The sequence below is a fragment of the Mycobacterium sp. genome (assembly GCF_050700595.1).
Taxonomy (GTDB): Bacteria; Actinomycetota; Actinomycetes; order Mycobacteriales; family Mycobacteriaceae; genus Mycobacterium.
Genome location: NZ_JBOHHI010000068.1, coordinates 1 through 56,020, shown reverse-complemented (window position 1 = coordinate 56,020; position 56,020 = coordinate 1). Strand labels below are relative to the sequence as shown.

Annotated in this window: 57 protein-coding genes and 1 pseudogene (1 of these 58 cut by a window edge); 20 read left to right on the top strand and 38 right to left on the bottom strand. The window is 65.3% G+C overall.

Translation table 11 applies throughout. The annotated features are described in order from the left end of the window. From ACRDTL_RS06895 to rraA, 6 genes are all read left to right on the top strand, one after another. Positions 1–53, top strand: the final stretch of a protein-coding gene (locus ACRDTL_RS06895; RefSeq protein ID WP_431505965.1) for a transcriptional regulator. 346 nt of this gene lie to the left of the window's left edge; the window shows 53 of its 399 coding nt (coding positions 347–399); the start codon falls outside the window, past its left edge; its stop codon occupies positions 51–53. 67 nt (positions 54–120) lie between these two features. Beyond that, on the top strand, positions 121–777 hold the full coding sequence (locus ACRDTL_RS06890) for a DUF6474 family protein (protein ID WP_431505964.1): 657 nt from the start codon (positions 121–123) through the stop codon (positions 775–777). A gap of 2 nt (positions 778–779) precedes the next feature. Beyond that, the gene (locus ACRDTL_RS06885) at positions 780–1,448 is read left to right on the top strand and encodes a YcnI family copper-binding membrane protein (protein ID WP_431505963.1); all 669 of its coding nucleotides are present in this window, start codon (positions 780–782) and stop codon (positions 1,446–1,448) included. A gap of 5 nt (positions 1,449–1,453) precedes the next feature. Then, positions 1,454–1,960, top strand: a complete 507-nt coding sequence (locus ACRDTL_RS06880) for a copper resistance CopC family protein (RefSeq protein WP_431505962.1) — start codon at positions 1,454–1,456, stop codon at positions 1,958–1,960. A 109-nt stretch (positions 1,961–2,069) separates the two neighbouring features. Continuing rightward, the gene (locus tag ACRDTL_RS06875; protein WP_431505961.1) at positions 2,070–2,582 is read left to right on the top strand and encodes a nucleoid-structuring protein H-NS; all 513 of its coding nucleotides are present in this window, start codon (positions 2,070–2,072) and stop codon (positions 2,580–2,582) included. Between the two features lie 2 nt (positions 2,583–2,584). Beyond that, the gene (rraA, locus tag ACRDTL_RS06870) at positions 2,585–3,049 is read left to right on the top strand and encodes a ribonuclease E activity regulator RraA (protein WP_431505960.1); all 465 of its coding nucleotides are present in this window, start codon (positions 2,585–2,587) and stop codon (positions 3,047–3,049) included. Here rraA and ACRDTL_RS06865 read toward each other — a convergent pair. Next, positions 3,046–4,515, bottom strand: coding sequence for a flavin-containing monooxygenase (locus tag ACRDTL_RS06865; RefSeq protein WP_431505959.1), 1,470 nt, complete (start codon positions 4,513–4,515; stop codon positions 3,046–3,048). The two genes, rraA and ACRDTL_RS06865, sit on opposite strands and share 4 nt — an antisense overlap. Positions 4,516–4,591: 76 nt before the next feature. Here ACRDTL_RS06865 and ACRDTL_RS06860 point away from each other — a divergent pair, with 76 nt between their 5' ends. Beyond that, positions 4,592–5,233 (top strand): TetR/AcrR family transcriptional regulator, encoded by a 642-nt coding sequence (locus ACRDTL_RS06860; RefSeq protein WP_431505958.1) that lies wholly within the window; start codon positions 4,592–4,594, stop codon positions 5,231–5,233. Positions 5,234–5,256: 23 nt separating this feature from the next. Then, entirely contained in the window at positions 5,257–6,456 is a 1,200-nt protein-coding gene (dinB, locus tag ACRDTL_RS06855; protein WP_431505957.1) for a DNA polymerase IV, read from the top strand. Here dinB and ACRDTL_RS06850 read toward each other — a convergent pair. After that, positions 6,445–7,455, bottom strand: a complete 1,011-nt coding sequence (locus tag ACRDTL_RS06850; protein ID WP_431505956.1) for a PHP domain-containing protein — start codon at positions 7,453–7,455, stop codon at positions 6,445–6,447. The genes dinB and ACRDTL_RS06850 overlap by 12 nt on opposite strands. 3 nt (positions 7,456–7,458) lie before the next feature. Further along, the gene (locus ACRDTL_RS06845) at positions 7,459–7,893 is read right to left on the bottom strand and encodes a hypothetical protein (RefSeq protein WP_431505955.1); all 435 of its coding nucleotides are present in this window, start codon (positions 7,891–7,893) and stop codon (positions 7,459–7,461) included. Between the two features lie 42 nt (positions 7,894–7,935). On the opposite strand from ACRDTL_RS06845, the gene ACRDTL_RS06840 reads away from it, so the two are divergent. Further along, positions 7,936–8,793: an LLM class F420-dependent oxidoreductase gene (locus tag ACRDTL_RS06840; protein WP_431505954.1), complete on the top strand. Its 858-nt coding sequence runs from the start codon at positions 7,936–7,938 to the stop codon at positions 8,791–8,793. A gap of 367 nt (positions 8,794–9,160) precedes the next feature. On the opposite strand, the gene ACRDTL_RS06835 is transcribed toward ACRDTL_RS06840, so the two are convergent. Both ACRDTL_RS06835 and gltB read right to left on the bottom strand, forming a co-directional pair. After that, positions 9,161–10,627, bottom strand: a complete 1,467-nt coding sequence (locus tag ACRDTL_RS06835) for a glutamate synthase subunit beta (RefSeq protein WP_431505953.1) — start codon at positions 10,625–10,627, stop codon at positions 9,161–9,163. Beyond that, entirely contained in the window at positions 10,620–15,215 is a 4,596-nt protein-coding gene (gene gltB, locus ACRDTL_RS06830; RefSeq protein WP_431505952.1) for a glutamate synthase large subunit, read from the bottom strand. The genes ACRDTL_RS06835 and gltB overlap by 8 nt, the downstream gene beginning before the upstream one ends. A 452-nt stretch (positions 15,216–15,667) precedes the next feature. Between gltB and ACRDTL_RS06825 the strand changes: the two genes are divergently transcribed. Both ACRDTL_RS06825 and ACRDTL_RS06820 read left to right on the top strand, forming a co-directional pair. Continuing rightward, on the top strand, positions 15,668–16,051 hold the full coding sequence (locus tag ACRDTL_RS06825) for a nuclear transport factor 2 family protein (protein WP_431505951.1): 384 nt from the start codon (positions 15,668–15,670) through the stop codon (positions 16,049–16,051). A 104-nt stretch (positions 16,052–16,155) separates the two neighbouring features. After that, on the top strand, positions 16,156–17,271 hold the full coding sequence (locus ACRDTL_RS06820) for a MinD/ParA family ATP-binding protein (protein ID WP_431505950.1): 1,116 nt from the start codon (positions 16,156–16,158) through the stop codon (positions 17,269–17,271). Positions 17,272–17,279: 8 nt separating this feature from the next. Here the strand turns inward: ACRDTL_RS06820 and ACRDTL_RS06815 are convergent, their stop codons facing one another. After that, a complete protein-coding gene (locus ACRDTL_RS06815) occupies positions 17,280–17,699 on the bottom strand; it encodes an SRPBCC family protein (protein ID WP_431505949.1) in 420 nt (139 codons plus the stop codon). A gap of 136 nt (positions 17,700–17,835) precedes the next feature. Between ACRDTL_RS06815 and ACRDTL_RS06810 the strand changes: the two are divergent. Beyond that, positions 17,836–18,020: pseudogene (locus tag ACRDTL_RS06810) on the top strand (deazaflavin-dependent nitroreductase); the annotation flags it as partial. A gap of 71 nt (positions 18,021–18,091) precedes the next feature. Here ACRDTL_RS06810 and ACRDTL_RS06805 read toward each other — a convergent pair. The 14 genes from ACRDTL_RS06805 to ACRDTL_RS06740 all read right to left on the bottom strand — a co-directional run bounded on the left by ACRDTL_RS06805 (position 18,092) and on the right by ACRDTL_RS06740 (position 32,971). Then, a complete protein-coding gene (locus ACRDTL_RS06805; protein ID WP_431505984.1) occupies positions 18,092–18,796 on the bottom strand; it encodes a sensor domain-containing protein in 705 nt (234 codons plus the stop codon). A gap of 8 nt (positions 18,797–18,804) precedes the next feature. Further along, positions 18,805–20,511 carry a serine/threonine-protein kinase PknH/PknJ gene (locus ACRDTL_RS06800; RefSeq protein WP_431505948.1) on the bottom strand — a complete coding sequence of 569 codons (1,707 nt, stop codon included), beginning with the start codon at positions 20,509–20,511 and terminating at the stop codon, positions 18,805–18,807. A 110-nt stretch (positions 20,512–20,621) separates the two neighbouring features. Continuing rightward, the gene (locus ACRDTL_RS06795; RefSeq protein ID WP_431505947.1) at positions 20,622–22,280 is read right to left on the bottom strand and encodes a serine/threonine-protein kinase PknH/PknJ; all 1,659 of its coding nucleotides are present in this window, start codon (positions 22,278–22,280) and stop codon (positions 20,622–20,624) included. A 42-nt stretch (positions 22,281–22,322) separates the two neighbouring features. After that, positions 22,323–24,176: a type VII secretion AAA-ATPase EccA gene (eccA, locus tag ACRDTL_RS06790; RefSeq protein ID WP_431505946.1), complete on the bottom strand. Its 1,854-nt coding sequence runs from the start codon at positions 24,174–24,176 to the stop codon at positions 22,323–22,325. 3 nt (positions 24,177–24,179) lie between these two features. Next, positions 24,180–25,712 carry a type VII secretion protein EccE gene (gene eccE / locus ACRDTL_RS06785; RefSeq protein WP_431505945.1) on the bottom strand — a complete coding sequence of 511 codons (1,533 nt, stop codon included), beginning with the start codon at positions 25,710–25,712 and terminating at the stop codon, positions 24,180–24,182. Beyond that, the gene (mycP, locus tag ACRDTL_RS06780) at positions 25,709–27,355 is read right to left on the bottom strand and encodes a type VII secretion-associated serine protease mycosin (protein WP_431505944.1); all 1,647 of its coding nucleotides are present in this window, start codon (positions 27,353–27,355) and stop codon (positions 25,709–25,711) included. Before mycP ends, eccE begins: the two co-directional genes overlap by 4 nt. Continuing rightward, positions 27,352–28,833 carry a type VII secretion integral membrane protein EccD gene (gene eccD, locus ACRDTL_RS06775; RefSeq protein WP_431505943.1) on the bottom strand — a complete coding sequence of 494 codons (1,482 nt, stop codon included), beginning with the start codon at positions 28,831–28,833 and terminating at the stop codon, positions 27,352–27,354. Before eccD ends, mycP begins: the two co-directional genes overlap by 4 nt. After that, positions 28,833–29,861: a MinD/ParA family ATP-binding protein gene (locus ACRDTL_RS06770; RefSeq protein WP_431505942.1), complete on the bottom strand. Its 1,029-nt coding sequence runs from the start codon at positions 29,859–29,861 to the stop codon at positions 28,833–28,835. Before ACRDTL_RS06770 ends, eccD begins: the two co-directional genes overlap by 1 nt. A gap of 33 nt (positions 29,862–29,894) precedes the next feature. Continuing rightward, positions 29,895–30,731: an ESX secretion-associated protein EspG gene (locus ACRDTL_RS06765; RefSeq protein WP_431505941.1), complete on the bottom strand. Its 837-nt coding sequence runs from the start codon at positions 30,729–30,731 to the stop codon at positions 29,895–29,897. A gap of 68 nt (positions 30,732–30,799) precedes the next feature. After that, the gene (locus ACRDTL_RS06760; protein ID WP_431505940.1) at positions 30,800–31,096 is read right to left on the bottom strand and encodes a WXG100 family type VII secretion target; all 297 of its coding nucleotides are present in this window, start codon (positions 31,094–31,096) and stop codon (positions 30,800–30,802) included. A 48-nt stretch (positions 31,097–31,144) separates the two neighbouring features. After that, the gene (locus tag ACRDTL_RS06755) at positions 31,145–31,435 is read right to left on the bottom strand and encodes a WXG100 family type VII secretion target (RefSeq protein WP_431505939.1); all 291 of its coding nucleotides are present in this window, start codon (positions 31,433–31,435) and stop codon (positions 31,145–31,147) included. A gap of 271 nt (positions 31,436–31,706) precedes the next feature. After that, positions 31,707–32,087 (bottom strand): type II toxin-antitoxin system VapC family toxin, encoded by a 381-nt coding sequence (locus ACRDTL_RS06750; RefSeq protein ID WP_431505938.1) that lies wholly within the window; start codon positions 32,085–32,087, stop codon positions 31,707–31,709. Continuing rightward, entirely contained in the window at positions 32,084–32,353 is a 270-nt protein-coding gene (locus ACRDTL_RS06745; protein ID WP_431505937.1) for a hypothetical protein, read from the bottom strand. The genes ACRDTL_RS06750 and ACRDTL_RS06745 overlap by 4 nt, the downstream gene beginning before the upstream one ends. Positions 32,354–32,575: 222 nt before the next feature. Continuing rightward, complete coding sequence (locus tag ACRDTL_RS06740; RefSeq protein ID WP_431505936.1) at positions 32,576–32,971, bottom strand: SdpI family protein; 396 nt, start codon at positions 32,969–32,971, stop codon at positions 32,576–32,578. Between the two features lie 475 nt (positions 32,972–33,446). On the opposite strand from ACRDTL_RS06740, the gene ACRDTL_RS06735 reads away from it, so the two are divergent. The 4 genes from ACRDTL_RS06735 to ACRDTL_RS06720 all read left to right on the top strand — a co-directional run bounded on the left by ACRDTL_RS06735 (position 33,447) and on the right by ACRDTL_RS06720 (position 35,863). Further along, complete coding sequence (locus tag ACRDTL_RS06735; RefSeq protein ID WP_431505935.1) at positions 33,447–34,019, top strand: hypothetical protein; 573 nt, start codon at positions 33,447–33,449, stop codon at positions 34,017–34,019. A 134-nt stretch (positions 34,020–34,153) separates the two neighbouring features. Continuing rightward, positions 34,154–34,501, top strand: coding sequence for a hypothetical protein (locus ACRDTL_RS06730; protein ID WP_431505934.1), 348 nt, complete (start codon positions 34,154–34,156; stop codon positions 34,499–34,501). A gap of 125 nt (positions 34,502–34,626) precedes the next feature. Further along, positions 34,627–35,073 (top strand): hypothetical protein, encoded by a 447-nt coding sequence (locus tag ACRDTL_RS06725; RefSeq protein WP_431505933.1) that lies wholly within the window; start codon positions 34,627–34,629, stop codon positions 35,071–35,073. 82 nt (positions 35,074–35,155) lie between these two features. Beyond that, positions 35,156–35,863, top strand: a complete 708-nt coding sequence (locus ACRDTL_RS06720) for a hypothetical protein (RefSeq protein ID WP_431505932.1) — start codon at positions 35,156–35,158, stop codon at positions 35,861–35,863. A 5-nt stretch (positions 35,864–35,868) separates the two neighbouring features. Here the strand turns inward: ACRDTL_RS06720 and ACRDTL_RS06715 are convergent, their stop codons facing one another. Next, entirely contained in the window at positions 35,869–36,462 is a 594-nt protein-coding gene (locus ACRDTL_RS06715; RefSeq protein ID WP_431505931.1) for a hypothetical protein, read from the bottom strand. A 644-nt stretch (positions 36,463–37,106) separates the two neighbouring features. On the opposite strand from ACRDTL_RS06715, the gene ACRDTL_RS06710 reads away from it, so the two are divergent. Next, a complete protein-coding gene (locus ACRDTL_RS06710) occupies positions 37,107–37,523 on the top strand; it encodes a hypothetical protein (RefSeq protein ID WP_431505930.1) in 417 nt (138 codons plus the stop codon). Between the two features lie 79 nt (positions 37,524–37,602). Here ACRDTL_RS06710 and ACRDTL_RS06705 read toward each other — a convergent pair whose 3' ends face one another. The 11 genes from ACRDTL_RS06705 to ACRDTL_RS06655 all read right to left on the bottom strand — a co-directional run bounded on the left by ACRDTL_RS06705 (position 37,603) and on the right by ACRDTL_RS06655 (position 50,640). Next, positions 37,603–37,989 (bottom strand): hypothetical protein, encoded by a 387-nt coding sequence (locus ACRDTL_RS06705; protein WP_431505929.1) that lies wholly within the window; start codon positions 37,987–37,989, stop codon positions 37,603–37,605. A gap of 107 nt (positions 37,990–38,096) precedes the next feature. Continuing rightward, positions 38,097–38,681 (bottom strand): hypothetical protein, encoded by a 585-nt coding sequence (locus ACRDTL_RS06700; RefSeq protein WP_431505928.1) that lies wholly within the window; start codon positions 38,679–38,681, stop codon positions 38,097–38,099. A gap of 13 nt (positions 38,682–38,694) precedes the next feature. Next, a complete protein-coding gene (locus tag ACRDTL_RS06695) occupies positions 38,695–40,644 on the bottom strand; it encodes a PPE domain-containing protein (RefSeq protein ID WP_431505927.1) in 1,950 nt (649 codons plus the stop codon). 18 nt (positions 40,645–40,662) lie between these two features. Then, positions 40,663–40,962: a PE domain-containing protein gene (locus tag ACRDTL_RS06690; RefSeq protein ID WP_431505926.1), complete on the bottom strand. Its 300-nt coding sequence runs from the start codon at positions 40,960–40,962 to the stop codon at positions 40,663–40,665. 66 nt (positions 40,963–41,028) lie between these two features. After that, positions 41,029–42,207, bottom strand: a complete 1,179-nt coding sequence (locus tag ACRDTL_RS06685) for a PPE domain-containing protein (RefSeq protein ID WP_431505925.1) — start codon at positions 42,205–42,207, stop codon at positions 41,029–41,031. Positions 42,208–42,216: 9 nt separating this feature from the next. Next, positions 42,217–42,519 carry a PE domain-containing protein gene (locus ACRDTL_RS06680; RefSeq protein WP_431505924.1) on the bottom strand — a complete coding sequence of 101 codons (303 nt, stop codon included), beginning with the start codon at positions 42,517–42,519 and terminating at the stop codon, positions 42,217–42,219. 119 nt (positions 42,520–42,638) lie between these two features. Then, complete coding sequence (gene eccCa / locus ACRDTL_RS06675) at positions 42,639–46,715, bottom strand: type VII secretion protein EccCa (protein WP_431505923.1); 4,077 nt, start codon at positions 46,713–46,715, stop codon at positions 42,639–42,641. Between the two features lie 2 nt (positions 46,716–46,717). After that, the gene (gene eccB / locus ACRDTL_RS06670) at positions 46,718–48,214 is read right to left on the bottom strand and encodes a type VII secretion protein EccB (protein WP_431505922.1); all 1,497 of its coding nucleotides are present in this window, start codon (positions 48,212–48,214) and stop codon (positions 46,718–46,720) included. Positions 48,215–48,216: 2 nt separating this feature from the next. Beyond that, complete coding sequence (locus ACRDTL_RS06665; RefSeq protein WP_431505921.1) at positions 48,217–49,113, bottom strand: transglycosylase SLT domain-containing protein; 897 nt, start codon at positions 49,111–49,113, stop codon at positions 48,217–48,219. Further along, on the bottom strand, positions 49,110–49,430 hold the full coding sequence (locus ACRDTL_RS06660) for a DUF2710 family protein (RefSeq protein WP_431505920.1): 321 nt from the start codon (positions 49,428–49,430) through the stop codon (positions 49,110–49,112). The genes ACRDTL_RS06665 and ACRDTL_RS06660 overlap by 4 nt, the downstream gene beginning before the upstream one ends. A 40-nt stretch (positions 49,431–49,470) precedes the next feature. Beyond that, complete coding sequence (locus tag ACRDTL_RS06655; RefSeq protein WP_431505919.1) at positions 49,471–50,640, bottom strand: DUF5631 domain-containing protein; 1,170 nt, start codon at positions 50,638–50,640, stop codon at positions 49,471–49,473. Between the two features lie 143 nt (positions 50,641–50,783). Here ACRDTL_RS06655 and ACRDTL_RS06650 point away from each other — a divergent pair, with 143 nt between their 5' ends. After that, positions 50,784–50,927, top strand: a complete 144-nt coding sequence (locus tag ACRDTL_RS06650; RefSeq protein WP_431505918.1) for a hypothetical protein — start codon at positions 50,784–50,786, stop codon at positions 50,925–50,927. 15 nt (positions 50,928–50,942) lie between these two features. Here ACRDTL_RS06650 and ACRDTL_RS06645 read toward each other — a convergent pair whose 3' ends face one another. From ACRDTL_RS06645 to ACRDTL_RS06620, 6 genes are all read right to left on the bottom strand, one after another. Further along, positions 50,943–51,257 carry a DUF2694 family protein gene (locus tag ACRDTL_RS06645; RefSeq protein ID WP_431505917.1) on the bottom strand — a complete coding sequence of 105 codons (315 nt, stop codon included), beginning with the start codon at positions 51,255–51,257 and terminating at the stop codon, positions 50,943–50,945. Between the two features lie 87 nt (positions 51,258–51,344). Next, complete coding sequence (locus ACRDTL_RS06640) at positions 51,345–51,647, bottom strand: ESX-1 secretion-associated protein (RefSeq protein WP_431505916.1); 303 nt, start codon at positions 51,645–51,647, stop codon at positions 51,345–51,347. 45 nt (positions 51,648–51,692) lie between these two features. Beyond that, positions 51,693–53,033 (bottom strand): DUF4226 domain-containing protein, encoded by a 1,341-nt coding sequence (locus tag ACRDTL_RS06635; protein ID WP_431505915.1) that lies wholly within the window; start codon positions 53,031–53,033, stop codon positions 51,693–51,695. Between the two features lie 136 nt (positions 53,034–53,169). Then, entirely contained in the window at positions 53,170–53,532 is a 363-nt protein-coding gene (locus ACRDTL_RS06630; RefSeq protein ID WP_431505914.1) for a DUF4226 domain-containing protein, read from the bottom strand. A 57-nt stretch (positions 53,533–53,589) separates the two neighbouring features. Then, complete coding sequence (locus ACRDTL_RS06625; RefSeq protein WP_431505913.1) at positions 53,590–54,426, bottom strand: C40 family peptidase; 837 nt, start codon at positions 54,424–54,426, stop codon at positions 53,590–53,592. Beyond that, a complete protein-coding gene (locus tag ACRDTL_RS06620; RefSeq protein WP_431505912.1) occupies positions 54,423–55,205 on the bottom strand; it encodes a helix-turn-helix domain-containing protein in 783 nt (260 codons plus the stop codon). The genes ACRDTL_RS06625 and ACRDTL_RS06620 overlap by 4 nt, the downstream gene beginning before the upstream one ends. A gap of 142 nt (positions 55,206–55,347) precedes the next feature. Here ACRDTL_RS06620 and ACRDTL_RS06615 point away from each other — a divergent pair, with 142 nt between their 5' ends. Next, complete coding sequence (locus ACRDTL_RS06615) at positions 55,348–55,764, top strand: WhiB family transcriptional regulator (RefSeq protein ID WP_431505911.1); 417 nt, start codon at positions 55,348–55,350, stop codon at positions 55,762–55,764. Between the two features lie 84 nt (positions 55,765–55,848). Continuing rightward, the coding region (locus ACRDTL_RS06610; RefSeq protein ID WP_431505983.1) for an acyl-CoA dehydrogenase family protein at positions 55,849–56,020 on the top strand (172 nt) is incomplete at its 3' end.

The window sequence follows — 56,020 nt, the reverse complement described above, 5'->3', positions numbered from 1 at the left end:
ACATCATGCAGCGGGTCGACGAGTTGCGCCACAAGGAACACCTGGACGCATAGCGCACGCCCACTCCGGTTAGGGTTACTCATCGAGCCCGCACACGAGATATCGGGGAGGCGGCCGGGAATGGGCCTATTCCGCAAGCGAAAGAGTCGCGCGACGCGGCGTGCCGAGGCTCGCGCAATCAGGGCTCGCGCCAAACTCGAGGCCAAGCTGGCCGCTAAAAACGAAGCTCGCCGCTTCAAATCCGCGCAGCGCGCCGGGGCCAAGGCACTCAAAGCGCAGCTGAAGGGCCGGCGCGACAGCGACCGGGCCGCGCTGAAGGTCGCCGAGGCCGAACTCAAAGCCGCGCGGGAGGGTAAGTTGTTGTCACCCACTAGGATTCGCCGCGTGCTCACCGTGTCACGGCTGCTCGCTCCGGTCGTGGTGCCGTTGATGTATCGGGCCGCGATGGCAGCCCGCGGGCTGATCGACCAACGTCGCGCCGACCAACTAGGGGTTCCGCTGGCCCAGATCGGTCAGTTCTCCGGCCACGGTGCGAAGCTATCGGCCCGGATTGCCGGGGCCGAACAGTCGCTGCGGACGGTACAGGGGAATAAGCCCAAGGACGCCGAGACCAAGCAATTCGCGGCCGCCATCTCCGAGCGGCTCGCCGATCTGTCGGCCGCCGTCACCGCCGCAGAGAACATGCCCGCCGCGCGGCGCCGTGCCGCCCACGCCGCCATCGCCACGCAGCTCGACGAGGTCGACGCCGATCTGATGGCGCGGCTCGGATTGGCCTGAGTGTGGTTTCGCGCGCGCTGACCGCGGTTGCGGTCGCCGCGGTACTCGGCGTCGGATCGGCTGTCGGTATCGCGCCGGCGTCGGCCCACGTGCATGCCGTCAGCGATAACACGGTGCGCGGCGGCCGTGCCATCGTCACCTTCTCGGTGCCCAACGAGTCACCGGCCGGCGCGGCCACCACCGCACTGACCGTCAAGCTCCCCGACGTCGCGTCGGCGCTCACCGAAACCAAGCCCGGCTGGGCGGCCAGGCTCGATCGCGACCCCGCGGCCGGGACAGTCCGCTCGGTGACCTGGACCGCCGCGCCCGCCGACGGTATCGGGGCGGAACAGTTCGGGCTATTCCGGATTTCTCTCACGCTTCCCGACACCGACACGGTCAGCTTCCCGGCCACCCAGAGCTATGCGGACGGCTCGGTGGTCAACTGGGATCAGCCACCGCTGCCCGGCGGCGGTGAGCCGGAACGTCCGGCTCCCCGCCTAACCCTCACGGCCGGACCAGTGGCACCGCCCGAGCACCCCACCGGTGCAGCAGATGCCACGCAACAACATGCTCGCCCAGACTCCGCCCCCACCGGCCACGCCGACAACAAAGCCCGGCTGTTGGCCGGTGGTGCGCTACTGCTCGCCGCCCTCGGTATCGCGATGGCGGTAGTCCGGCGACGAACGTGACCCGGATGGCACGCGCAGCGGCGGTGTGCCTGCTGCTGATAGCGATGGCTTTCACCGCCACGTTGACCGCCGCGGCCGCGTCCGCACACGCCGTTCGGCTGTCGACCGACCCGGCCGAAAACGCCCAACTGACCGTCGGCCCCGCCCGGGTCAGCGCGACGTTCAACGAGCGGCTGCAAACCACCTTCGCGGCGATGACCGTCGTCGGACCGGACGGCAATTTGTGGTCCTCGGGCGAACCGCAGGTGCAGGGTGCGATCATCAGCGTCGGAGTGCGACCGCTGGGACCGGTCGGCCGCTACCGGGTGAACTACCGGGTGACGTCGGCGGACGGCCACGTGGTGCCGGGGTCGTGGTCGTTCCAGCTCACCGCACCCGGCACCGGCACACCCGGGCCGTCTGCGTATCCCGCGGACACCACCACCCACGACATCCCGATCTGGCCGTTCGTGGCCGCGACGGTGCTGCTGGTTGCCGGGGCGGGACTGTGGGCGGTGCGGCGCCAGTCCTGACGACGATCGGCTAGCCCGTCGGGCGGCGCCCCGCCCCTGGCATGATGGGGTTCGACCGTTGGTGTCCGCGCGTGAGTGGCGATCGCAATACTGCAAAGGAGCTTCCCGCATGGCAGACCCGCAGGGCCGACCGGACGACACACCCGACAACCCGCCGCAAGACGTCCCGGGCGCCGGACCGTCACCGCCGTCGCCGCCCATCCCGCCCGGCGACCAGGCATCGCCGCCGGCCGACAAGCCGCCAACCGACAAGGAGGCGGACAAAGCCCCGGAGAAGGCAGCGAAGAAGGCAGCCGCGAAGAAAGCCGCCAAGGCCGCGAAGAAGGCTCCGGCGAAGAAGGCGCCCGCCAAGAAAGCCCCCGCCAAGAAGGCGCCCGCGAAGAAAGCCCCCGCCAAGAAGGCCCAGTCTTCCCCGCCGATTGAGACCAACGGCCAGCTTGCCACTGGCGCCAAAACGGCGGCGGCACGGGCGAAGTCGACCGTAACCGCGGCCAGTAACCCGGCCGCCGGCGAGTCGGCGCCGTGGTCCGACAGCCGTTTCCCGGTGCCGGTAGCGGTGGCCATGGCGATCTGCTTGCTGGCGTTGCTGCTGGCGCGCCAGCTTCGCCGGCGCGGCAGTTGACGGTGAGCGTACCTTTCCGGCCCACCGCCGACCTGGTCGACGACATCGGGCCCGGCGTCCGCAGCTGTGACGTCCAGTTCCGCCAGTTCGGCGCCCGCACGCAGTTCGCCGGACCGATCAGCACCGTGCGCTGCTTCCATGACAACGCGCTGCTGAAATCGATGGTCGCGGTGCCGGGTGACGGCGGCATTCTGGTGATCGACGGCGCGGGCTCGTTGCACGCCGCGCTGGTCGGCGACATGATCGCCGAGTTGGCCCGCTCCAACGGCTGGTCCGGGCTGGTCGTATACGGCGCCGTTCGGGACGCGGCGGCGCTGCGCGGCATCGACATCGGCATCAAGGCGCTGGGCACCAATCCCCGCAAGAGCGACAAGACCGGCGCCGGTGACCGCGATGTCGTGGTTGACCTGGGCGGGGTGGCGTTCGTGCCCGGCGAGGTCGCCTACAGCGACCAGCGGGAAAGCTAAGCCGCCACCGGCACGCGGTGCTTGCTGAAGTGCAGGGCCTCTTCGTCGACCTTGCCGTACCGGATCAGCTGCATGTCGAAGAAATAGTTCTGCTTGAGCCGCCACGGCGCGCGTGACCCTGATTTGGGCAGTAAGTGCATCGAACGCTGGAAGTAGCCCGGGTTGAAGTCCATGAATGGCAACTCGTCGACGTCGGCACCCGGATGCTGCGGCTCGACGGTGTCAAAGTCGTTGGCATCCATGTAGTTCAGTAAGCGGCAGACGAACTCGGAAACCAGGTCGGCCTTCAGCGTCCATGACGCATTGGTGTATCCAAAGGTGATGGCGCAATTCGGGACTCCGGAGAACATCAGGCCTTTGTAAGTCATCAACGAGGTCAGGTCGATGGGCTCACCGTTTCTGGACGGCTTCACCCCGCCCAGCAACTGCATGTTCAAACCCGTTGCGGTGATGATGATGTCGGCGGCGAGCTCCTCGCCGCAGGCCAGCCGGATACCCGTTTTGGTGAACCGGTCGATGGTGTCGGTGACGACGTCGGCGTTGCCGTGCCGGATGGTGCGAAACAGATCGCCGTCGGGCGCCAGACAGAGTCGCTGGTCCCACACCTTGTACCGGGGGCCGAAATGCTTCTCGACGTCGTAGCCCTCGGGCAGACGCCGTTTGGCCATCGTCATCAGGGTTTTACGCATGTAGTTGGGGAAGTACCGCGAGAGTTGGTACTGCGCAACGCTGAAGGCGATCGCCTTCCATCGGTTCACGAAGTGCGCGGCCTTGGCCGGCAGCAGCCGGTTCGCCCGTTCGGCGACGGGATCGACCTCAGGCAGGGAGCCGATGTAGGTGGGCGAGCGCTGCAGCATCGTCACGTGGCCTGCACCCGAGTTCACCAGGGCCGGAATGAGAGTCACCGCGGTTGCGCCGGACCCGATGACGACGATCTTCTTGCCCGTGTAGTCCAGATCATCCGGCCAGTGCTGCGGGTGGACGATAGCGCCCCGGAATTCCTCGGCGCCTTCGAACTTCGGCGAGAATCCCTCGTCGTAGTTGTAGTAGCCACTGCACACGAGCAAGAACGTGCAAGTGATCTCGCTCTGTTGACCGTCGGTCTCCGTGCTGAGCGTCCAGCGGTTGTCGGCGTCGGACCAATCGGCGGCCACCACCCTGTGGCGGTACCGGACGTGGGAGTCGATGCCATTTTCGGTCGCCGCCTCCTTGATGTAGGCCTTGATCGACGCGCCGTCGGCGATCGACTTGGCCGACCGCCATGGCTTGAACCGGAAGCCCAGGGTGAACATGTCCGAGTCGGAGCGGATCCCCGGGTACTTGAACAGGTCCCAGGTGCCGCCGAGGTCGTCGCGGCGCTCGAGGATCGCGTAGCTCTTGGAGGGGCAGCGGTCCTGCAGGTGCCAGGCGGCGCTGATGCCGGAGATGCCGGCTCCCACGATGACAACGTCAAGGTGCTCGGTCATGGCACCAGGCTATCAACGGCGTGTCGAGTGAGTCAACATACTGTTGAAAACCTCAACACCGTGTAAACTCACGATCGTGCCTACCGCCAGTTCGACACGTGCCCTGCGGGGCCGACGATCCTCGCGCCCGTCGGGCGACGACCGTGAGCAGGCGATCCTGGCGACCGCGGAGCGGCTGCTCGAAGAGCGGCCGTTCGCCGACATCTCCGTCGACGACCTGGCCAAGGGTGCGGGGCTGTCCCGCCCGACGTTCTACTTCTACTTCCGCTCCAAAGAGGCGGTGCTGCTGTCGCTGCTCGAGCCGCTGATCACCCGCGCCGACTCCGAGTTCGACGGTGCGGTGCATCGCCTGCCCGCGGATCCTCGCCGGGTGTGGCGCAACGGCATCAAAGCATTCTTCGCCGCATTCGGCTCGCACCCGGCGGTGGCCCGGGCCGGGACAGAGGCGCTGGCCACCAGCTCGGAGTTCCGCGCTGTGTGGTCGGGCTTCATGCAAAAGTGGATCGACCAGACCGCGGCCATGATCAACGCCGAACGGGCACGCGGCGCGGCGCCGGAGACCATCCCGGCGGTCGACCTGGCGACGTCGCTGAACCAGATGAACGAACGCATGATGATGGCCACTCTGTCGGCCGAGCAGCCGGCGGTCCCCGAGGAGCGGGTGGTCGACGCCCTGGCCCACGTCTGGGTCAGCAGCATCTATGGGGAAACTGGCTAGGCGTCGCCGGCGAATGCGAACATATGTTCGTGCGGACTGCGGCCTCTATTTTGCACGCGGACCTGGATTCGTTCTATGCGTCCGTCGAACAGCGCGACGACCCGACGCTGCGTGGCCGGCCGGTCATCGTCGGCGGCGGGGTGGTGCTGGCCGCCAGCTATGAGGCCAAGGCCTACGGCGTGCGTACCGCGATGGGCGGCGCCCAGACGCGACGACTGTGTCCGCACGCCGTGGTGGTGCCGCCACGGATGAGCGCCTACACGCACGCCAGCGATGAGGTATTCGAGGTATTCCGCGACACCACACCGCTGGTCGAGGCGATCTCGGTGGACGAGGCATTTTTGGATGTCGGCGGCCTGCACCGGGTTTCCGGCACACCCGTGCAGATCGCGGCCCGGCTGCGCGCCGACGTACGCGATCGCGTCGGTCTGCCCATCACGGTCGGCATCGCCCGCACGAAATTTCTGGCTAAGCTCGCCAGCCGCGCAGCCAAGCCCGACGGGTTACTGCTGGTGCCCCCTGACCGGGAGCTGGCCTTCCTGCACCCACTGCCGGTACGGCAGCTGTGGGGCGTGGGTGCGGTGACCGCCGAGAAGCTGCACGCCCACGGGATCAAGACCGTCGCGGATGTCGCCGAGCTCAGCGCGTCGACGCTGGCCTCGATGCTCGGCGCGGCGATGGGCCGCCAGCTGTATGCGCTGTCGCGCAATATCGACCGCCGCCGGGTGACCACCGGCGTGCGCCGTCGTTCGGTGGGTGCTCAGCGGGCGCTCGGCCGCGCCGGTAGCCGCATGTCGTCCCCGGATATCGACGAGGCGGTGATCAACCTGATCGATCGGATCACCGCGCGTATGCGGGCAGCGGGACGCACCGGGCGGACGGTGATGCTGCGCCTGCGGTTCGACGACTTCACCCGGGCCACTCGATCGCACACCCTGGGGTGGCCGACGTCGTCGACGCAAACCATCCTCGACGCCGCCCGCCGCCTGGTCGCGTCGGCTGCGCCGCAGATCGCCGAGCGCGGGCTGACCATCATCGGCTTCGCGGTCGCCGACATCGACCGCAGTGGCGCCGAGCAGCTCATGCTTCCGTTCGGCGGCGAGTCGCTCGGGGTAGACACGGTGGTCGATCAAGTACGCCGCCGCTACGGCAACTTCGCACTGACCCGCGCGGTGTTGGTCGGCCGCGACCCGGGCCTGGAGATGCCGCACCTACCCGACTGAAGCGGTCCAGGCCAGCAGCTGGTCGACCGGCCAGGTGTTGACGACCCGGTCGGCGGGCACGCCGGCATCCAGGGCGCGCTGCGCACCGTAGCCCAGGAAATCGAGCTGGCCGGGCGCGTGCGCGTCGGTGTCGATGGTGAAGTCGCAGCCGATCTCCAACGCCAGCTTCAGTAGCCGGCCCGGCGGATCGCGACGTTCCGGCCGGGAGTTGATCTCCACCGCGGTGCCGTGATCGCGACAGGCGGTGAATACCGCTTCGGCGTCGAACTTCGATTCCGGCCGGATGCCGCGGTTACCGGCGACCAGCCGGCCGGTGCAGTGGCCGAGCACGTCAGCGTGGCCGTTGGACACCGCCCGCACCATCCGGCGGGTCATCGACGCCGAATCCATCGACAACTTCGAGTGCACGCTGGCCACCACGATGTCGAGACGGTCCAGCAGGTCCGGCTCCTGGTCCAGACTGCCGTCGTCGAGAATGTCGACCTCGATGCCGGTCAGGATGCGCATCGGCGCGAACTGGTCGCGAAGCTCGTCGATCACATCGAGCTGTCTGCGCAAACGCTCGGGTGACAGGCCGTTGGCGATCGTCAGCCGCGGCGAGTGATCGGTCAACGCGCAGTACTGGTGGCCCAGCGCTGCCGCGGTGGCCATCATCTCCTCGATCGGCGCCGAGCCGTCCGACCAGTTCGAATGCAGATGCAGGTCGCCGAGCAGCGCGGCCCGGACGTCACCGCCACCGAGATCCTGCGCGGCGGAACGTAATTCGACAAGGGCTTCGGGTTCACGACCGGACCAGGCCTGGTCGATCACCTTCGCGGTTTTCGGGCCGATTCCGGGCAACGACTGCCAGCTGTTGGCCTCACCGTGGCGCGTGCGCTCCGCTTCGTCGAGCGCCTCGACGATGTCGGCGGCGTTGCGGTAGGCCATCACGCGGCGGGGGTCTGCGCGCGCCCGGTCCTTGTAGTAGGCGATCTGCCGCAGCGCGGTCACCGGGTCCATGGCTTAGCTCACCAGCTGGCCGGCGATGAAGCCCGCGAGGATCACCGCGAAGCCACCGATCTCACCAATGATGAGCAACGCCATCGACACCTCGGTACCCCGAGTGGGGTGCTCGAACTGGTTCGTGGTGTCGCGCAGCGCGCCGTGCACGATGTAACTCAGGATCGCCGACACGAAGAAGAACACCACCACCATCGCTGCGGTCAGGTTGACCCACGTCGGCCACGCGCTCAGCTCGACGAAGGCGGCGATCAGCAGCGTCGCGAACGAGTAGAGCAGGGCCGCGCGGTGGGCGATGTCGACATAGGGATGGGCACGGTGGTCGTCCGCGGTCATGATTTGCCGGTACTTCCACACCCCCAGCGCGAGTGCCAGCAGAAAGATCAGGCCGGTTGCCAGCAGGGTGACTTTTGTGTCGATTCCGAGGTCGCAGGTCATCGCTCGCCGAGTTTAGTTGCGCCGGCTGGATAGGCTCGGGTGATGCGATTCGCGTTCAAGACCTCCCCCCAAAACACCAGTTGGCGCCAGATGCTGGCGGTGTGGAAAGCGGCCGACGACATCGACATCTTCGAGTCCGGGTGGACCTTCGACCACTTCTACCCGATCTTCTCCGATCCCAGCGGTCCCTGCCTGGAGGGATGGACGACGCTAACCGCGCTGGCCCAGGCCACCACCCGACTCCGGCTGGGCACGCTGGTGACCGGCATCCACTACCGCCACCCGGCGGTGCTGGCCAACATGGCCGCCGCCCTCGACATCATCTCGGGCGGCCGGCTCGAGCTGGGCATCGGCGCCGGATGGAACGAGGAGGAGTCCGGCGCCTACGGCATCGAGCTGGGCAGCATCAAGGAACGCTTCGACCGGTTCGAGGAGGCTTGCCAGGTGCTGATCGGCCTACTCAGCCAGGCGACGACCGACTGCTTCGATTTCCAAGGCCGCTACTACCACCTCAAAGCTGCACGTAACGAGCCGAAGGGCCCGCAGCGTCCGCACCCGCCCATCTGCATCGGCGGCAGCGGCGAGAAACGTACTCTGCGCATCGTCGCCCGCTACGCCCAGCACTGGAACTTCGCCGGCGGTACCCCGGCCGAGTTCGCCCGCAAGCGCGACGTGCTGGCCGCGCATTGCGCAGACATCGGCCGCGACACAGGCGAGATCATGCTGTCTGCCCACCTGCCGCTCGGCGACGACCGCAACTACGGGCAGGTCATCGAGAACGCGGCGGCGCTGGGCGCCGAAGGCCTGCAATTGGGCATCGTCTACCTCGCTCCACCGCATGACCCGGCCGTGCTGGAGCCGCTGGCCGAGGCGATCAGGGACTCGGGGTTGTGCGGATAGTCGCGGCTCCATCACGCCGCGATCACATTGAGCAAACATGTGCCGGTGCCTGCCCGGCGCCAGGTTAGTACCAGGTCGGTATTTACACGCCGAAGCGCAACAGCTCCTCAACGGTCACCAGGCGCTCGTGCTTGGCAGGGAACTCACGGCTCCTAACCGGATACCGAAACCATGACCAGGCGATTCGCCCCACTCGTGACCGGTGTACCGGGTAAATATGCACGGTCATCACTCCTGCGGTCGATCAACTAAATCGGGCCCCACTGCCCCGCAGTGCCCACAACGGGTTATTAGACACCCAACATCTGGCAAACGGAACCAGACGCGCCGAAATCTTTATCAAATGTTTTTGGTGAGACGGAAGTGACTAATGTATTGCAACGGTCGTCGGTTTGATCGGGGACGGCAGCGCGGTTCGCCCCATCAGATACCGGTCCACGCCCGCCGCGGCGGCGCGGCCCTCGGCGATCGCCCAGACGATCAGCGACTGGCCACGACCCATGTCGCCGGCAACGTAGACGCCGGGCACCGAGGTGGCGAAGTCGGCATCGCGCGCGACGTTGCCCAGGCCATTGAACTCCACCCCCAGGTCTGACAGCAGGCGGGACTTCTCCGGACCGACGAACCCCATCGCCAGCAACACCAAGTCGGCGTCCAGCTCGAAGTCGGTGCCCTCGACCTTCTCGAACTTGCCGTTCTTTCGGTGGACCTCGTGGGCACGCAGCCCGATGACACGACCGTCGCGACCGACGAACTCCTCGGTGTTGACCGCGAACACCCGGTCGCAGCCCTCCTCGTGGGCCGCGGACGCCCGCATGATCAGTGGCCACATCGGCCACGGGGTGGATTCGTCGCGGGTGTCCGGCGGGCGCGGCATGATCTCGAACTGGTGCACAACGATCCCGCCCTGCCGGTGCACGGTGCCCAGACAGTCGGCACCGGTGTCGCCGCCACCGATGATGATGACCTTTTTGCCCTTGGCCGTGATCGGCGGCTCCCCATCGGGCCCCACCACGTCATCCCCCGCCTGCACGCGGTTCGCCCAGGGCAGGTATTCCATCGCCTGGTGGATGCCGTCCAGCTCACGGCCACCGACGGGCAGGTCGCGCCAGGCGGTGGCACCGCCGGCCAGCACCACCGCGTCGAAGTCGGCGCGTAGTTGCTCGGCGGTAATGTCCACCCCGGCATTGACGTTCGGCCGGAACACGGTGCCCTCGGCCGTCATCTGCACCAGCCGCCGGTCGACGATGCGCTTTTCCATCTTGAACTCGGGGATGCCGTAACGCAGCAACCCACCAATACGGTCGTCGCGTTCGAACACCGTTACGGCATGCCCGGCCCGGGTCAGTTGCTGGGCGGCGGCCAGCCCGGCCGGCCCGGAACCCACCACCGCCACGGATTTGCCGGTCAGGGTCGTCGGCTTAAGCGGTTGCACCCAACCTTCTTTGAAGGCCCGCTCGATAATCTCGTACTCGATCTGCTTGATGGTCACCGGAGGCTGGTTGATCCCGAGCACACAGGCCGGCTCACACGGCGCCGGGCACAGCCGGCCGGTGAAGTCCGGAAAGTTGTTGGTGGCGTGCAGCCGGTCGATCGCCTCGCGCCAGCGACCGGTACGCACCAGGTCGTTCCATTCCGGGATCAGGTTGCCCAGCGGACAGCCGTTGTGACAGAACGGAATACCACAGTCCATGCAGCGGGTCGCCTGCTTGCGGAGCGCGTCCTCCTGGAACTCCTTGTAGACCTCGTTCCAGTCGTGCACCCGCTCGGCCACCGGCCGGCGGTTGGGCAGCTCGCGGTGCGTGTACTTCAGAAAGCCCTTCGGATCAACCATGCGCGGCCGCCATTATCGCTTCGCCGACGTCGGCGCCGCTGCGCTCGGCCTCGGCCATCGCCTCCAGGACCCGCTTGAAGTCGCGCGGCATCACCTTGACGAAGCACCGTTGCTCGCCCGCCCAGCCGGCCAGGATTCGCCGGCCGACCGCGGAGTCGGTCGCGTCGACGTGCGCTTCGATCATGCCGTGCAGCCAGTCCAGGTCGTCGTGGTCGAGAGGCTCCAGCTCCACCATCTCGGTGTTGAGACGGGATCCGAACATGTCATCGCGGTCGTAGACGTAGGCCACGCCGCCGGACATGCCGGCCGCGAAGTTGCGGCCGGTGCGGCCGAGGATAACCACCTTGCCGCCGGTCATGTACTCGCAGCCGTGATCGCCGACGCCCTCGACCACCGCGTGGGCGCCGGAGTTGCGCACCGCGAAGCGCTCACCGACGACGCCGCGCAAAAACACCTGGCCGCTGGTGGCGCCGAACAGAATCACGTTGCCGCCGATGATGTTGTCCTCGGCGGCATAGGCGTCGGGCGCGTTGTCGGACGGCCGCACCACGATCCGGCCACCGGAAAGCCCCTTGCCCACATAGTCGTTGGCGTCGCCGTACACCCGCAGCGTGATGCCTTTCGGCACGAAGGCGCCGAAGCTGTTACCGGCCGAGCCGTCGAACGTGATGTCGATGGTGCCGTCCGGCAGTCCCTGTCCGCCATAGGCTTTGGTCACCTCATGGCCAAGCATGGTGCCGACGGTGCGGTTGACGTTGCTGATTGTAGTAGAAAAACGAACGGGCGAACCGGCATCTAACGCCTCGCGGCTCATCACGATCAACTGCTGGTCCAACGCTTTGTCCAGGCCGTGGTCCTGACTGGAACTGCAGTACAGATCCTGGTTCATGAACGCCGATTCCGGTTCGTGCAACACCGGGGTGAGGTCGAGCTTGTGTGCTTTCCAATGCGCGCGCGCCAACGTGGTGTCCAGCGCGTTCACCTGGCCGACAGCCTCGTTGATGGTGCGGAACCCCAACTGTGCCATGTATTCGCGGACTTCTTCGGCGACGAACAAAAAGAAGTTCTCGACGAACTCCGGCTGGCCGGTGAACCGCTGGCGCAGCAGCGGGTTCTGGGTGGCCACCCCGACCGGGCAGGTGTCCAGGTGGCAAACCCGCATCATGATGCAGCCGGACACCACCAGCGGGGCGGTGGCGAAGCCGAATTCCTCGGCACCCAGCAGCGTGGCCATCATCACGTCGCGGCCGGTCTTGAGCTGGCCGTCGACCTGGACCACGATCCGATCCCGTAACCCGTTGAGTAGCAACGTCTGCTGGGTTTCGGCCAGCCCCAGCTCCCAGGGCGCACCGGCATGTTTCATCGACGTCAGCGGGGTGGCGCCGGTGCCGCCGTCATGCCCGGAGATCAGCACCACGTCGGCGTGCGCTTTCGACACACCGGCGGCGACCGTGCCGACACCGTTCTCCGAAACGAGCTTGACGTGGATCCGCGCGGCCGGGTTGGCGTTCTTCAGGTCGTGGATCAGCTGCGCGAGATCCTCGATGGAGTAGATGTCGTGGTGCGGCGGCGGTGAGATCAACCCGACGCCGGGCGTGGAGTGGCGGACGTCGGCAATCCATTGATATACCTTGCCACCGGGAAGCTGGCCGCCCTCACCGGGTTTAGCGCCTTGGGCCATCTTGATCTGGATGTCGGTGCAGTTGGTCAGATAGTGCGACGTGACGCCGAACCGGGCCGAGGCGACCTGCTTGATCGCGCTGCGGCGCCAGTCGCCGTTGGGGTCGCGCTCGTAGCGCCCGGCGTCCTCACCGCCCTCGCCGCAGTTCGACCGGCCACCGAGGCGGTTCATCGCGATGGCGAGGGTCTCGTGCGCTTCGGCCGAGATCGAGCCGTAGCTCATCGCCCCGGTCGCGAAGCGCTTGACGATCTCGGTGGCCGGCTCCACCTCTTCGAGCGGCACCGGCGGGCGCACGCCCTCACGGAATTTCAGCAGCCCGCGCAGCGACGCCATTCGTTCACTCTGGTCGTCGACCAGTCGGCTGTATTCCTTGAAGATGTCGTACTGCCCGGTGCGGGTGGAGTGTTGCAGCTTGAAGACGGTCTCCGGATTGAACAAGTGGTACTCGCCCTCACGGCGCCACTGGTATTCCCCGCCCACCTCGAGTTCGCGGTGTGCCCGCTCGTTGGGCCGGTCCAAAAACGCCAGTGCATGACGGGTGGCGACGTCGGTGGCGATGTCCTCGAGGGTGATGCCGCCGGTGGGACAGGTCAGCCCGGTGAAGTACTCGTCGAGCAGGTCCTCGGAAACGCCGACGGCCTGGAACAGCTGCGCACCGGTGTAGGACGCCAGCGTCGAGATGCCCATCTTCGACATAACTTTCAGCACACCCTTGCCGGCGGCCTTGATGTAGTTTCCAATCGCCTTCTCGCGGTCGAATCCCTCCGTGAGGCCTTCAAAAAGGCCTCGCTCGAGCATGTCCACGATCGACTCGAACGCTATGTACGGGTTTACCGCCGCCGCCCCGAATCCGATCAACATGGCCATGTGGTGCACCTCGCGGGCGTCACCGGCCTCGACCACCAATCCGACCTGGGTGCGGGTGCGTTCGCGCACCAGGTGGTGGTGCACCGCCGAGACAGCCAGCAGTGACGGTATCGGGGCCAGTCGCTCGTCGGACTCCCGGTCGCTCAAGATGATGATCCGCGCGCCGTCGCCGATAGCCTCCGAGGTTTGTGCGCGCACCTCGTCCAGCGCCGTCTTCAAGCCGGCGCCGCCGTCGGCAACCGGATACAGGCAGCGAATCACCTTGGAGCGCAAGCCATGCCGACGGCCGTTGACCGCCACGTCGGGGTCCAGGTTGATCAGCTTGGCCAGCTCGTGGTTGCGCAGGATCGGCTGCTGCAACACGATCTGGTGGCATGACTTCTCGTCCGGGTTGAGCAGGTCACCCTCTGGCCCGACGGTGTGCTGCAGGCTGGTCACCACCTCTTCGCGGATGGCATCCAACGGCGGGTTGGTCACCTGCGCGAACAGCTGCTGGAAATAGTCGAACAGCATCCGCGGACGCTCCGAAAGCACCGCGACCGGGGTGTCGGTGCCCATCGACCCGATCGGCTCGGCGCCGGCGCGCACCATCGGAGCCACCAGCAGGTTGAGCTCCTCATAGGTGTAGCCGAACACCAGCTGCCGCAAAACGACTCGGTGGTGCGGCATGCGCGTGTAGTCGCCCTGCGGCAGTTCGTCCAGAGGGATCAGCCCATTGTCGAGCCATTGCTGATAGGGGTGCTCGGCGGCCAGTTCGGCCTTGATCTCCTCGTCGGAGACGATGCGGCCCTGGGCGGTGTCCACCAGGAACATCCGGCCCGGCTGCAAGCGCATCCGGCGCACTACCTTCGACGGGTCCAGGTCGAGCACGCCGGCCTCCGAAGCCATCACCACCAGGCCGTCGTCGGTGACCCAGATCCGCGACGGGCGCAGCCCGTTGCGGTCGAGCACGGCGCCCACCACCGTGCCGTCGGTGAACGTCATCGACGCCGGGCCGTCCCACGGCTCCATCAGCGAGGCGTGGTACTGGTAAAAGGCCCGCAGGACCGGGTCCATCGCCTCGTGGCGCTCCCAGGCCTCCGGGATCATCATCAGCACCGCGTGAGCCAGGCTGCGCCCGCCCAGGTGCAGCAACTCGAGCACTTCGTCGAAGCGGGCGGTGTCGGAGCCGCCGGGGGTGCAGATCGGGAACAGCTTGTCCACGTCGTCGTAGGAGCCGAAGACGTCGGTGTGAATCAGCGCCTCCCGGGCGCGCATCCAGTTCTCGTTGCCGGTGACGGTGTTGATCTCGCCGTTGTGCGCGATCCGCCGATACGGATGCGCCAACGGCCAGGACGGGAAGGTGTTCGTCGAGAACCTCGAGTGCACGAGGCCCAGCGCACTGGCCAGCCGGTCGTCTTGCAGATCGAGATAAAACGCCTTGAGCTGCGGTGTGGTCAGCATGCCCTTGTAGACGAATGTCTGAGGCGAAAGGCTTGGGAAGTAGACGGTTTCGCGCCCGGGTCCGTCCTGCCCCGGACCCTTGGTGCCCAGTTCGTGTTCGGCGCGCTTGCGTACCACGTAGGCGCGACGCTCCAGGGTTAAACCCGAGGCGCCGGCGATGAAAACTTGGCGGAAGGTCGGCATGGCATCGCGGGACAGCGCACCCAGCGACGAGTCGTCGGTGGGCACGTCACGCCAACCGAGCACCTGCAGACCCTCGGCGGCCGCGATCTTCTCCACCGCCGCACATGCCGCGGCGGCGTCCTTGGACGATTGCGGCAGAAACGCCATACCGGTGGCGTAGCTGCCCGCCGGCGGCAACGCGAAATCGACCACCGAACGCAGGAACTCATCGGGGACCTGGATCAGGATGCCCGCGCCGTCACCGCTGTGCGGTTCGGCACCGGCGGCGCCGCGATGCTCGAGGTTGAGCAGGGCGGTGATCGCCTTGTCCACGATGTCGCGGCTGCGGCGGCCGTGCATGTCGACGACCATGGCCACCCCGCACGAGTCGTGCTCGAACGCGGGGTTATACAACCCGACGCGGTTGGGCGCCATTCCCACCTGACCTTCCAGAACGTCTGCGCGGCATCCATCTACGGCTCCGTCGGCGCCGCGCCCCGGAGATAGGGCCAGGCCCCGCCGGTCTTGTCGACATTCGGTTCGCCAACCGGCGATGATCCAGTCAGGCGTACGTCCGTGCAGCACTGAACGGTGGCCCTGTATACCCAGTCTCGACAAGCCGTAAAACGATATGACAAAACACGCCCGACATGCCAACTTCGGTCAATTCTAGCCGGTCGATCAGCACTGCGGCACATTGCGGCGCCCGCCGCCGGCATGTTTGCTCCGTTGAACTTCGGCTGGCCTCTGCGCACAAAATTTACGCTCCTGCCGGGATGGCAGAGTTCGCTGATGGGTGACCGGCGTGGTGATGGCCGTCGCGCTGCGGCAGGATTCGCTGGTGTGAGCCGCAGCATGTGGGCGCCCGCGACGACGAAGGGTCGCCGATGAGGTTGGCGAAAGACGATGTCCGCAAGGTGATCGATATCTACCTGCGCGCCTGGATGGCCCAGGATCCCGAGCTGATTGTCACCATCTTCACCCCCGAGGCGACCTATCACGAGCGGGTGCTCGGGGAGCCGATCCGCGGTCGTGCCGGAATCCGCGAGTACTGGCGGGTAAAAGTCGCCGGGGAGCAGGCTGATATCCACGCCGAGCTGCTCAGCCTCTATGTGGACGGCGCCACCGCTATCGCCGAGTGGGAGGCCCGCTTCGACGATCTCGTCCAGGGCCACCGCAAGCTCGTGCGTGAGGTCGCGATCTTGGAATTCGAGGGCGATCGCATCGCGCACCTGCGCGAGTACTGGACATCCGAGCGCCTGGGGTCCTGATCCGTTCCGCTGGCATACGGCAACGGACCCGGCCGCTGCCGGCCGGGTCGCCGGCTGACCGATACTGGCTTCATAGCCCGGCCAGACGTCCACTCGAGGAGCAAATGAACGACCGCGACGACTTCCTGCGGGACCGTCTATGGCCCGGCACCCCATCGGCCCGCCCGCCGCACCGGCCGCCGCCGAACCCCCGGCCGATGCCACCCCCGCCGGTGCAGCCGCCCCCGCCCGCTGGGGGCGTCCCCCCGGCCCGGCCCCGGCCGGTCGGGTGGACTTACCGCGGCATCGAACCGCCGCCCGTCGCTCGTCCGCGACGCCCGCAGGCCGCCCGTGGCTGGCGACGCGTCGTTCGGATCGTGACCTTCGGCCTGATCAGCCCGGGCCCGTCGGCGCAAGAACGTCAGGAGGCCGGATACCGGGCCACGATCAAATCGGTCCTGCACGGCAACTACAAGGTCGGGGTGCTCGGCAAAGGCGGTGTCGGCAAAACCACGGTCGCGGCGAGCGTGGGTTCGATCTTCGCCGAGCTGCGCCGGCAGGACCGGGTGGTGGCGATCGACGCCGACACCGCCTTCGGCCGCCTCGGCAGCAGAATCGACCCGCGAACCAGCGGCTCGTATTGGGAACTGGCGGCGGACAAGAACCTCCGGTCGTTCGCTGACATGAGCACGCGCGTGGGCAGCAACTCCGCCGGCCTGTACGTGTTGGCCGGCGATCCGGCGGCCGGTCCGCGGCGCGTGCTCGATCCGGCGATCTATCGAGAAGCTGCACTGCGGCTGGACCGTCACTTCTCGATCTCGATCATCGACTGCGGTTCGACGATGGACGCGCCGGTCACCCAGGAGGCGCTCAGTGATCTGGACGCGTTGATCGTGGTGTCCTCGCCGTGGGCCGACGGGGCCTCGGCGGCCGCGCAGACCATGGAATGGTTATTCGCACACGGCTCTACCGACCTGTTGCGACGCAGCATCGTGGTGCTCAACGACTCGGATGGCCACGCCGACAAGCGCACTCGTTCGGTGCTGGCGCGCCAGTTTCTTGACCGCGGACAAATGGTGGTGGAGGTTCCCTTCGATCCCCACCTACGACCAGGTGGGGTCATCGACGTCAGCCACGAGCTGACTGCGGCGACACGGCGCAGGTTCCTGCAGGTCGCCGCGACGGTCGCCGGCTTCTTCGCGTCGCGGCCACAGACCGCGCGAGACCGCCGCGCCCGCTGAGGATTTGGCTATCCAGCCTCGGCGGCGCGCTTGAGACCCGCGCTTTCCATGTCGACGTAGGACCGCACCCGCGACCCCGCCAGCACCGACGCCAGCCAGCCCAACGGGCCGGTGGCGGCGAACTCCAGCGTGGTCCGCACGTGGTCGCCGGCGTCCTCGATGCGGTGCACCGCCTCCAACCGCAGTCCGGGCTGGCCGGCTACCCAGGTGAAGTTGCGCATCGGCTCCAACTCGGTGACCGTCCACACCATGGGCCGGCCGGTCGGCTGGGTGACGCGCGAACGACTGCCGACCGCCAGCGGGCCGTCGTCTAGCCGGGTGATCTCGCGCATCGACTCGGTCCAGCGGGGCCAGCCGGCCACATCGACCAGCAGTTGCCAGACCCGGTCGGCCGGCGCGTGCACGGTTTCTTCACGGACGTATTTCATGCCCTCAGCTTGCCGCAACGCGTGCCGACGGGTCTGCGGTGGCCTCGATTTTGGTGACGCGGTCGCCGTGGATGGTCAGCACGATCACGGCAAAAAGCCGTCGCTGCGCGAAGGCCAGCAGCACCGGTTGGGCCGCAAACGCCGGCGCCGGATCAAGATCGTCGAATTGACCGCTGAACAGGCACGCCCAGTACTGCGGGCGTTTCCGATCGAAGTCCCGGTCGGCAAGGCATTCGCGAAGCGGTCCGGAATGGTGCGCGACGGCACCGCCGAAGAATTCGGGGCGCTGGCGGCCCGATCGCGGTGTTCCGGTTTATTTGACGCGTCGAGTGTGTGGGTTGTGCACGCGGTTTTGCGGATTTCTCGGTCACAACCCACACACTCAATGCGCTTCATTCGTGGATTTTCGCCAGCATCATGTTCACGATCGAAGCGGCCTGCTCGTTGATCAGGGCCTCGTCGTAGCTGCATGCAAGAACGTCGGCCGCGACGTTTGAGCGGGCCGCCATCGCGTGCGAGCAGACATAGCCTTGGCCGCCCTCCTGCCTGCGGAGCAAAACGTGGACGCCGTAGGATGTGCTGGGGCCGCTGGCAATCCAGTTCACCACCGGCCGGCCGGGAAGGGTTATCGTCAGCGTCCTGTTGACGCAGTCTGCCCATTGGGCAATGCCCGTCGCGACGAACTTGTGTGCCTCATCGGCGTCGCCGAACGTGGCTGCCGCTTCATCGACCACTCGGTCTTGTGGACCGTGCATTCCCAGCCCGACAATCGCCCGATAGCCCGAACCGCGGTACATCGGCTCGGCGCCCGCACTGATCGCGCCCCCACACTTCTGGTCAGACACGCCGCGCACCGAACTGACGGTGGTGTAGATGGCGCTGACCTCCAGTGGGGGTGCTTTCATCACCGCGCCGATCTCGTCCGGTTTCAGCATCAAGGACAGCAATCCGGTGTTTTTCACCAAAGGTAGGTTGGCGGACTGGGTTTGGGTCGCATAGCTTGGGCTGCCGGCTACCACGTGGGTGCAGGCGACCGGAAGTGCGAGCACTGCAACCCAGACAAGTGCGGCGACGATTCGCAGAAGCCTTTGGCGCATGACGGGTTTCACTGAGGGCCTATTTTCGCGGCGATTTTGTGGACGATGTCGATCGCCGCGGCTTGGGGATTGTCGAAGCGGCATGCATCGGTGTCGATGGCGATGTTGTTGCGCACCATTAGAGCCCGTGCACATGTCCAGCCCCGGCCGTCTTGAGGGCTCCACGTAATTGTCAGGATGGAGTCACTGGTGGTGGCGAATCTGCCGAAGCTGACCGGCAGTTGCTTGCTGTTTACAGTGATGGTGAGCTTCCCGTCGCTGCAGCGGGCCCACCGGGGTTTTTGCCCGTCGAGGAAGTTAGCGGCCAGGTCGGCGGTTGGGAAACTCGCCACGGCCTGCACTGCAAGTATCGGCGGCGCATCGGCGGTCACGGGGACCACCTGAAACGACTGCTGCGCCACCGCTTGCCAACCGCTTCCTTCGTACACAATCTGTTGCGCAGGAGCGTACGGTCCGGCGCAATCCTTTTGGGCCATCTCGTCTGACGCGTTCATGCCATCCAGGACCGGCCGGGGAGTCAGCTTTGGGCCCATGATTGCGTCCATCTCATCAGCGCTGAGCAGCAGGCCGTTGAGCGCCGAGATCGGCACCGGTGGCGCTGCAGATGCGGGTCCGGGTGTCGTGGTGCTCGACTGCGTCGCGGCGTGTTGTCCAGGAAACGTCATCCACACCGCGGTGATCCCACCGGCCGCAAGCAGCGCGACCGCCGTCAGCGTTGCGAGGATCCGCCGCCGTCGCCGCCGTGGTGGTGGCAGGTGGGCCGATGATGTCCTCGTAATCTTGACGGGCTGCCACCATGATTTCGCGGCTGCCGTGCTCGGGTAGGAGCTGACCTCCGCGCTGGGAATCGCCTGCCATGGTGCGGTGTGTTGGCTGCTGTGGCCGTGCAGCGCCGCGCTCGCCGCGGCCGCGAGCTGGCCGGCCGTCTGAAAACGATGTTCGGGATCTTTGGCCATCGCCGTGGCGATCACCGAGTCCATCGCCGCCGGCAGGCCCGGGGCTCGCTCGCTTACCCGCGGCGGCTGCTGCTGCAAATGCGCCAGCATCACCGCCGGCACGCCTGCCTCCGCGGGAAACGGGGTCTTGCCGGTCAGCATCCGAAAAAGCGCACATCCCAGTGAGTACACGTCGGCGCGGTGGTCGAAGCGGACACCGGCGAGGACTTCGGGTGCGGCATAGGACACCGTCGCCACGACCGAACCTGTCGCGGTAAGCCCGACGTCGTCGAGGGCGCGCGCGATGCCGAAATCACCCAATAGCGCGTGCTCGACCCCGCGGCCTTCGCCGGACAGCAGGAAGTTGGCGGGTTTGATGTCGCGGTGCACGACGTTGTGTCGGTGGGCGTAGTCCAGCGCCTTGGCGATTTCGCCGACGACGTGTACCGCCCGCGCCGGTGTCATGGTGCCGGAGCGCAGCGCGTCGTCGGCGTCGGTGCCGTCGACGAACTGCATCGCGATCCACAGCTGCCCATCGTCGGTTTCGCCGCGGCGGTAGATCGACACGATGTTGGGGTGGTCCAGGCGGGCAGCGACATCGGCCTCACGAACGAAGCGGGCACGAAACTCTTGGTTGCGTGACAACTCGGCAGAGGGGATCTTCAGCGCGTCACGGCGTGGCAAGATCGGGTTTTGAGCCAGATACACCGTGCCCATGCCGCCTGTTCCGAGGACTCGCTCGATCCGGTATCCGGCCACCACCGCACCGACGGGAAGCATGGGTCAGCGACCGCCGAGCCGAATCGCGGTGGGGGGTGTCACGTTCAGTAAAGCTAGTGGCTCGGCAGGTGAGCCGCTGACACTTCGGCGGTGAGCCCGTCAGCACCTGGTCAAGCGTGGCTGATTCGTCCGGCGATCTGGCCGGCGATTTCAACGGCTTGGTTTCCCGGTTTGGTGCTGCAGGCGTTAACGTCGACGACGACGTTGTTGCGGCTGGTCAGCGCGTGCTCGCAGTGCTGCTGCGGGGCGAGTTCCTGCTGATGGCTGATGATGTGGATGCCGTTGGAATCAGTCGCGGGTGCGCCGAATGTCACATGAGCCGGGACTTTTCCAGGGTACTGCAAGGTAATGGTTCGGTTGGCGCATTGGTCCCATTGGTGAACCTGGTCGTCCACCGCACCCCGAGCCTGCTCGGCGCTGGGAAACCCGACAACGCTCTGGATGACCATGTTGAGTTTCAATGGATCGGCTTGGTCGATGAGCTCCTGCAGCTCGACGCCCTTGTAGACGTACGTGGCGTAGGCCTTCTCCTGACCCGCTTCCCAGGCGCCGGCGCATTCCTTTTCTACGACCGGGTCGGACAGGTCCCAGGTGGCCGAGATGTCGAAGATTTGCGGGTTCATCCCGCCTATCAGTTGTTTGACCTGATCGAGCGGCAGCAGCAGGCCACGCAGCGCGGACACCGCGACTGTGGGCGTGGGTGGCGGCGCCGTGGATGTCGTCGCCGGTGCCGTTGTCGTGGCCGACGCCACGGCTTTTTGGTGTCCGTTCTCGCGGGTCAACATCAGCGCGGTGATCGTTGCCACAACGAGCAGGACAACCGCGGCGAGCGCCCCGTAGCGCGGCAGCCCCGTGTGCGGCCGTATCTCCGGCCCGGGATACGAACTCACCTCGGCGCCGGGCAACGCCTGCAGCAACGCATCCGATGCTGCTTGATGATACAGCGCCGCGGTTGCCGCCCAGCCGAATTCACCCGCTGACTGGAAGCGCTCAGCGGGATTTTTGGCCAGCGCGGCGGCGATCACCGCATCCAACGCAGCCGGCAGCCCCGGCACCAAGTCTGTCACCCGCGGAGGCGGCTGATGTAGATGCGCCATCATCACCGCAGCAGGCCCGTTAGCGCCGGCCCTGGCGAACGGCGTCTTCCCGGTTAGCAGTCGAAAAAGGCTGCACCCCAACGAATACAGGTCTGCACGTCCATCGAACGGGAGACCGGCCAGCACTTCCGGTGCCGCATAGGCCATCGTCGCGATGATGGATCCGGTCATCGTCAACCCGACATCGTCGAGGCCACGCGCGATCCCGAAATCGCCGAGCAACACGTGCTCGGGAGCGTCGCTGGAGAGGAGAAAGTTGGCGGGTTTGACGTCGCGGTGCACAACCTTGTGGTCGTGCGCATAATCCAGGGCCTGGGCGACCTCACCCAGGATGTGCATCGCTCGCACCGGGGACATGGTTCCCACGCGCAGCGCTTCGTCGGCATCGGTGCCGTTGACGAATTGCATCGCGATCCACAACTGCCCATCCTCGGTCTCGCCGCGGCTGTAGATCGACACTATGTTGGGGTGCTGCAGTCCGGCGGCGACGTCAGCCTCGCGGATGAACCTGGCCCGAAACTCTTCGTTGCAGGACAACTCCGCCGAAAGCACCTTCAGCGCGTCACGCCGGGGCAGCTCCGGGTTTTGCGCCAAGTACACGGTCCCCATTCCACCTGCACCGATGATCCCCTCGATGCGGTATCCCGCCACCATGGCGCCGATAGCGATCATGCGTTACCTGGTCCGGGAGAGGAGCGCTCCACAGCGCAGGTGTCAAAGCCGGATCGCCACATGCTTTTCCGCGCACGCGTCGATCACTGAGGCGGTAATGTCCTGGGTGCGTAGTGTTTCCAGATCTTCCACCGTCACCGAGCCTTTGTCGCTGCGGTGCTGGGCGGCGACGCGGGAGTCCCGGAGCCGCTCGGCTCGCTCGACGACGTTGCGGGCAAACCGCCCGTTCTGCATGACGTCAATACCGTGCCTGCCATCGGGTGCCAGATAGGCCCGTAGCGTCTTACAGGCCATGTTCAGCGCTTCGCGGGCGGCCGGCTCGATGACGGTGGCCCGTGGGTCGCCGTAACGGACCGCGATCTCCACCAGCTCGTCGGGGGTGTAGGACTCGAACCGCAGCTTGCGGTTGAACCGGCCCGCCAAACCTGGGTTCACGGTGAGGAATTCGTCGACTTCCTTCTCATAGCCCGCACCGATGAAGCAGAAGTCGAACCGGTGCACCTCCAGCGCGATCAACAACTGGTTGACAGCTTCCATGCCGATCATGTCGGGGCGGCCGTCGTGGTGTCGCTCCACCAATGAGTAGAACTCGTCCATGAACAGAATGCGGCCCAACGAGCGGTCGATCAGCTCGTTGGTCTTCGGGCCGGAGGCGCCGATGTGCTCGCCACAGAAGTCGGACCGTTTGACTTCGATGATTTCCGGATGTCGGACAATGCCCAAGCCCGCGTAGATCTTTCCCAACGCCTCGGCGGTGGTGGTCTTGCCGGTGCCCGGCGGGCCGACCAGCAGCATGTGGTTGGTCTGGTTGCTGACCGGTAGCCCGGCCGCGAGCCGCAAGGCGCGTACCTCGATCTGGTCCTCGAGCTCGGCCACCGCGCGTTTGACGTCAGCCAGGCCGACTTGGCGATCGAGCAGCGCACGACCATCGGCCAGCAGTTCTGTCCGGCGCTCCTGGTTTTCCTCTTCCTGACGTCGCTCTTCGGAAACTTCAGTGGTCACGTCCCACTTGTTGGTGCGGGTGTTGATGGTCTCCTCGTCGGTGACCACCAGTTGCAGCGCGGCTTCGGCCAGCGCTTGCTTCGCCGGCTCGATGAGCGCACCGTTGATCGTCGCCTTGGACAACCAAATCTGCGTCTTGTCCTCCTCACCGAGCTGGCGGTGCGCCATCCCGCGCACATACGCCAGATCGGCTGCGATCAGCGGGAAATCGTTCGGATCGATCGCCGTCACCGCGGTGTCGGCCAGTTCGTGACGACGTGACTCGCTTCGTAACCCACCGTCGGCGCGCAGCTCGACGCGGTCCGCCCAGTCCAGGGTGACCCGGGCCTGTCCGAGATGGGCCGCTGCGTGCGCAGCCAGCGCGTTGGTCGCCGCGGTGACGGCCGACATGATGATGGCCTGCGGCGGCAAGATGGTCGCCGCGATCGAGATCACATCCGGCCAGCGTTGGGTGGTGAACATCAAGTACGCCCGGATGTACTGGAGCCACTGGTGGTTCTCCCAACTATCCAGCAGCGTCGAATCCTTCAGCAGCCCTTCGGCTTTCTCGTATTGGCCGTCATCGATGAGCGCACTGGCCAGCGCCAGACCGGCATGCGATGACTCGGTCATCGAGATGGACAGATACGGCCCGGCTTTGATCGGCGCGGACAGCTGCACGCCGAGCCGATTGGTTTCGCGGTGCATCCGCGCGCCGTACGCGTAAAGCTCCTGCAGCGTTGACAGCGCCTCGTCTCCGGCGGCAATCCGGCCGAGCCACGCGTCGGCCATCGACGGATCGATCTCAGTTGCCTCGCGAAACCGCGCCTGTGCGGCGACGACGTCAGTTTCGAACAACGCCATGCCCTGGTCGAACCGCTTGCGGGCGGCAACGGTGGTAGCACTGCTGGCCATCGTCTAGTCCACCGGTTCCAGCTCAGGGGTCGTCAGTGTCGTCGGTTCCGAAGATACGTACCGATTCTCGGCACGGAACAACTCGACCTCCACACTGTGGATTCGGCCGGCCGCCCGTACCTCCACCGTCGCCGGACCAGTCTGAGTGATCACCACGTCCGCAGATCCCCGGTACGGCGCGCCAGGCTCGCCGACCGAGATCAGCGTGTTCGGGCGCGGTGCCGCAGTCACAGAACCGTCGACGACGCTCACGGTGGTGCCGGAAATCGGCCGGACGCTGGCGCTCACGGCGATGTCGGGCATACGAACACTATTCCACCGCTGCGTGTCTCGGGTGTGCACGGTGACGCGTTCGCCGGCTCCGGCCATCCGGACGACGATCCGCTTGGCCAACCCGTCTTCCGCCGCAATATGCACCCGGCTGAATTCTCCGGGATCATCGAGGGGCAGCATCAACCGGTTGCCGGATCCCGCCTTGCCTAACAGCACACCCGACGGCCCGATCGGGATGACCAGCGGAGCGCTCAGCGTGCCGCGTCGTACACCTCGTAGCGTCGGCATCGGTCCACAAACACTGGACGCAATCGCCGGCGCCTGCTCCCCCGGCAGGGTTCGCCACATCACGCTCGGCGGAGCCGTCGGGGGCTGCGCGCTGCGCACGGTTACCGTGGCCGTGGCGGTGCCGTCGCCGAACAAGGTGATGTTCTGGATGATCCCGTCGGCGCGCAGCGACCAGGCGTGCGCCAACTTCTCCGCGGTGATGTCGCCTGGCCGGTACCAGTAGGTCGTGAGCCAGCCGGCGTCGCTGCGCACCGAGCGCCACCGTTGGTGTTGGCTGCCCAGCGCCGACCGGCCGAGCCGCCGCTCCACCTCGACGATGTCCGTCGCCGTCGCCACCTTGGCCCGGATACCCTGCTGGCGCATCGCCGCGCTGATCCGCTGTGCGGTCGCCAGCGCAGCGGTACCCGCAGACGTACGCCATTGCAGGGCCTCGGCGTTGTCGAGCGATGCGATGCGCACGATGAGCCATGTTTCGCGTTGCCCGGCATACGGTGGTGTGCCGATCAACGTGTCGTACACCCGCGGGTAGTCTCCGGTGCTGCGTCGTCGCGCCCCCACGCAGACAACACTCATCGATTGGATCGTCAGGCCCAGGCTTTGCCGCAGCTGCGGCAACAGTTCGGCAATGTCGACGGTGTTGTCGGTGTATGTCGACGTAGAGCCGGTGAACAACGTCGGGGTATGCGCCTTGCCCAACAACTGCACGGCGGCCACCGCCACCCCGTCCTGGTACCGGATGCCGCCGCCAGCGCGGTCGTTGGCCACCGTGATGGGCTCGTCGAGCTCGATGGGCCGCTTGCGGCGACGCCACAGCGCCAGCCACGACCACACCGGCTGGCGCCACCACCGGATCACACCGACCATGAGGCCGATTACCAGCCCCGCCGCCGCCCCGGGATAGCTCCCGGCGGTCCACCCGAGTAGTCCGGCGGCCAGAACGCCGACGACGATCGTCAGCTTTGTAGTGGCTGTCATCGTGCCCGCCGGGCCCGCGAGATCAGCGCCGCCAGCACGACCGCCGCCAGCATGACAGCGGCGAACACCAGCGCCATGTTGCGGGCCCGGTGATCCGGTGGCGGTGGCGGCGCTGCCGGCACGATTACCCGGCTCTGGGCGCCCGGCGAAACCCGTTCACCGGCAGGCACATTGAACGTCAACGCGGCGATCGGGTCCACGACGCCATAGCCGACCTGGTTATCGACACCGCGTGGCGGGTTGTGGGCGGTCTGCAAGATCCGGTTGATCACCTGGTGGGCGGAAAGATCCGGGTACTTGGCGCGTACCAATGCGGCCACCCCGCTGACGTAAGCTGCCGAAAAACTCGTGCCCCAAAACGGCATGTTCTTCTCGCCCGGGCGCGACGGTGGGTAGGCGTTGACCGGACCACCGGTCTGCGACGACAACCCCATGATCCCGACCCCGGGGGCCGCGGCGGCGACCCATGGCCCGGCCAGGCTCTTGCTGATCGGCGCACCGGCATTGTCCACGGCGCCCACCGACAGCACAAAGTCGGAAAACCACGACGGCGACGAGATCGTCTTGACCTGATGCCAGTCCCGCGGATCGGCCGGATTCAACGGGTCGAACACCGGATTCTGTGCGCATTCGTCCTCGCCGTCGTTTCCTGCCGCGGCGACGATCACCGCGTCCTTGACGGTGGCGGCATACCAGACCGCGGCACCGAGGGCACCCTGATCCAGCGGGTCAGCGGCCGACACACACGATGTGACGCTGACGTTGATCACCTTGGCGCCCATGTCCGCCGCATGCACGACCGCGCTGGCCAGGCTTGCGACGGTGCCCGCCTTCCGGCGGGCCTGCTGGTCACCGGGCGTGGGTTTGTCGGGTTCGTAGGCGCGCGACGACTGCCGCAGCGAGATGATCACCGCATGCGGCGCCACCCCGGCGACCCCGTCGGGCGCACCGGGTGGCAGCCCCGGCACCTCGGGGTCCTCGGGCTGGTCGGGTGTGGGATCACCGGGCGCATTGGCGGGTTCGTCGGCAGGTGGCGGCGGTGGCGGCGGCGCCGGTTTGGTCTCGGTGATCGTCACCGGGGTGGGCGGTGGCGGCGGCGCGGGTGGTGGTGGTTGACCGCCCGGCGGTGGCGGTGCGGAATCGACGCGCGGCGGCCCCGCCGGCGGCGGAAAGGCCGGCACGGCGGGCAGCGGGGCGGGCATCGGGGCACCCTGCGGAGCGGCCCCGATCACCGACGCCACGACGGTGCCGTGCGCATCGCAGTCCGTCAGTCCGTCCCCACCCATGATGTAGTCGCCGCCGGCGATCACCGGCAACCGTGGGCTGGGGTTGACTCCGGTGTCGATCACGGCCACCGGCACCCCGTTGCCCGTCGAGTATTGCCACGCCTTGCTGATGTTGAGCATGGTGAATCCCGGCGCGGTGACGGCTACGTTCGGGTCGGCCACGGTGATCGGCCGCGCGCAGATGGCACTCTGTCGCATGGGCTGATCAGGCCCCGGCTTGCCGTCCGCGGGCACTCGACCCGGGTCGACGCTTGGCGGCGGAATCGCTTGAGCCACAGGAAGACTCGCAGACAGCACAACGAGCAGCCCAGCCACTGCCATCGGCGAGATCCGCTGCATCCACGCCGCGGCGGTCATCGCATGCGCACCCAGGTAAACACCCCACCGATCCAGGCCGCCAGCGGCAGAGCGGCGATGATCGCGAGTATTTCCAGCCATTCGGCGATCATCCGCACCAGCGGGGTGAACCGCGTGATCGGCACCAACAGCGCCGCCGCCAAACCGACCAGGCCGAAACCGGCCAGCACCACCGCACCCCACAGCACCGCTTCACCCGAAGATGCCGGCTGGTGCAGGACGTATTTGACCACGCCGGCGCACACCGCCCCCGCGGCGCCACCCACCAATGCGATGGCCTGCCGCTTGTCGGCGAACGCACGGCCACGGCTGATGAAGATCAGCACGAACAGCCCGGCCAGGATCGCCGCGTGCACGCTGTGGCCTCGGCCCGGTATCAAGGTGGCCCACACCGCGGCGGGGAGCGCCAAACCTGCGGCGACGCATATTCCGGTCAGCACGTGATTGGCGCGTTTGGCGGCGGCGGCGATCTGCGCACCGCGCGGGGTGGTGTCCCGGGTCGCCTCTTCCTCGGCTTCGGTATCGACCGGCGCAACGGCATCTGCCGGGAGTCCGCTGCTGCGACGGAACAGGTCGCGCCCGGTGACCGACCCGAAATAGGGCGGGCGGATCCGCGCGGCCCACAGCGAGATGGTCGGCGCAAAGGTCAGCAGCAGCAGCAGGCCGACCAGCGTGCACATCCCGAGCCACTGCGCGGGAATCGGCCGCCACATCCGAGCCGCGGCGACCACCCCGCCCAGTCCGCACAACGTCACGACCGTCGCTGCCGCGTTGATGTGACGCCGGGTCAACACCGCGATCCCGCAGGTCATCACCGCGACCGCGAGCGCGGCGATGAACAGGTGGGCAGCACCCAGCGCTCCGGGCGCGGCCACGGCCACACTTACCGCCAGCAGCGGCATGGCAAGCCAGGCGAACGCACTGAGGACGTCGACGCGGTGCGGCCACCACCGCCCCACCACACCCGCCCCACCGGCGGCCAACACACCGGCTGCGCCGGTGACGACGCTGGGCACCAGGGAGTCCGTGGCGACGCGGTTTCGCACAGCCAGCCCGAGCACTACGGCTGAAACCAACGCCAGTATCGCCAGCGCGGTGTGGGCGGCGGTGTCAGTCGAAACGGGTTCGAATAGCTTCTTGCCGATTCGGGCCAGTCCGGTTGACAACGACTCGTACTGCGGCTCGAACGAGTCACCTTCTACCGTGGGTACCAGTACCAGGGTGTCGCCGTCTTCGACACCCAACTCGTCAAGGGTCTTGGTGACGTCGAGCCGGACGCCGTTGGCCTTGTGCAGCTCGTAGCCGACGCCCGTTTCGAGGCCGCTCAATCCCCGGCGCTTGAGTTCGTCATTGAGCAGCTCGACGATATTTTCGACGAACACCTCGACCGGCACCGACGCCGGGTAGACCTGGGAGACGAGGTGTTCCCCACATACCACCGCAACCGCACAGCGTGCCGGGAACGAGACCTTCGCCATTAACGTGGCCTATCGGCATCCGGAACGTATTTGTCAGCCAATGCCGCCGTGATTTCGAATAGCCGCAGCCGGGTTTTTTTGTTGAGTTCGTGTTGTGTGTCGATTATCCCGCCTTTCGCCAGATGCGGGTCGTACGGCATGAATTCCACCGTGGCGCCCGACTGCGCGAATCGCTCGATGAGATAGGTACGGGCGTCCGGGTCATATTCATGGCGGCTATCGTTGAGAATGACCATGCTGCGCGACACCAGTTCGTGATAGCCCATCGAGCGGAGCAGGTCGATAGCGCGGGTTACCGGCAGCGAGGTATCGGCGGTCAGACCGGACACGAACACCAAGGTGTCGCAGGCATCGAACACCGGCTTCATCACCGGGTGCTCCAGGTCGTCGGAGGTGTCCACCACCATGACGGTGTGGGTGCGGCGTAGCCGCGACAGCACCCCGGTGAACATCGACGGCACCAGCGGTCTCGGCTGATCCGACACCCGGTTACCGGCTAATACATCCAGGCCTAATGCGTTCTGGCCCAAGTGCTCCCGGATATCGGCGTAGCCCTGAACATCGGTGTCGTTGAGGACGGCGGTGTAATCGCCGGGCGGCGCCTCGTCGATCCGGCCGGCCAGCGTTCCGAAGCCGGGGGCCGCGTCGATGGCGACCACGTTCTCTGGTCGGCATTCCCGGAACACCGCGCCGATGCATGCGGTCATGGTGCTCTTTCCGACGCCGCCCTTGCCGGAGACCACTCCGACGACGTACTGCTTGCGGATATGACGGCGGATCCGGCCCTGCAATTCACGGTAATGGCGCTCGGCCCGTGACTCGCCCAGGTTTATGGTTTGTAAAGACAGCTTATACACGAACTTACGCCACCCTGAACCGGGCGGAATTTTACGCGGCGCCACCATATCGGAAATGCGTAAGGTTTCCGATACGGAGTCGGGCTGCTGATGGCGCGAAACGGCGGCTTCTCTCCGGGCTGGCCCAGGTTGGTCCGTCGAATTCAATGGCGCCTTCTTCGGGTTTGTCACTATTTGGATGCTAACATGCTCGATAAATCCTTCTTACACAACCTTTCGGTACGAATACCATTCTTGTTCCGCGGGCAGGCGCCGCATCATCCGGTTGACCGCGTCGGCGATGCTACTCGGTGTGCCGGGCGTGACGACCATCCATCTCTTACCCGCCGACGACAAGTGCTCGCCGACCAGTCGCCCTTCCGGGGTGTCGACGATGGTCAGCACGCTCTGCTCAACGTGGGTCCGCGTGGGCCGGCCAGTCTCTACCCCCGCCTGTAGCGCGACGATCGACGACTGCGTTGAGCGCGTGGGATCAGCGGCCAACATCACCAGCCGCAGCTGATCGGCGTCCAGTTCTTGGTTGGTCAGGAATTTCCGCAGTGTTTCTTGGCTGGTTACTCCTGACTGCAGTGCATCGACATCGAGCGTAATCGGCCGCAAGGATGCGGGCGTGCTTGTGCCGCACAATCGCTCGATCTGCGCAGTCAGCACGGCGTTGGCCGCGCCTTCGGCGCTAGCGGTTCCGGCCCCGCCGATGCGGACCAGTTCTTCCGACCGCTCCATCACCACCCACCACTGGGCGAAGCGTGCCAGCAGCGCCCTGGCGGATTGTTCCCCCATGTCAGGGTTGTGGACCTGGATGAGCAGTGCAATGTCGCGGCGTGCGAGCACCGTCAGCCATTCCACAACCGTGGCGTCGACGGTCCCCGCCTCGTCGATTACACCTTCAGCCCGCAGTTCGGCGACGATCGGATGCTCCAGCGCCATCTGCGCCGTCTCGAAGCTGGGCAGAACCGGCCGCAGCCCCAACTCAGGGGCGAGCACCTCGAGGCCGGCGAGCACCTGAAGTACCCACAGTCCATCGATAGTGGTAGTCAACATGCAGGTCTATCCAAGCCGCTGGGGCGCACACCAGACGTGCGCCCCAGCTCAGCATTTCTGCGGCCGCGTCAGACGAAGAAGTTCGCGGAACTCAGGTCTGTGGCGTGGGCCGAAGCGTTCACCGTGTGGATCGTCTGACCGTGTTGCGCAACGGTTTCGATGAGGCCCTCGAAGCCGCGCAGCATCTGGATTTGCGCCTCATAGAAAGCCGCATGCGCTTGACCTTGGAAGAAGCCGGCGATTTGGTCAGTTCGATGCTTGATGTCGTCGTGGTGCTCCAGGAGGATTGCCGCTTGGTTTCCGACACCAGAGCCCAGGTCGTCGACGACGCCGTGGTCGTATTGAATGTTGCCAAAGCTTGTCATATTGATGCGTCCTAACTGGGTTCTATGGCGTGCTTACTCGAATGAGTGCTAGGTGCTGATTCCGGCGTCGCCGGCAAAGCCCGCAAAGCTGTGCGCCGCGTCTATCTCGTGTTGCTCCATGAGTAGCGCCACCTTGCCGAGTCCTTGCGCCAGCTTGGACCCCCACATGGTTGCCTGCGCCAAATCGTGCTGAACCTTCATCGCCGTGTTAGCCGATGAAAGGTAGCCGTCACCCTGCCAGGCAACGCCCATGTTCTCATGGTTGCTCAGATACTGGTTGGCGATGACGTTCGCGTGCTCCAGCGCGGTTTCGATGGCCTGCTGCGTCTGGCGCATCATGTCCGGCGTTACTTGAAGTAGTACCATTGCTTCTCCCTTGCTCGTGCCCCCGGGCGGGACGTAGGGGACAGTGTAGGCACAGCCCAGGTGGTCGCACACTTCACGTTCTTGGACCCAGCTGTCACAGCGGCACCACTGTTAACTGGGCAAAGGCTTTAGCTCTTTTCCGCCAGGTCGCGACCCCTATTTGCACCACCACGCATCGTAGTTCATGCAACATCATGCGCGGTCGCGTGTGGAGCCGAGATGACACGCCACTTACTCAGGCCCGTCAGGCAATAGGCAGCTTGAATCGTCGTGCTTGATCAGCCAATCCCGTGTCGAAGGTTGCGACGGCCGCATTGTGCTGTTCGGCAGCGTGAATCACGCAGCAGTCCGGTAACTTCAGGTTGGTCGCTGCCCGGATCTCGGCCAGCCGTCGCGCCGCGGTGGCAGGCAGGGGCACAGCATCGACATTCAATCGTGCGATAGCGCGCTCAACGTCCGCCATCCGGTTCGCCCGTGCTGCCCCGACATAGATCTCAGCCAGCGAGATCACACTTGCCGCAAAGTTTTCGGCTTGGTGCGCCAGCAGCAACCCGGTCGCTCGGTCGTGGTGCACATCGGCCGGCTCGAAGTGCGCGATCAGCACGCTGGCGTCCAAGACGATCACACCGGCCAGTCCTCACGCAGAGCGGTGAGGTAGTCGGGTCCGTAAACGCCGGCCAGCACACCCTTGGTGGCCTCGATGGCCGCTGCTCGCTTGCAGCCTGCCTGCTCGCGTTCTTGTTGGACGGCCTCGCCGCCTTCGATGATGAGCCGATGCAAAAGCCGCCCGGGTTTTCCGGCTAGCCTTGGCCAGCGGCGCGCGGCAGCGGCAAGCGCCGATTTGATGTCATCCGTTTCGGTAATCGCGTGTCGGCGGCGACTGGTCGGCATACGTCAAGTGTAACACTACGCTGCATGGTGTTGCACCAAATCGCCCCCGAGCATGCTTAATCAGAACCAGTTGGTCCATACCTTCTGACTGGTCGGTGCTCATGGTGCTGTTGGGCTCTTTGTCTCAGCTGATCCCGGTGATGGTGAATAATCCTGTGCTGCCTGATCCTTTCGGGGCAATGGTTGGTGCGGCTGGTGGGAGAACGGCACGTTTGGCGTGGCTCACTGCCGGTACCGATCGTCAGGGTATTTATCGGCCGCTTTCGCAGCCCTGTTGGCGACGAACGCGCTGTAGAGGGCAACAGGGACATAAACGAACAAGCCACCGATTCCGACGAGCATGGCGACCCCCGTCGAGACACAGAGCACCGCGACGAACAACGCGGTTAACAAGCCGGCGAGGACAAGCAGGTACAGCGGTGTCAGGCGCAGCGCGGCACGGTGGCCGGCCACCCATGCTTGATCACTGCGCATCGTCGACGGGATGCGGATTCCGGCCCATTGGTTACGCTGAAGCCGGCCGTTCGCAGCCCGCCAGTTCACCGTGATGAGCACAACGGTCAAGACCATGAAGCTGAGGGCGTAGAACACCGACATGAAGAGACCTACAGATTCCACTTGTTCTCCCGTGCGTGACGTCATTGCCGGCCAACGTACAGATAGTGAAACGTCGGACAGGACAGTATTCCGGGGCCGCCGGGATCCGGATCCTCATCGCCGAAACCTAGGTGGGGCCAGGCTTGGCCTTTTGAAATCATGGCCTCTACAGCTGAGAGCGTCATCAACCGCAAGTTGCAGGGCAAACCTTTGGCGGTCCTCCAAAGCAAAGTTATCGACTTGATTCGTTCACTGGTTACCGACGGCCTATTCGAACTCGGCGATCTGCCAACCGAGAGCAATCGTTTCGGCGCGTGGGATCAGCCGCGTGAGTAGTCGATCCGCGAATACGGGACGTATACGTGGAAACTTCGACGACCAGAATACGTGGCCGTGATTTTGCTGGCTGGCAGGCACCGAAGAAGGACAACGTCTCGCGAAAGCCCTTGAAGCGAGCCGAGGGTCGGCGAAGCAGCTGAACCAGACGGGAAACAGGGTGAAACGTTATGTAGCCTCGGGCGCGCACCTGAAGATTGCCTTCAACGGCCGTCGCACGATCGTGCACGTTGCCCTTACCCGGCCCAAGTCCGGCCGCCACCGGCGACCGAATCGCCAGCGCCCAGCGTGCCGCTATCTGTGGGTACCATCGTTTGATGATGTCAATACAGACGGCGAGGCTGTGATGTCGGCGCGTGACGAGGTTCTGCTCCGCGGTCTCATCGACTGGGTGGCGCTTGAGCGGATCCATAGGCGCGTTGCGCGCGAGAACGCAGGCGAACCGTTAGCAGTAATTCAAGATGAAGTCCTCGAGCTGATCCGCTCACTAGTAACCGATGGCCTCTTCGAATTGGGCGATCTGGCAACCTCAGACCACCGCTTTGGCGCCTGGGGGACCCCGCTCGATGAGTCCATCCAGCGGATTCGCGACGTGTATGTGAACCACTTCGATGACGACCCAGAGTGGTGGTTTTACTGCTGGCTAGATCCCACCGAAAAAGGATTGAAGGCCGCGCGGAAGCCATTGAAGCAAGCCAAGATTCGGCGCAGGACGTATAATGGTGTCAAGTAAAAACGTTGGCTCGATCAGCCACAACCTGCGCCACTCCGCGTTCAGCTCTGCCACTTATCGGATCGACAACCGTCACGCTCGCGCCTCTCTGGGTAGGATTGTTCGATGATGGCAATGCAGACGGCGGGCGTGTGATGTCGGCGCGGGAGGACGTACTGCGCTGGGGCCTCGTTGACTGGGTCGAACTGGATCGAATCCACCAGTACGTGGCTGAGGAAAACGTCGGCCAGCCCGTATCAGTTATCCAAAGCAAAACGCTCGAACTGATCCAGTCACTTGTGAGTGACGGCATGTTCGTACTGGGCGACGTAAAGCGAAATGTCGGCTTCACCCCCTGGAACACCTCTCTCGATGAGACAATACAGCGGATACGAGACGCGTACGTAACGAACTTTCGTGACGAGAACCATTGGATGTGGTTTTGCTGGCTAGATGCCACTGAAAATGGGTTGGAGGCCGCTAAAGCCCTTGCCGCAAGCTAAGATTCGGGCACAGGACAGCTGAGCAGAGCCGAGGACCTAGATTCCCTATCTTTGCCTCGGCGGCCTCGCGCACGTCAATCTGGGTACGATTATTCGATGATGCCGATACCGACGGTGGGGTCGTGATGTCTGCGCGTGACGAGGTTCTGCTCCGCGGTCTCATCGACTGGGTGGCGCTTGAGCGGATCCACTCGATTGTTGCCGAGGAAAACGCGGGCCAGCCCTTGTCGGTCATCCAGGACACAGTTCTCGAGCTCATCCGATCGCTAGTGAGCGACGGCTTGTACGTAGTCGGTGAGCTGAACGAGAGTTCTCGTTTTGAGGCTTGGGATACACCACTCGCTGAGTCGATTCAGCGGATCCGTGACGTATACACAACCAATTTCGATGACGACGCAGAGTGGTGGTTCTACAGCTGGCTGGCGATTACCGAAAAAGGATGGCAGGTGGCGGAGGACATCGAGTCGCGGCGGCAATCTGAGCACACCCAACTGACTGAGCCAGCCTCAAGCTGCTGCACTAACAAACGCTTGGTAGACGACGTGGGTGAGGTGAGTGACGTCGTCGCTTAGTCGCGGCAGACAATTCGACTCAGTAAACACCGTATGCTCGATCAGCCTGCCCTGAGAAGGCTCGGTGGAGCCGAGGACATAGGTGCTGTACTGCGCCCATAACCGCACCCCGGCAACTTCGAAGTATCCACTGCTGCGCATCGCTATCGCCGCAGGACAACGTCTCGCGAAAGCCCTTGAAGCGAGCCGAGGGTCGGCGAAGCGGCTGAAACCAGACGGAAAACCGGGTGAAACGTTAGGTAGCCTCGGGCGCGCACCTAAGCTAAAGCTCGCCTTGAACGGCCGTCGCACGATCGTGCACTTTGCCCTTACCCGGCCCCAGTCCGGCCGCCGCCGGCGACCGAATCGCCAGCGCCCAGCGTGCCACTATCTGTGGGTACCATCGTTTGATGATGTCAATACAGACGGCGAGGCTGTAATGTCGGCGCGTGACGAAGTCCTGCTACAAGGTCTCATCGACTGGGTAGCCCTCACGACGGTCCACGGGGCCGTTAAAGAGGAAAACCCAGGCGAGCCGTTAGCGGTCGTCCAAGACAAAGTTCTCGACCTGATTCGCTCGCTGGTGACCGATGGCCTGTTCGAATTGGGCGATCTGGCAACCCCAAACCACCGGTTTGGCGCGTGGGATGCCCCGCTCGATGAATCCATCCAGCAGATCCGCGACGTGTATGTGAACCAATTCGACGACGACCCGGAGTGGTGGTTTTACTGCTGGCTGAAGCTCACCGAAAAAGGACGGAAGCTCGCGGAAGCCATTGAGGCGAGCCGAGATTTGGCAGAGGGCAGCTAAGCAGGTCAGTTTCTTTCCGCAGCAGTGGCCAACGCCCGGTGGACAGCCCGCGTGAGTTCGGCGACGTCGCCGCTCAGTCGCGCCTGAGACCCTGACTCGATGAACACCGCATGCTCGATCAGTCGGCCTTCACCCGGCGTCTCGGAGCCGATGACATAGGTGCTGTACTGCGCCCATAACCGCACCCCGGCAACTTCGAAGTATCCACTGCTGCGCATCGCTATCGCCGCGGGCAGCGCTGGCGTGTCGACGGCTTCGGTGATGATGCCGACGGCAGCGAGGTCGCGCAGTGTGCAGTCGGCATTGTTACGCACCACACCCTCAGACGGGATTCCGGTGAACCTAAACACGCTTATCGTTTCGCTGCCATCCGAGCCGCCGTCGGGTCGTCGACCACACACCGCGATTCGCGACGGCTCGACTGTGCGGTCCACCAAATGCCTGATCTCCCAGCCTGGCGGAACGCCCAGGTTTGTCAGCCAACGGGGTGTTCTCTCGGCCCGAAGCAGTACCACGTCGCCGACTTCGCTGGCGATCGCGGCGGAAACCGACGACAATGCAGCGAGTCGTCGCCGTTCGGTCGAAAGTCGATCGTTCACCTCGGGCGTCACCTTGTGAATTCGCCTATGCCGCCGCCGATGCCGCCGATGATTCCACCTATGACGCCGAGTATGCCGACAATTGTCGCCCATACGCCCGGTGGCGGAGGGTCTGCGTGGATCGAAGGATGCCCCGGGTCGTTGTGCGTAGGTAGGGGTGTCTCGGGTGCGGGTGTCTGTGTTGCTGGCGGCTGGACGGGATGAGGCTGCGGCGCAGGTTCTGGAGGGGGCTCCGGCGTTGGTGTCTCCTTTGGCAGATGAACCTTAGTTTTCGGAATGTTGTCGCCCGGATCCCAAATTTCGACTACCGGTCCGCCCGACTCATTGTCCGGCCGGTAGCCAATCCGGGTTCCATCCGGGAGTGTCGCCCACTTGCCCAAACCTTTGCCGTAGGTGCCGGGTGGGAGTGGAGTGGCGTTTTGGGTGAGCTGATTGTAGAGATCCCCGATTTGCTCGGGTGTCGGAAGCACGTGGACGCCCTTGCGCTCGCCGGGTGGCAGCGGATCGACGATTTTGTGAATGTCTGACGGTGCTGGATCGCTTCGGCGAGGCGGTAGCCGAGACCTGACTCGCCTGAGTTGACGACGCAAACAGCTTCAGTACCCTCAACATAGGCGATCTTCTACCCGTTGAAAGAGACCAGGATGGCCAAACTTCGCGTGCAACCTTTCGAGGATATGGGCGACCCAGCGATCCTCTTGAACACAGATCAAGATGGAATCCGCATCTTCCAATCCGCGGTGCGATCCGCGCATGAAAGCGGTGAGACAACATTTGAATTCGATGGCATTAAACATCAAGTCGTGCGAGAAGATGGCGCCGCTGACATAGAGCTGGGTCCACAAACGGTTGTCTGGCGGTTCGACGATGCCAAACTTTTAGAGTTGCTCGATTTGATGACGCCGATGGTGAATAGTAGCAAACCAGGTCATCAATATTTCGATGACCTAAAAAGCCCAGTTGAATTGCTGGTGTTGTCGCATGACGAATACAAAAGCCCGCTTGCTTACGGGGAGTTCTCGCAACTCTATCCAGAGTCAAAGTCAACAAAGCCTCGTTGATTGACTCCTTGAGCGTAGACGTTCAAGAGGTTTTCCGGCCACAATGACCCCGTCGTACAAGGTCATCCGACAGCGAGCGCTACGCGGGTGAAAGCCAGGGGTAGACCACGTCGACATATTCGTCGCGGGACACAACCAGCGTTTGGGCGGGCGTGGAAATGTCGACGTATTGATGGCCGTCGCGGCCCTTTTCGCTCAGAACAGCCAGATCATTGATGATTTCGACCGCTTTGACGTGATCGAGTCGCCACACCACGTGAGTCTCTTCGAGGTCGAGATCGGCTGCGCCAGGCTCGATTCGGAATTCGTGAGTGACTCCATCGTGCTCCAGTCGCGATGATCCGTCAGCGTCTGCGTCGCTGAGCGCGGCCCTGAACTGATCCACGCCAGCACCGTCCATGGTCAACAACACGGCGTCGTCTCCGTAATAGAACTCAGTCAGGAAGTTGATGCGAATGACGCTCATGGGTCTTCCCGCACGGTCGGTGTTCGATAGGTCCGATGATAGGTATCTGGGTGGGGGTGAAGAGTGTTCTGGGTGGCGAGCAGCGGTGGTTGAGAGGCGCCCTTCTGTCAGAAAGTGGGCGATTTCGGAGCGCGCTCAATGCTGGTCAGCAGCGAGCGATACAGAATCTCAATCAGGTCCTCAACCTCGCGGTTCAGCCGCGGAAGCGCCTCAGCACCGACGGCAACGACCTGTTCGATAAGCGCCCCGCCGGCAGCGGTGTTGATCACGTAGTGGTGGAAATGGCTATGTATCGTGCGCGCGTCGGCGTGCAGAGTGCCTGAGGAACGCATTGCGATCACCCCGTAACACGGTGGGACGTCGAGTCGGTACGTGCGAATATCGTTGGCTCCGCTGTCGCGCAAGGTGCGGTCGGCATTGTTCAGCACTATTGTTTCGGGCACCGTGCCGGGCACCCGGTAGACGTTGAGGACTTCGCAGCCATCCCAGTGGTGGCCGCTACCGAGTCGCCGCACCAGAACCCTCGTCACGGCGGGGTCGTTGATGCTGCCCGCGGCCCAACCTGGCGGCACGGTGAGATCGGGTAGCCAGAGTCGCAGGTGCGCCTGCGGCACGAAAGTCAGTCCTCCGCTCTGCGCAGCGATCACTTCCGCCAAGGACGACACGGCGCTGGAATTGAAGGGTGCAGTCATGACAGGCCGACGATCAAGCGAGGACGAGGATGCCAATAATCAGTGCTATCAAGATGCTGCCGCCGATCGCGGTTTCGCCGCCTGCAATTTCCAGATCACCAGGGTTAAGAGGGGGCACGTCGATGTGCGGCATTAGGCCTGGGCCAGGTGCCGGAGGAGATGCGGGTGGGGGCGCAGGAATGGTAGCACCGGGGTACGGCGCCAGCAGCGGGTTCTGCGGCCCCCCAGGGACCCCCGGGGCTAGCAGGTTCTGCATCCACGGCGGCAGCGTAGCGATGAGCGACGGATCAACTCCCTTCAGCGGGGGGAGATCGCCTACCGGGCGGTGCTCCCACTCGGTGCTCTTCCCGGGTGGTTTGTAGTCCCAGTGCGGATTATGGCTCGAATCCTCGGGATGGTATCGCCACTCACCACCCTGGTCGTCCCAGAGATGCTCGGCGCCCTTTCGCTGTTCCCTAGCTTTGCTTGGCGGCCCTGGTGTCAGGGGTCCTTCAACGGGAGGGTGAATACCGTCGGGAGCCCTGCCTCGGACTGGTGGCGGAGGCGGCGGGGTCGGCTCTGGGTCGAGTGGAAGGGGCGCAGGCGGCGCCTGTGGTGCCCCGCCCGGCCCGGTACCGAGCATTTGTACGCCGCTGCCGCCGGCATCGGTGGATGGTGCAGGAGGACTGCTCGGCGGGGCCGGCGGATGGGGTGGCGTCGGGGGCGTTAGCAGCTGCGCTGGTGGGTTGGTCGGTTCAGTGTGTGGGGATGGTGGTTTGAGTGTGTGGGCGGCGTCGCCGAGATTGAGTAGAGGAGGTTGGGGCGGGCTGGGAGGCAGGGGTGGTTCGGGGGGGACGTAGGCCAGCGATTGGGTGGCGGTCACGGTGGTGGCGGTGGCCAGGCTGGTGGTGAGTGGCGCGGTGCTGACCGGGCCGCGCAGGGCGGCGGCGTTGAGCATGCCGGGTTTGAGCCCGGCCGCGCGCCCGGCGGTGGGCGGGGGCGGGGAAAACGGTTGGGCGGGCGGCACGTAACTGGTCACCCCGGGCGCTGCCGCGGGCATCGGCGGGGTCACCGGGGCCGGTGGCGCGGTGACGGGCAGGGCCGGACTCGGCGCCGGTGGGGTCACCGCGGCGCTCGGCGGTGGAGCGAACATGCCCATCACCGGGGTTTGGGCGTGGGCCAGGCTCGGGGCCGAGGGGGTGGCCGAGGCATAGGCGTGCACCGCCGCCATCGGCGGGATCGACGAACTCGGGGTGGCGGGGGCGGCCAGCGGGGTGTCGCCCAGCATGTTGTTGGTCGGCCCTGAGGTGGTGGTGGCCGTTGCCGGGCTGATCGCCGCGGTGGCGGCTTGTTCGGCGGTGCTCATCACCGCGCTTAGCCCGCTAATGGCCGCGGTCTCACCGACCTGGGCGGCCGCCATCGCCGGGGCCGCCGCCGAACCGCCGGCCAGCGCGGGCAGCGCCGACAACGCGGCCAGCGCACCACCGATGGTGTCCAATCCCACCCCGTAACCGAGCCCGGCTTGGGCGTTGTTGGGCCACATGAAGCCGAAATACTCCAAATTCAGCGCCACGATCTCCGGCGTCAACGCCCCCAACACCCACGGATTGATCGCCTCATCAGCGGCCTCATGCGTCCGGTTGGCCGTCGCCTGCACATGGGTGACCATCCGGGGCACCGTCATGGTGTGCAACTCACCAGCCGCCTGAGCAAGTTGTGCTTTCAGCAACGCCTTGGCCGACGCATCGGTGACCATGGTGTTCAGCGCGCTCACCGATGCCGCCGCCTGGACATGACCCACACCACTCCACCCGGCAGCGGTGGTCACCGTGTTGAGCGCCGAGGTGACCACCGTGTCTTCACCCGAAGCGCCCAAGGTGGTCATCGCCGCGCTATAGGCATGCATCGGCGCCGCCCCCGCCCCCGAAGTCATCGTCAAATACGACGTCGCCGGATCAATCATCGGCCACGGATGCAGACCCATCAGCCAAACCCCCTGGCGTTAAATGCCGGCCGCGGCCGCGCGCATCACCTCAGTAGCCACCGTGGTAATCATCGCCAACGACTGCGCCCCCGAATACAACCCCCGCATCGCCGCATGCTGCTCCGCGGTCGCCACATGCCCCGCCCCCGCCGCCGCCGCGATCGCGGCGAACCGCGCCGAATCCACATCCGCGGCCATCGGCACCGGACTCATCACCGCCGGGCCCACCGCCGCAGCCACCCCCGCCGACTCACCAGCCAACCCCGCCTCCATCGCCGCCGACGCCCCCACCGCCGCCGGCACCATCCCAAACACCATGCCCAACCTCCTCAAATCGCTGCCTAGAGCACCCCCGTAGGCACAATCGAACGATCCTAACCCCCGCTACTGCTGCCCTGCGTGATCACCGTCAACAACGATGCGGGCGTGGGTCACAGCCTCCTTCTCAGAATTGTCGCTGCCACCACGTGCCGCCATCCCCGCCGGGGCCAGCGGCATAGCGGTAAGGCCCGTACCCGCTGCGGTAGGGCCAATTTCGGCGGGGTTGGGCACACCGACGCGCAGACCGGTTGGTCTGCCACCAGTTGCGGGCTCGAAAGTGCTGGCGGGCCGGGTGTAGCTGGTCAGGCCGGCACCGGGAAACGCGCCCACTCCAACGCCGCCCACACCCTTGACCGCACCGGCACCAGCCGCCGTCCCCACTTCGGCCGCTTCCTGCGCCGTCGCCGGAGAGAACACGCCCCCCATCGACTGCAGCATGGATTGCGGCAGGCTGGAAGCGGTCTGCGCTGCCTGCACCGGAGCCTGGGTAATCCCGGATAGCGGTTGGGTCACACTTGACGCCGCCTCCTGCAGCGGACCGCTAAGCGAACTGAGCTGCTCGGTAATGCCGCTGGCCGCGGACGACGGCGCCTGCCCGGCAGCCTGCGTAGCCCGGCTCGACAAGCTCACCCCGTCCTGCCCGCCGGTGGTGGCCGCTGCCTGCGCCACGGCCTCGCCCGCCGCCGCCGGAGCGGCTGGCGACGCACCGGCGGGGGCGGCGGGGGGCGGCATCGCCAATGCGGCGGTGAATCCGCTCATCGCGCTGGAATACCCCCAACCCACACTCGAATTGTGGGCCCAGTGTTCCCCGTAATACTCGATATCGCGTTCGACGATGGCCGGGGTCAACGTGAAGAGGACACCAGGGTTGGCCTTATCCATCGCGTCCCTTTCGGCCCGGTTCGTCCGGCTGACCACGGAAGGAATCACCGACGACCGCGCCGTCGTGAAGGTGTCGATGGCGCCTTGGGTGACAGTGATCTTGTGCGCGGTCCAGCCTGCGGTCGTCTGTAACCCGGTATTGAGGTCGGTTGCCGCCACAGCGGAGGCGATCGCGCCGAAACCCTGCCACGAGCTGAGGGTGGACGCGGTGTTGGCAACCGAAATCCCCATCGCCAGTTCGTGGTGGGCGGTCTCGGTGATCCAGACCAAATTGTTGCCAATCACCGACGCCGGTGAGCCGGCCTCAAAAGTCGTTGCGATGGCCTCTGGTGGGCCCGTCCACCGTGGGTCGCCCGGCATGCTGGTCCGTTAGCCCAGCGCGGTGCCGTGGATCGCGTCCATGGCAGCGTATGTGCCCGAAGCCAGCGACTGCGCGCCGGCAAAGGCGGTTCGCTGCCCGACATGATCCGCGACTGTCGCCAGGTAGGTGGCACCGGCGGCGTTCAGCGCTTGCGCGAATTCCGCTGAATCCGCATCTGCCGCCATGGGCACCACACCGGTGAGGGCGGCCGCGCCGGCCGCGGTGGTAGCCGCCATTTCAGCACTGATGCCCGACTCGGTGAGCGACGACAAATCGACTGCAGCTGGAATTACCCCGAATCCGCTGGTCATATTGCCTCCCAAGTGCTTCCACAGATACATATCCGCGAACAAGTTGCTTGAGTTTAAGGTGTACGCCACACGCTGTCGACTCAGGCCTCCGCTGCCACCAGCGATGCGATGTAGTCCTCCTACTCTGGGCTTCCTACCAGCACCCCCTCGATCTCACCTTCCGTCGTCACCAACAACCCGCGCCCCGGTGCCAACTGCTGGGCACTCGTCCTGCCGAACACCTTCACACTTGCCGGGTCGTTATCCATGAACAGCGTTGGCGACCGAGATCCGGTTAGCTTCTGCACAAACGGATTCATCACCACCTGAGCGGCCCAGTTACCGGGCAGCCGCGAGGCGATGACGTGCAGGCCGATTTCGCGGCTGCGCTCGATCAACCCCCACAACGGGGCGGTCGCCGCCTGCCTTACCGCCTGATTGTGGGGTCGAAGTTCGTGTTCGTCGTCGATCAGAAGGAAGTGCTGCGGGCCCTCCCACGATTTCAGGTTCAACAGTTCTTCCTGAGTTAGACCCGACGGTGGGAGACGGTCCTGCAGTAGGGCGGCGAGTTCCCTGATCACGGTATCGATGTCGTCGGCGGTGTAGGCGTAGGCCCGCACGTGCGGGCCGCGAATCTGGCCGATTAGCGTCGTCTTCGGGTCGATGATGGTGATCTGGGCCTGCTCGGGACTAAACCTGCTGGTAACGGCACGACCGAACGCTGCCAGCGTCGTGGTCTTCCCGCACAGCTGGCGGCCCATCACCAAAATGTTCGGCACCATTCGGGTCGGCAGCGCCACCGGTTGCAGAGCGCTCTCACCGATCGCGAACGGCAGGTTCAACGGGTCCGCGGCCTCGGCCGTGTCGGCGAAACGCGCGATGACCTCCCGCAGCGGTACCCGCCCGGGCAACCGCGATAGGCGTTCCACCTTGCCGGTCCCGGTGACCTGGCTAATCAGCGAACCGACGCCGCGGGTTCCCACCCGTTCACCGGTGGCCCCGGTCACCTCGGGCATCCCGACCAGCAGCTCGTATCCGTCCCGGGTGAGCCCAAATCCCGGCCTGTCCAGCGTATTTCGTGCGCCCTTGCGCTGCTCCATCGACGTGCCCATCTGCGATTCGTCGGGATTACTCAGCCGCAGCTGGATCCGCGCGTTCGACACGTTGAGCAGACCCTGCTTCTGGCCGACGAACCAGGCTGTGGCGCTGGTCATCACGTGTACGCCGTAGGACAGGCCCTGGCGGGCGATGGCGATCGCGCGATCGCCCATGCCGGGATCTTTTTCATATAGATCGCCGTAGTTGTCGATCACCAGAAAGACGTCGCCGAACTTGTCTTCCGGGTCCGTCCCGCCACCGCCTGCCGCCCCGAAGCGTCGCTCGCGAAACTCCGAGATGTCGATCTGATAGTGCTTGAACGACGCCTCACGCGCGCGGATCAATCCCTCGATCGTGGCGATGGTTCGCGACACCCCTTCGCTGTCGTTGAGGCTGACCACCCCGGCAACATGCGGAAACTCCTCCACCGGATACAAGGCCGCCCCGATGCAGAAGAACGTCACTCGCTCCGGGCGGTACATCAACGCGGCCGACGTCATCAACGTCATCAGCGTGGTGGACTTGCCCCGTTGGGCGGTCGCGACAACCATGACGTTATCCATCTCGGCGTCGAGCACTTGCACCCGTTGCACATGCTCGTCGGGGATGTCAACGATGCCGACCGGGAAGGTCAGGCCCGGGTTCTGCCCATAGTCGACATGCCAGGGCTTACCGCGCCAATATGCTACCAAGGCATCCACTTGTTCGCTGACTTCCAGTGGGGGAAGCCAAATTTGGTGGGGCAAGCGAGCAGGATGCGAAACCAGCGACTCGCGGATAACGTCGAGTAGTTTCTTCTTCCTGAAGCCATCGGCGTGAAAGAGGAATTCGTCAGGTTCCTCTGGTTCGTCGGTCGCCGCCAGGGCTGCGGTGTCCTCGGCGCTGAGCGGCTGGTACTCCCAGGTGAGAGGTCGCGGCTGGGAGAAGCTAACGTCGACCGTCCTGTTTACACTCGCGACCTTCTTGGGTAACACGAACGGCGCCGATAAGTAGAAGCACCGGAACGGCTCCAGGTCGCGCGGACCGACTTTGAGTAGCGCGTAGCCGTTTTCCTTCGACGGGAGGTGCAGTGCAGCATCGCTACCAATGACGTCGCGGGAGTCCTCGGCAGTCTCGGCCCGCAGCGCTACCCGGAACGCGATGTTGCTCTTGGCCTTGCTCAGCGACGACAGATCCAAGCGCTGGCCGCCGAGGGTGAAGAACACGTTGCAGCCGCGGCCTTCCTGCCCGATGTGAATGACCAGTTGTATCCACTCTTGATGATGGTGAAACAGTTCCAGGTACTCGTCGATGATCACTAGCAGGATCGGAACCGGCTCCAGATCCCGTCCGGCGAGCCTCATCTCCTCGTACTCGTTGGCGTCGCGCGCGCCGGCCTCCTTGAAAAGTCGGTATCTCCTCGCGATTTCGCCGTTGATGGTTTTGCACATCCGCTCGGCGAGGTGCCGGTCGTCCTTGCCGAGGTTGGACAGTGAACCGGCAACGTGGGGCAAGCCCTCCAGGTCCTGGGCGGCCGACTCGAATTTCATGTCGACGAAAATGACGATAAAAGCTTCCGGCGAATGCGTCAGGGCGATCCCGTTACACATCGAGAGGAAGAACTCCGATTTGCCCGAGCCGGATGTTCCGATCACCACGGAGTGAAATCCAAATCCGCCGAAGTCTTTTGCGCGGAAGATGACGTACTGCAACTCGCCGCCCGGCTTCACCCCGACCGGCACCATCGCCCACTTATGGTCACCGCGGCCACGGCTTTCCGCCCACAGTCGGTCGACGTCGAGCCGACGTGGATCGCTGATCCCCAATGCTCGCAGCAATTCAGCGCCCTGGCTGTCGGTTTCGGACAAGTCACCAGCGCTCATCGGAGACCAGCGCGCCACCGCCCGCGCATAGCGGTTGGCGGTGCTCTCGGCGAGCATATCGGCCACCGCGTAGAACGCGGCGCGGTGATAAAGCCGCCCTTCGCGTAACTCGAAACGCTGGTCCTGTTCCGCGAAGCCGACGCCGACACCGGGCCGGGTCGCCAACCGTAATACCGTGATGCCGGCCATACCCTTCTGTCCGGTGACACTCTCCCACTGCTCGGGCGTTCCGACGTTGTCGTCGACGATCACCCAATGGGGGCCAAGCATCAACCCCGACGACTCCATCGGTGACGGCATCGAGGTCGGGCTGGTTCCGGCCGGCGTACTCCACGGCCCGCGCCCCTTGCGGTGCAGCTCGGCGTCGAGTGCATCCTCCAACTCGGTCGGCGAGGTGAACACCAACCGGCGCAGTCCGCAGGCGTCGAACATTTCGTCGTGCTGATTGTGCGGCAGCCACACCAGCCAGGACCACTGCTCGGGGTGGCGGGTGACCACCATGAGCTTGAGGTCGTTCGGGCTGTGGTACACCGCCAGCGAGCACAGCATTGCTCGCGTGAGATTGTGCAGTTCGGCCGGCTCCTGCGCGGTGAAGCTGAATCCCGGTTTCGACCGCAGACTCAGCACCTTGCCGATGCCGCGGATCTTGGTCTGCTCCAGAATGAAGTCCCGCAGCGCACCGCCGGTGACGGGTTCGAGTTCCTCGCCGATGGGAACCTCCGGCCACTGCAGCGAGACCGCCGAATCGCCGGCGTGCTGGATCCCGATCCCGAGCCGGACTTCGAGGAAATCCGGGTCGCCCGGGCGGCGCTCCCACATCCGCGGGCCGCCGATCACGGTGTCCAGCTTCTGCGGATCACCGTGCACGAACAGCTGGCTGCGCCGCTCCTCCCGGGCGGCCCGTTGCACCTCCTCGCGGTCCTCATCGAGCTGTCGCAGATAGATCCGGCGCTGCTTCTCCTGCTCGCCCCAAGAAATCCGGCGCCCACGCCCGAGGCGGCCACTGAACATCAGCGCGCCGAATCCGGCCAGGCCCATCATCGGGAAGAATCCCGACTGCAGGGAGCGCACGCCCGAGGTGTACATCACCACCAGGGTGCCGATGATCCCAACCAACAGTGCAGGGATGGCGATCATCAGCAGGATGTTGCGCGGCTCGCGTTCCGGCAGGGCCAGCGGCGGCGCGACGGCCACCCGCACCGGCGGAACGCTGGGCGGGGAGTTGCGTGCGCTCCTGACGAATCCGCGTTTGGACATCGCTAACCTCCCGCCGTCTGGGCATTTGCATCGGGGATGGGCGCCACTGCACCACCTCCGGCGATAGTGTCGCGCTCCAGCAGCGCGGACTCGTGGCTGATCGCCGGCCCGGCGGCGAACGTCCGAATGATCGGCCAGGGTGCCTGCACGGCGCTGCGCGGGTCAAGCGCCAGCGCCTGTAGAGTCCGGTTATCCCATTGGATTCCGTACCGAACACCTTGCGGTGAAAGCCAATACAGGCTTTCCCGGCTGACCGCGGTAGCGACGCCGCTGGTGGTTGCGACGAAGTTGGCCGCTCCCGGCAACAGCAGGGTCTGATTGGCTTCCACGGAGTTGGCGTCGCGATCATTGCGGACCAGACGGACCAGGCGCGAGTCCATGCTGATCGGAACGGGCAGACCGCGGCCGGTGAAGATCGTGATCGCCGCTTGCGGGTCGGTGGTCTGCTTCCGCCACGCCACGCAGGTCACCGGATTTGCCGATGTGTCGACGAAATCCAGCCTGCTCGTGGGGTAATAGTCGACATCGAGGGCGTCGACGACGGGAATGTGGATCAGCTTATCCGGCGAGATCAACGTGGGTGTGGCCGAACCGTGCGAATCCGCAGTGCGCAGTAGATCCGCGACGAAGCTGGTGATCTGTTGCACGCCATCGGGCAGCAGTACGTAGAAGCCATTGACGACGCCTTGAGCGTCCCGGGTCGCCAGCACACTACCGACCGCTGATTGCGGTAGCCACCGCGATGGTGCGCCAGCTTCCGGAATCACAGGTACCGCAAGGGGTTCGGTCGACGGCATCGCATCGAACAAGGCGTTGGAGATCTCGATCGGGTAAGTTACTCCGGGATCGAGACCGAGGTTGAAGGTCACCGACCTGTCGGTGGGGTCGATCCGCGACCGGTGGCCTCCCCAGATCACATACGTCGCGGCCTTGTGGGTGACGAGCACAGCCTGCGCGGGCGCCATCGCAGCCGCCCGACCAAACGACGACAGCTCACCGGCGATGGACGTCACCACCGGCGCCGCACCGGTCCCCCGGGCAGCGGCGGTGTCGCAAACCGACCACGCCGACGTGGGACTCGGCGTGACCGTAAGACTGCCCGGCACACCGGGGATTCCGATCATCGGGCCGGTCGGATACTTGGCGATCTCACTGGCCTTGACCCAGGCCGGCGCCGCGGCATTACCGACCGCCAGTCGCGCGGAGGTCAGGTTGAGGGCGGGGTAGAGTCGCTCGTTGATCTTCGCGTACACCGCACCTGTGTCACGGTTGCCGATGATCGACGACTGGCCCGCCAGTCCGGCGGGCTTCATGATGTGCAGCAATGCCATCCAGCCAATGCCGATTAGGACGAAAACGATCGAAAGCATTACGGCTGCTTGTTGTTTACGGTCGTCGTGCTTCATCTGGACCGAGAAGCGCGTGATCGCCGCCTTCAGCCGGCGGTTGTAGAACAGATGCCCCGAATTCTGGTCCCGGTTCGACAGATTAAGTGGCATGATCAGTATCCTCTCGGCGGACGATTGACATCCGCCTGCTGTACGAGCGCAACAAGATTCACACCGTCCGCGCTGACACCGTAGCGATGCATGACATAGTTCATCGACGCGCAGATGTTGGCGACCGGATCGAAGATATTCATCGAGGTACCCGGTTGGTGGTAGCGGGCGAAGGTTTCCGGGATCGTCTGGGTGATCCCGCGCGCGTATCCCATGCTGTAGCCATCGGCCTGGACCGCGCTCGGGCTGGCGGCCGGCTCAGATGCCACGGCAGCCGGCCGCCCGCCGGATTCTCGGGCGATCAGGGTCTGGTATCCCCGCAGCCAGTTGCGTCGAGCCGCCGGGTCGGTGATGCCCAGGTGATCCAGCGCCGCGGCGATATGCTTCTTGACCTGTCCGGTGCCGAATGACCTGTCATATCGCACATGGCGGTGGTGCGGATAGGTCAACCGCCTCGCGCGGTGGGCGAGCAGACGGGAATGCTGGCGGGACCGGCGTAGTGTGTTCCGCTGCAGTCGGATACGAGTTATCATGCGCTGCACTGCCTCTCGGCGCCCAACCGGAGTTTCTGCCGCCGGCATCGAGTCGGCGTTTGCGTCGTCGAGCATGGCTTGGGTTAGGCCACGCCCCCGGGTGTGGTCGGCGCGCGCAGCGGCCAGCACGGTGGCCAGTCCGGTGTCGGCGCCTGCCGCGTGTCGCAGGCCCGCTATGACCTGCCGGGCCGCCGGGGCGGTGGGCCCCATCCCGGGACGTGCGCTTGCCACGGTTAGCCGACCCGTATGGTGCCCAAGCGTTCGCGGTGTCTGGATGGGGCCGCCATCTTGGTAGGTGCCGCCATACAAACGGCGGCCGCGTGCCAGCAGTTCGGTGGCATGCGCCTTCAACGGATCCGCTGTCATTGGATCTCCGCGCCATACCGTGCGCGATTCTCGGCCGCTGCCTCGTTTCTTAGTGCGGTGATCGCAATGTTCAGCCTGTCAGCCAGTTGCCCGTGGCTGTAGCCGGTCACCACATCCGGGTGCAGGGTCAACTCGACCAATCGGCCGTCTGCGTTTGCGACGGCGTGGATGTCGCCGAGATCGACGCTGTAGGTGATCGTCTCGGCCTGCGCGACGAGTGCCTCCCACTTGTCGGCAGCCGCGCTCAGATCGCGCAGAACCGCTTCGACGAGATCTTTGTCGCTCAGCTGCATACGACTGCCCGGCCGCGGCGCCATGACGGTATGTCGGCCCTTCCGACCTTTGTCAACTCACGCTTCATGGGCTTGCGGTCCACCTGCTGGCCGGTGCTGCGCTCAGGGCCTGGAACCAGGCGAAGTGGTAGTTCGCAGAAACCGTGTCCCCGCCGGCGATTCCTTCGGTGGCGGCCAACAACAGGCAGTTGAGCAGCAGCGCGGCGTCGACATCCGGGTACTGGGCCAGGACTTGGTAGCGCGCGGTATCCAGGTGCACGCGTAGCAGGTCGAGTTCGGCCTCCACTACGCCGGTTCCGGCGGCGCCTGCTTTGGCCAACGTGTGAACCATCCGCGGCAGGCCATCGCGCCAATGCGTGGCCTCGCCGAGTAGCCACCCCAGATCGTCGATCATCGGCAGCTCACGGGGTCGCGGCGAGGGTTCTACGGCGTCGAACCCGGCGGCCGAGCCCAGCGATGTGCCCGGGGTGTAGGCGACGGATCGCGTCGCCTGGCCGAGCAGCGCGATGGCGTTGCCGGTGCGTCGCTCCGGCGTGAGCAGCCGTACTTCGGATGGCAGCACGATGCCCGGTGGTATCCAGCCGCAGGCGAGGTCCGTCACCACCACGGTGGTGCCGTCCGCCCGGTCGCCAACGGCCCACCGCAATCCAGGTTCCTGACGGGCCACAAATTCCAGGCGCCGTTGTATGCGCTCCTGGTCGGTCTCGCCCGCGGGAGAAGCCTCCCGCGCGGGCGCTTCAATGGCGGGCTCCGGCTCGACACTCGAAGCTGAGGGGATCTCGGCATCCGGCGCCGACGTGGTAGCGGCAGTGAGCCCTTGTGTCGTGTCGCTATCGGTGTGGTCGAGATTCGTCAGGCGCAGGTACTGCGTGGGCCATTCCGGCACGACGTTACGGAGGTGACGAACGGCCGATTCGACGCGTCGGGTGGCGAAAGCGCGGGCACTGTTGATTACTCGAGCTTCTTCTGCTTGTCGGACCACGTCCGCGAGCACCGTGCGCCTGATATTCCGCACTTCGATGTTCGCGGCGTCGGCTATCCGTTGGAGGTCCGCCCGAAGATACTGCGCGACCGCAGCGCTCTCGTCGGTGACCGTGGACAGCTCGGCAGGCCACAATCCGCCGGTCACCCAGGGGGTGCAGTCGACAGGAGAGCTGAAAGCCGGAATCGTCAGAGATTCTCGGGTCGCTCTCCGGAGGCGCTGGCGCGCCGTCTTCCGGCCGAAGATCGCCACCGGCCAAGCCTACCGTCAACGCCGAAGCTGTCAGTTCACCCGTCCTCCCCAGGTTTGTGCAGGTCAGGCTGATAAATCGGCGCATGCCGAGGCGTTTTTCAGCTGAATTGTCAGGACAGCGGGGGTCTGCGTAGCGTGGTGGCATGGCTGATGTGGGGCTGCAACAGCATCTCGATGAAATCCGTGCGCTGCTGCGCCGGGCTCGAGAGTTGTTCGGCGCCAATCCGGTCGAGCCGCCAACCGATATCGCGCCCGATCCCGACAGGGTGCAGCCCTGGCTGCGTTAGCCGAAAAGGCCTGGTTCACGCCTTGCTGTCACGGGGACGCAGATCGTGCGCCATCAGCTTCTCGATCGCCGCGTCGATGTGCTCGGTGGTGGGAACCTCCGCGGAGGGGGTGTAGCCGGCGGCGACGATCTCGGCGCGGACTTCCATCAGTGCCTTGAGGTAGGACACGTCGGCGGTCAGCAAGATGCCCTGCGCCAAAGTTTGGGCGTCGGCGTCCATCGCCGCCTCGCTCAGCGCGACGCTGTACATGTATCCGCCGCGGCAGGACCGAAAGAGGATATGCCCGCTCGGGTGAACGGTGTCAAAAGCGGGATTGGCCTCCTGGGTCATGGCGCCGCTCTCCCCCGCAAGCGGGGGGACCCCCACCTCATCGCTCTGTCGCTCTGCATCGTCGCCGGCGCGGGTCATTGACGCTCGTCAGAGGTGCTTGAACTCGTCGGCGGCCGCGTCTTCGTGCTGTTCCCACATGCTGGCCGAGGTTTTCAGGTTGTGCGCAATCTCGGCGTGGCTGTCGGCTTGTTGTTCGTAGCACTGCCGGCGTTGCTCGAGTAGCTCACGTCCGGCCTCACGCAGCTCGCTGAACACCGGACCCAGCGAGTCCAAGCTCTCTTGAATTGCCTCATGCGTCGACGGGACGGTCCGCAGATAGTCGGCGGTCTCTTCGTGGTGGGCGGCGGCTGCCCGCAAGTTCGCGGGCACCACATGGATCCGATCTGCCATCCGCTGTCTCCTTGTGACGAGTCGGCGTGCTCCGCCGACAGATTTCTATTGTGCTGCGGCGGTGACAACCGCCGGCCTGGTGGGTGTCGGTGGGTCGGTCCTGGCCGGTGCGTCGGCGGTTACCGGCGCGGGCGGATGCTGCCAGCCTAGAAAGCTCGGCCCGCTCACGGCGGAGATGTTTTGGATCTGACCGTCGACGAGCGCCTCGCGGTGGCCGAGGGCCAGCGCGTGACGGGTGGTGAACATCCCGATATCTCCCGGTTCGACCTGTAACGGGTCGATCGGGTCAACGACCGGAGTTCCCGGAGGCGGGATGTTAATCCCCTGCTGCCGGAACGCATCTGCGATTGGTGCTCCGCCGGCGGCGGCTTTGATCACCGCGGCCAGCTCGGGGCGGGCGGCGGTGACCGTCTCGCCGTTCGGCAGTGTGACCGTGGTTGGACCCGTCGCCGGTTCGCCGGCCTCGTCCTCGGTCGCGTTGTCGTCACTTGGCCGCGGCGACGTCTGCCCGGTTGACAGCTGGTCGTCGCATCCAAGCCCCGCGTCGTCGAGTGCCCCCGGGCGCCGCTCCGCCCCAGTTCCGGCCGGCAGGTCGGGAAGCGCAAACCCGCCTGGGCCGCCCCAGGTGGGTGTCGGCGCTGCTCCCCCACCCAGGTTCGGCAGCATCGGTACCGGTGAGCTCAGCGGTGCTGACGAACTGTGCGCCGGTATGCCGCCGGTCGCCAAGCCCGGATCCTCAGCTGACAGTTCGTCGAAACTGGGATCAATTCCGGTATCCGGCAATGCTGCGGGAGCCTGGTTGGCGCCCGGTAACTCCCGCTCCGCATCACCTTGGTCACCCTTCGCTGAGCCGTAAAGAGATGTGCACGCCGCCATCAGTGCCGACTTCGATGCGTCATCAAGGTTGGCGCTGTCTACCGCGGTGCGCATTTCTTCAAGCTTGCCGATCAAGAAGCGTTGAAAGTCACGCGCTCCTGCCGGGGTGTCCAGATCGGTTCGCTTCCGTAGCGCCGCCTCCACATCGTGCTGCAGTTTGTTGAGCGTTTCCCTGCCGTCGACGGTGTTTTGGTGCGCATTCAGAATCGCGCAAACGACCTGCAGGTCAAGTTGAGCGGTGGCGGAATTTTGGTGTGCCAGAGTAGCTTCCGTGAGCCGGATCGCGTCGGCCGCGTCGCCCTCCTGACGGTCGGGAACGGGCCCGAACAGATCCGGATGGTGGGTGCGAATCGTGGCGAGAAGTGCGTCCAGCCGTTGCGGACTCGCCACAAACATCGTCGCGGCATCACCGAGCTCATCGCCGGTCAGTCCGGTTCGCCATGCGTTCGGGTCGCCGGTGCATTGCGTGACGTGCTTGATCGCCGCAAGCACATCATCAGTGGTTGTCATCACCTAGCCGCATGGCCATGCGCCCGACGGCCGAGGTGGCGCGGCACCAACATGCCGGCGACAGTAGTCACGCAGGTCCCCGCCGACAATTCAGCTCCGCGCACGTCGGTCGACCAGCGCACGACTGGATATCCCGTCAGCCGGCAGAAGCGCCGTACGGCGGGCACAACGACTCCAATGCCGATTTTTGGGCGCGGTCGAGTTCGCGGGCATCCGAGACGATCGCGATGATTTCCCGTTGCTTGGCAATCAGGAACATATGGAATGCCCGCGCGCCCATGGGTGTATCGATCGCGAGGGCAACCTGATTGTGCACAGCGGTCTCGATTTCCGCGGCGATGGCGTCGAGGCGGCTGACCCCCTCGACGGTCGCGGCATGGGCGCTGGCGAGTGCCGCCGCCAGGGCGTGGTCGGCGTCAGCCAGCTCGCCGTGCCGACTTTGTAACGCCGCCTGCCTGGCCCGGATAGCAGCCACCCCGGACCCGGCCTGTTCTGCCATGGCATCAAGGTACTCAGCCGGCCCACGGCCAACAACTCAACCGGCTGGCGAGACTGCCTAAGTCAACGGGCGCCGGATCTGCACGTTTGTGCCCAGCGGGCTGATCCGGACCGCCGCACCGGCGTGGGGCGCTTCTACCACCAGATTGTTGCCGATGGCCAGTTGCACATGGCCCATATGCGGGAAGACGAGATCGCCCGGCCGGACTTGCGAGCGTGGCACCACGATTCCGTCGTGGATTTGTTGGTAGGTGGTGCGGTCGAGATGGACTCCTGCCTGCGCATAAGACCACTGCGTCAAACCCGAACAATCGAACCGGTCGGGGCCTGTCGCGCCCCAGACATACGGTCGGCCCAACCGTGACAACGCGGCTCGCACAGCGGCGCCGGCACGGCTGTTGAGTGGCGGCAACCGCAACCCGGTCGGTCTGCTGTCGCGCCGCCGTCGTATTCGGTAACGCAGTGCCCGTAATGTCGCAGCGTGCTGCCGGGCCTGGTGCTGCGCCGTTTGCACGTGGGCTCGCTGCGCCCGCAGCCGCGCGGCGCGGCGACGGATCGCCTCCCGTTGCGCCATCGGAGTATCCGGGATGGCGGTGTCGGCGCGGGCCTCGTCGAGAACACCTTTGGTCAACCCGCGGGCTTGGACGTGATCTTGTTGGGCGCGGGCGCTGACCGTCGCAACGGCGGCATCGGTATCTGCAGTCGATTGCAGGACTTGTCGGCTGTGGCTGACCGTGCGGCGGTAGAGCTCATGTCCCCCGCCGGTATTCAGGCCAGCGGCTCGTTCTAACAATCCGTCGAAGTGGGTTGTGCTTGTTTCCAGTGGCGCTGGTGCTCCGCCGCCGGCGAACAGTCGATACGCCCGGTTCAGTGCTTCCAGTTCGCTTCCGCTCACTGGGGTTTCTTTCCGTCAGTGTCCTCATCCGCGCCACCACGATTGATCATGTCGGCGAAGGCCCGCACTCGCGCTAGTGCTCCCGGGGCGATGACACCCCGATTACGGATGTCCCACAGTTCCTCGGTGTTGACACCGACCAGTGCTGCGATCACCGGCTCAGGCAGTGACGACTGCGCACATGCCTGGTCGAACCGCGTGCTCAGGCTCATCGGCATACGTTGGAGCAGGTTGCTGCGGGTTGCCTCCAGGGCTTGCAGATACTCCATGAGCCGGCCCGCGGAGTCCGACCCGGCATTGACGGCGACCCGCCAGGAATTGGCGGCCAGCATCTCGGCCTTCGCGCACTGAGCGATCACGGATAGAATATACGTCTCATATTCGTTTGACGTCGTCGCCGGTAGGCGGGCTATCACCGAGTTGATCGCCTCAAGTTGCGCTTCGGCATATCCCTCGAGGACTTCGGTGTCGCTGTGCCGATCGACCACGAGCGCTCCGGCGGGTCGCGTCGGCATCACCTCGGTCGGCTCGGCCGCGATCAAGCGGGCCAATTCCGCATCCGCATCACCGGCGACGACTAACCGCGAGTAGGTCCCCGGCGGCAAGCCCAGACCATTCTCAACCTTTTGAACTGTGCTTTTATGCGGTTTTCGGGTGCCGCGCTCGAGGTAGCTCAGGCCCATGACGCTGACGCCGGTGACTGCGGCGAGGTCGGCCAGTGACCAGTCGCGCGACTCGCGCAGGGCTCGGATCGCCGCTCCAGCCGATTCGCGACTCACCGCAGCGCTCCGGCCATATCCGGATGGTACACAGACCAATCCCCGGACAAGCGGATATTCGTATTTGCCTCGTTTCTCTTGCAATCTAGAGTGTTGATATATACGCTTCCGTCTACGTTCTGGTTCAAGAGGAGGCAGTGGCATGGGGTATCCGTGTTCGATCAACCCGGAGTTATGGTTCGGCTACACCGATGACGATGGCGGCGACGGTGCCGCCAAGGCCCGCGCATATGAGCAGTCGGCCACCCGGGCGCGGCTGCTTTGTCTGCGCCGGTGCCCGTTGGCGCAGCAGCAGCGCTGTGCCGGCTACGCCGTCGAGCACGGTGAGGAATACGGCGTTTGGGCCGGCGTCAAACTTCCCGGCGGCCAGTACCGCAAGCGGCACCAGCTTGCGCAAGCGCACACTATCCTGCGCCGAATCGCCGCCGGTGAGATCAACTCACGACAACTGCCCGACAATGCCGCGCTGCTGGAGCGGCGCGAGTACCACGCCGTTCGGGTGCCCACGGCAGTGTTCCATCTGCCGAGCGGCCGCATCGATCCCCGCTCAGCCGCTTAGTCGCTGAACTGCCCGGCCGTACAAACGCTCTTAATTTGGGTAACCGTTACGCTGACCCAGCCGGCCGACCCAGGGGGCGTAACCATGACCTTCGACCTGACACCGACGGCAGCGCAACACGACCTGGCGCAGCGCACACACGAGTTCGCCGAGTCGGTGATACGGCCCGTCGCGCTCGATTACGACCAGCGCCAGGAATTCCCGTGGCCGGTGCTCGAGGAGGCGGCCCAGCGTGGTTTTTATAGCCCGTTGTTCT

Coding starts and splice junctions, on each gene's coding strand:
- ACRDTL_RS06890 (WP_431505964.1), top strand. CDS start 121: ATGGGCCTATTCCGCAAGCGAAAGAGTCGCGCGACGCGGCGTGCCGAG.
- ACRDTL_RS06880 (WP_431505962.1), top strand. CDS start 1,454: ATGGCACGCGCAGCGGCGGTGTGCCTGCTGCTGATAGCGATGGCTTTC.
- ACRDTL_RS06875 (WP_431505961.1), top strand. CDS start 2,070: ATGGCAGACCCGCAGGGCCGACCGGACGACACACCCGACAACCCGCCG.
- ACRDTL_RS06865 (WP_431505959.1), bottom strand. CDS start 4,515: ATGACCGAGCACCTTGACGTTGTCATCGTGGGAGCCGGCATCTCCGGC.
- dinB (WP_431505957.1), top strand. CDS start 5,257: ATGTTCGTGCGGACTGCGGCCTCTATTTTGCACGCGGACCTGGATTCG.
- ACRDTL_RS06850 (WP_431505956.1), bottom strand. CDS start 7,455: ATGGACCCGGTGACCGCGCTGCGGCAGATCGCCTACTACAAGGACCGG.
- ACRDTL_RS06845 (WP_431505955.1), bottom strand. CDS start 7,893: ATGACCTGCGACCTCGGAATCGACACAAAAGTCACCCTGCTGGCAACC.
- ACRDTL_RS06840 (WP_431505954.1), top strand. CDS start 7,936: ATGCGATTCGCGTTCAAGACCTCCCCCCAAAACACCAGTTGGCGCCAG.
- ACRDTL_RS06835 (WP_431505953.1), bottom strand. CDS start 10,627: ATGGTTGATCCGAAGGGCTTTCTGAAGTACACGCACCGCGAGCTGCCC.
- gltB (WP_431505952.1), bottom strand. CDS start 15,215: ATGGCGCCCAACCGCGTCGGGTTGTATAACCCCGCGTTCGAGCACGAC.
- ACRDTL_RS06825 (WP_431505951.1), top strand. CDS start 15,668: ATGAGGTTGGCGAAAGACGATGTCCGCAAGGTGATCGATATCTACCTG.
- ACRDTL_RS06820 (WP_431505950.1), top strand. CDS start 16,156: ATGAACGACCGCGACGACTTCCTGCGGGACCGTCTATGGCCCGGCACC.
- ACRDTL_RS06815 (WP_431505949.1), bottom strand. CDS start 17,699: ATGAAATACGTCCGTGAAGAAACCGTGCACGCGCCGGCCGACCGGGTC.
- ACRDTL_RS06805 (WP_431505984.1), bottom strand. CDS start 18,796: ATGCGCCAAAGGCTTCTGCGAATCGTCGCCGCACTTGTCTGGGTTGCA.
- ACRDTL_RS06800 (WP_431505948.1), bottom strand. CDS start 20,511: ATGCTTCCCGTCGGTGCGGTGGTGGCCGGATACCGGATCGAGCGAGTC.
- ACRDTL_RS06795 (WP_431505947.1), bottom strand. CDS start 22,280: ATGATCGCTATCGGCGCCATGGTGGCGGGATACCGCATCGAGGGGATC.
- eccA (WP_431505946.1), bottom strand. CDS start 24,176: ATGGCCAGCAGTGCTACCACCGTTGCCGCCCGCAAGCGGTTCGACCAG.
- eccE (WP_431505945.1), bottom strand. CDS start 25,712: ATGACAGCCACTACAAAGCTGACGATCGTCGTCGGCGTTCTGGCCGCC.
- mycP (WP_431505944.1), bottom strand. CDS start 27,355: ATGACCGCCGCGGCGTGGATGCAGCGGATCTCGCCGATGGCAGTGGCT.
- eccD (WP_431505943.1), bottom strand. CDS start 28,833: ATGGCGAAGGTCTCGTTCCCGGCACGCTGTGCGGTTGCGGTGGTATGT.
- ACRDTL_RS06765 (WP_431505941.1), bottom strand. CDS start 30,731: ATGTTGACTACCACTATCGATGGACTGTGGGTACTTCAGGTGCTCGCC.
- ACRDTL_RS06760 (WP_431505940.1), bottom strand. CDS start 31,096: ATGACAAGCTTTGGCAACATTCAATACGACCACGGCGTCGTCGACGAC.
- ACRDTL_RS06755 (WP_431505939.1), bottom strand. CDS start 31,435: ATGATGCGCCAGACGCAGCAGGCCATCGAAACCGCGCTGGAGCACGCG.
- ACRDTL_RS06745 (WP_431505937.1), bottom strand. CDS start 32,353: ATGCCGACCAGTCGCCGCCGACACGCGATTACCGAAACGGATGACATC.
- ACRDTL_RS06730 (WP_431505934.1), top strand. CDS start 34,154: ATGTCGGCGCGGGAGGACGTACTGCGCTGGGGCCTCGTTGACTGGGTC.
- ACRDTL_RS06725 (WP_431505933.1), top strand. CDS start 34,627: ATGTCTGCGCGTGACGAGGTTCTGCTCCGCGGTCTCATCGACTGGGTG.
- ACRDTL_RS06710 (WP_431505930.1), top strand. CDS start 37,107: ATGGCCAAACTTCGCGTGCAACCTTTCGAGGATATGGGCGACCCAGCG.
- ACRDTL_RS06705 (WP_431505929.1), bottom strand. CDS start 37,989: ATGAGCGTCATTCGCATCAACTTCCTGACTGAGTTCTATTACGGAGAC.
- ACRDTL_RS06700 (WP_431505928.1), bottom strand. CDS start 38,681: ATGACTGCACCCTTCAATTCCAGCGCCGTGTCGTCCTTGGCGGAAGTG.
- ACRDTL_RS06695 (WP_431505927.1), bottom strand. CDS start 40,644: ATGGGTCTGCATCCGTGGCCGATGATTGATCCGGCGACGTCGTATTTG.
- ACRDTL_RS06690 (WP_431505926.1), bottom strand. CDS start 40,962: ATGGTGTTTGGGATGGTGCCGGCGGCGGTGGGGGCGTCGGCGGCGATG.
- ACRDTL_RS06685 (WP_431505925.1), bottom strand. CDS start 42,207: ATGCCGGGCGACCCACGGTGGACGGGCCCACCAGAGGCCATCGCAACG.
- ACRDTL_RS06680 (WP_431505924.1), bottom strand. CDS start 42,519: ATGACCAGCGGATTCGGGGTAATTCCAGCTGCAGTCGATTTGTCGTCG.
- eccCa (WP_431505923.1), bottom strand. CDS start 46,715: ATGTCCAAACGCGGATTCGTCAGGAGCGCACGCAACTCCCCGCCCAGC.
- eccB (WP_431505922.1), bottom strand. CDS start 48,214: ATGCCACTTAATCTGTCGAACCGGGACCAGAATTCGGGGCATCTGTTC.
- ACRDTL_RS06665 (WP_431505921.1), bottom strand. CDS start 49,113: ATGACAGCGGATCCGTTGAAGGCGCATGCCACCGAACTGCTGGCACGC.
- ACRDTL_RS06660 (WP_431505920.1), bottom strand. CDS start 49,430: ATGGCGCCGCGGCCGGGCAGTCGTATGCAGCTGAGCGACAAAGATCTC.
- ACRDTL_RS06650 (WP_431505918.1), top strand. CDS start 50,784: ATGGCTGATGTGGGGCTGCAACAGCATCTCGATGAAATCCGTGCGCTG.
- ACRDTL_RS06645 (WP_431505917.1), bottom strand. CDS start 51,257: ATGACCCAGGAGGCCAATCCCGCTTTTGACACCGTTCACCCGAGCGGG.
- ACRDTL_RS06640 (WP_431505916.1), bottom strand. CDS start 51,647: ATGGCAGATCGGATCCATGTGGTGCCCGCGAACTTGCGGGCAGCCGCC.
- ACRDTL_RS06635 (WP_431505915.1), bottom strand. CDS start 53,033: ATGACAACCACTGATGATGTGCTTGCGGCGATCAAGCACGTCACGCAA.
- ACRDTL_RS06630 (WP_431505914.1), bottom strand. CDS start 53,532: ATGGCAGAACAGGCCGGGTCCGGGGTGGCTGCTATCCGGGCCAGGCAG.
- ACRDTL_RS06615 (WP_431505911.1), top strand. CDS start 55,348: ATGGGGTATCCGTGTTCGATCAACCCGGAGTTATGGTTCGGCTACACC.